The following is a 57,671-nucleotide window of genomic DNA, read 5'->3' on the forward strand; positions in this document are numbered from 1 at the left end:
TCATTGGCTCGTTCAAGGCCTGGACGGTGAGACGTTGCGCACTCTCGCAGGTCTTGACGGACGCGATCCAAACGAGGTGCGCGATGTGCTGGTCGAGGCCCTCGCGGATACGGGAACCGTGATGCCGTCCAGGTCCGATGCCCTGACGATTGTCTATACGGATATGGCGCGGTGCTGCCTCTCGGGGGAGGTCAGTGAGCGGTGTCCAACCCGAATCAAGACAGGGTGAGATCCTGTTATAGTGCGAATATGGCAATCGCTACCACGGGCGATGTGTCCGACGCCGCCCTGTGGGTCGCAGCCGCGGTAAGTTCCGGACTCTTCGTCCTGAGATTCGCGCTATTGATGCCGACGAAGCGATTCCGATGGCGAATTCCATTGGCGGCGCTGATGGGAATCGTGGTCGTCCTTGTGGTCGCGACGATCCGGGACTGGCCGACCCGTGAGGCTCTCGGCTACTTGTCCGTGGGGTTCTTCGCTCTCTTCCTTGCTTCGGTGGGGCAGGGGGCGAGCATCAGGCGATGGGCCTCGGTCGCGCACGAAAAAGGTGAGCCGGAGAGGCTTCAGCCCGGCCAGATGACGTTCGTCGTGAAAACTCTGATAATCCTCTGCCTCATGCTGTGGTTCAAATCCATGCTCGTCGCAGGCTGAATTCGCGGACCGATGTCCGACGTAGGCGTCCGCACGTTCCCTCTCGCCAGGCGACGAGAGGAAGGACACCGCCTCGCGCATACCATCGCGCGCTGCGGACTTGCCGGTGCTTTGGTCGGTGGGAGGTACGTCCACCGCACGTGGTGGGCTTCCATGGACAGCCAGGACCTCGCATCCTCAGCCTGGCACCACCTGCTTGAGCTCGTGGAACATGCGGGGGTTTCCCCCGGTGGCCTATCGACCCCGGTGACCAAAAGTGTGGGCGGCCTAAATCGGTTGCCGACCGCAATGTGAGTCGCCAATGATTGCGGCCATGGCCACGACGCGACGAGCGGACATGTTCACCGCGGACGGCAAGCCGTCTGACGATGACCCACGTGAGAACGGACCGACGCTGGGCGACGAGCGCACGACGCTGGTCGAGGCCCTGCGTTGTGCACGCCTCACGTTGGAGATGAAATGCGAAGGCCTTGATGCGGAGGCCATGGCGCGACGGTCCGTCGAGCCGTCGACGATGTCGCTCCTGGGGCTGGTGCGACATCTGGCCGAGGGCGAGCGAGCGACGTTCCGGGTGATGATGGCGGGACAGGACGTGCCCCGGCTTTTCACTTCGGACACCGACCGTGACGGTGATTTCGATGGTGCGGTTCCCGACCCGGAGGTGGTTGCGGAGGCGTGGGCCGCATGGCGCGCGGAGGTGGACTTCGCCGAGCGCTATGTGGCCGAGGCGCCCAGTCTCGACATCACCGGCGACGATCCCTTGAATCAGCATGGCAGCGGCGGAGGGTCGATGTCGCTGCGCGAGGTGCTGGTCGGAATGATCTGGGAGTACGGCCGCCACATGGGTCACGTCGACCTGTTGCGCGAACGGATCGACGGACGCATAGGCCAGTAACGCGTGCAGCAACCGGACACAGCCACGCCGTCACCTGTCGCCATCGTCATCGGTCGCAGCTTGGAGAACGGGTACGAATTTCGCCGAATTCGCCCCTGCCCTCAGGCGGACCATTCCGGGTTGTCGTCGTCCGCGGTGACCTGCACCAGGCCCGTCTGATAGGCGATGACGACGAGTTGTGCGCGGTCGCGTGCATGGAGCTTCGTCATGGCCCGCTGTACGTGGGCGCGAACGGTGAACGGGCTGAGGAACATCTGCTCGGCGATTTCCTGGTTGGACAGGCCGGTGGCGACCAGCGCCACCATCTCGCGCTCGCGCGGGGTGAGTTCGGCGAGTCGTTCGGACTGGCGGGGGCGACGTGGGGTGTTGGTGTTCTCCGGTGTCGCCAGGAAACGGGCGACCAGGGAGCGGGTCGCGGCCGGGGACAGCAGGGTGTCGCCGGCCGCGATGGTTCGTACCGCGTCCGCCAGGTCCTCGGCCCCGATCCCCTTGCCGATGAAACCGCCGGCCCCTGCGCGCAACGCCTGCGCGACGTACTCGTCGGTCTCGTACGTGGTGAGGATCAGGATGTGGCAGTCCCGTAGTTCCGGATCGGCACAGATCTGCGCGGTGGCGGTGATCCCGTCCACCCCGGGCATCCGGATGTCCATGACCACCACGTCAGGGCGCAGTTCCCGGCTGAGCCTGACCGCTTCCCGGCCGTCGGCCGCTTCACCGACGACCGTGATGTCGTCGGCGCTGTCGAGTAGCATCCGGAAGGCTCCGCGCAGCAGGGCCTGATCGTCGGCGAGCAGGACGCGCAGCGTCATGCGACGTCCCCGCGCCGCGCGGCGTCGTCCGGGGCCTCACCGCTCGGCAGAGGTTCAGCCACCGGCCGTCCGCCGTTTGCCGTCGATCGGCCGCTCGTCGTCGCACCCGTCTGCCTTTCCCGGTCGGCCGCAGCGGAACTGCGGATTGTCTCCCGTGCCGGGCGAGGCAGTTCGGCGACGACACGGAACCCGCCCTCGGGCCGCCTGCCTGCGACGAGCCGGCCGCCGACCGCAGCGGCACGTTCGCGCATCCCGATCAGTCCATAGCCGCCCGACCCCGCGGACGGGCCCGGGATCGTGTGGTCCCCCGGCCCGTCGTCGGTGATGGTGAGGGTCACGAGGTCGCGGGTCCAGACCAGACCCACCCGGGCCCGGCCGATACCGGCGTGTTTCGTCACGTTGGTCAACGCCTCCTGGATGATCCGGTAGGCGGTGAGGTCCAGGCCCGGCGGGAGTGTCCCCGCCGGACCCTCCTCGTGCACCGACACCGTGAGGCCCGTACGGCGGAACGACTCGATGAGCGTGGGCAGCTGAGCCAGCCCGGGCGCCGGTTCGGCGGGTTGGGCCCGGTCCCCCGACTGGCGCAGCAGTCCGACCGTGGCCCGCAGCTCGTCCAGCGCCTGGCGTGTCGTCTCCACCAGCTGCCGCAGGCTGGTGCGGGCCTGCTCGGGGCGGCTGTCGAAGAAGTGCGCGGCGACCGTGGCCTGTGCATTGGCAAGGGTGATCTCGTGGGCCACGAGGTCGTGCAGTTCCCGGGCGATGCGCACCCGTTCCTCGGCCACGCGCCGGCGCGCCTCGCTCTCCCGGCTCTCCTCGGCCCGCAACGCGCGCTCCTCCATGGCCGCGAGGTAGGCGCGCCGGTTCTGGGCCGAGTGCCCGAGCACGGCGGCCACCAGCGGGAAGATGACCGTCGAGCAGGTCCTGGTGACCGTGGACCAGGACAGCGGCTGCAACACCAGCCCCGCTGCCATGAGGAGTGCGGCGGAGATGAGCAGGACCGTGGTCGCGGTACGCCGCTCGGCCCGGACCGCGATCGTGTACGCCGTGATCATGGCGGGGACCACGACCAACGGAGTCAGCATCAGGTCCGCGACCATCGCCAGCACGCTGCACAGAGTGGTGACCACCATGACGGGCAGCGGTGCCCTGTGCCGCAGCGGCAGCGCGGCACAGGACACCACGGCGAGCAGATACGCGGCGATCGGCGGCGCCGTCAGCGACTCGTCGCCCCGCACGACGCTGCCCAGCAGGAAGAGCACGAACGCCGTCGTCGCGATCAGCGCCTCCCGCAACCGCTCTGCGCGCGGTTGCGGGAGAAAGCCGTTCAGGGTTGTCATGCCGGCTCAGCGTCCACCGACGGGGTTCGGTGTCGCCTCCTTGTCCGGCGCGGTCGTCTGCGGTGACAGGTAAGCGTCCAGCGACCGACCCTCGACATCGACGTTCGGAAGCACGCGATCCAGCATACGAGGCAGCTTCCAGGCCCGGTCCCCGAAGAGGGCCAGCACGGCCGGGACGATGGCCATGCGGACCACGAAGGCGTCGAAGGTGACTGCCGCGGCCATACCGAGACCCGTCGTCCGGATGTTGGTCTGGGCGATCCCGATGAACCCGGCGAAGACGCTGATCATGATGATGGCCGCCGCGGTGACGACGCGTCCGCTGTGCCGGAACCCGGTGACGATCGCGTCCTCGCCGGTCGCACCGTGCACGTACTCCTCGCGCATCCGGGAGACGAGGAAGACCTCGTAGTCCATGGCGAGTCCGAACACGACACCGATGACGAAGATCGGGATGATCGACATGACCGGTCCGGTCTGGTCGATCCCGAACAGGCTCGACGCCCAGCCCCATTGGATGACGGCGACAACGACACCGAACGCCGCACCCACCGACAGCAGGAAGCCGAGGGCCGCCTTGAGGGGCACCAGGATCGAGCGGAAGACCACCAGCAAGAGGATCACCGCGAAGCCGATGATCACGGCCAGGTAGATCACGAGTGCACCGTAGATGGACTCGGAGACGTCGACGATCACGGCGGTACGGCCGGTGACCGCGATGGACGTGTGCGTGTCGTCCTCCACGGCGTCGACGGCGCTGCGGATGTGGTGCACCAGGTCCCTGGTCTCGTCCGTGTTCGGAGCGGACGCGGGGATCGCCGTGAGGACGGCCGTGTCCTTCGCCGGGTTGAAGACGGGGGCACCGACCGAGACGACCCCGTCCACGTCCCGTACTGTCCTGGCGACCGTGTCCGCCGCCGCCTGCGCGTCGGCGGCCTGCGAGGCGTCGACGACCACGGTCAGCGGTCCGTTGAAGCCGGGGCCGAAGCCTTCGGACAGCAGGTCGTACGCCCGGCGCTGGGTGTTCGTCACCGGCTTGGACTCGTCGCCGGGGATACCGAGTTCGAGACTGAACGCCGGTACGGCGGCCACACCAAGGCCGATCACCCCCACCAGCAGCGCCGCAAGGCGTCGGCGCACCAGGAAGCGGGCCCAGCGGACAGCGATACCGGGCCGTTTTCCGTAAGCCGTGGAGGATCCGGCAGCCGCCGTGCCGGCGACGTTCGGGGCGAACGGTTCGTTCGCGACCGTGCCCCCGATGCCTGTGGACCGGCGGCCCCTGAGGTGACTGCGACCCGCGCCCAGGCTCCTGCGGACCGCGCGAGGCAGCAGCCGGTCGCCGAAGAAGCCGAACAGCGCAGGGACCAGGGTCAACGCGATGACGACGGAGATGAGCACGGTGCCGGCGCTGGCCAGGCCCATCTTGGTGAGTTCGGGGACGCCGACGACGCTCAGTCCGGCCAGGGCGACGAAGACCGTCGCGCCGGCGAAGACGACGGCGGAGCCCGCCGTACCGACCGCGCGGCCTGCGGCCTCGGCCGGCTCCCTGCCCCGGGCACGCTCGTCGCGGAAGCGGGAGGTGATGAACAGCGAGTAGTCGATGCCGACGGCGAGGCCCAGCATCAGCGACAGGATGGAGACGGTGGAGGTCAGGCCCAGGGGCCGAGCCAGGGCGAAGATCCCCATGAGTGAGATGAGCACGCCGACGAGCGCGGTCATCAGCGGCAGTCCTGCCGCGATCACCGAGCCGAGCGTGAGGAACAGCACCACCGCGGCCACGCCGAGGCCGATGAGCTCTGTCGAAGCGCCTGTCTGCGGTTGCGTCAGCAGGGCCGTGCCGCCGAACTCCACAGTCAGCCCCGCGTCCCTGGCCTGATCCGCGGCGGCCTGGAGGGTTTGCTTCGCCTCCTGTGTCAGGTCGTCGGCGCCCACTGTGTAGTTGATCCGGGAGTACGCCATGGTGCCGTCCTTGCTGACGGCACCCGAGGTGAACGGGTCGCTGACCGAATCGACCTGGGCACTTCCCTCCAGCGTGTCGAGCGCCTTCTCGATGGCCGCCTTGTCCGCTGTGGCCGTCACCTGCCGGCCGTCCGACGCCTGGAACACCAGGCGGGCCTCGGCGGCCTCGGGGTTGGTTCCGGGGAACCGCTCCGCCAACAGGTCGAACGCCTGCTGCGACTCGGTTCCGGGCATGCGGAGGGCCTCGTCCCCCGACGACGGTGCCCGCACACCGAGGAAGCCGACCACGAGGAGGACGCCGACCCACAGGACGCCCACGAGCCGGCGCCTTCGGAAGGCCCATCGCCCGACTCGGTAGAAGAAGACCGCCACCTGTCGTTTCACTCCAGACATCGCTCGCCAGGTTGGGAAAACGCGTGCGATGCACGCGGCTCCCACACTCGCTCGCGATGCCGGCCCGGACATCGTCTCCAGGACCCGTTCTCCTCTGGTGCAAGCGGACCAGTACCGCACGGCTTCTGGTGCGGATGCACTAAAAGCACTCCGACTTCCACGGAATCCGAGGCGCCGGCTCTTTGCGCAGGTGAAGGCGCCGATTTCGCCAACTGCTCCCGACGAGGCGACATTCATTTGCGGGGGTCAGCACGCGGTGGGCGTCGGCGATGGCGGACAAGGCCCGTTAAAGCCCCGAGCGGAGCCAGCGCTGAAGCCATCATGGCGGACGGCTGAGACGCAGCCTCTGTTCCGCCGGAGCGACCGCCGCAAGTCTCAGCAGGAGGGCGAGGCTCGTCTCCACCGTGTCCCATGAGCGGCCACCGCCGAATCCGACCATCGAATCGAGGTCGAATCGCTCTGCTGCGCCCGCGCTGCTCGGAGGCCGGTCGTCAGAGCCCGGGCCGGTCCGGCCGCTCGTCGCGTCGGTGCCGGGAGCGCCGGCCGTCGACGAGCACGCCGATATTGGTTCGCGTGGCGGACCCTCGCGCGCCTAGCGTGGATCCCTCTCGCCGGGGACATGCTCCGTCCGCGGCTTCGTACGAAATGGAGGTGTGGAGCGGGATGACCAGTCACCTTGTCTCGCTCTGCGTCGACGCGCACGACCCGCTCCCTCTGGCGCGCTTCTGGGCCGGCCTCCTGGGCTGGGAGATGACCGACGACCCTCGAGACGGCATCACGCTCCTGCCGAGCGATGACACCGGGTTCCGGATCCGATTTGTTGCCAGTCAGGAGCAGAAGACCGGCCAGAACCAGGCGCACTTCGATCTGACGAGCACGTCCCTTGAGGACCAGGAGCAGACGGTGGCGAGGGCGCTCGAACTGGGCGCCCGGCACATCGACATCGGCCAAGGCCCGGATGCGCGTCACGTCGTGCTCGCCGACCCCGAGGGCAACGAGTTCTGCGTCATCGGGCCGGACAACCAGTTCCTCGCCGACTGTGGATTCATCGGAGCGTTGGCGTGCGATGGTTCGCAGGAGACCGGGTATTTCTGGAGCAAGGCACTGGGCTGGCCGCTGGTGTGGGATCAGGACCAGGAGACCGCTATCCGCTCGCCGCACGGCGGCCCGAAGATCACCTGGGGTGGTCCGCCGCTCATGCCGAAGACCGGGAAGGAGCGGCTGCATTTCGACCTCGCTCCACCCGCGAGCGGTGACCAGCAGGCGGAGGTCGACCGTCTCATCTCCCTCGGGGCGACGCGCATCGACATCGGTCAGGGCGAGGTCGACTGGGCGGTCATGGCCGATCCCGACGGCCACGAGTTCTGTGTGCTGCCCCCGAGATAGCGCGCAATGCCTCCTGTGGTGCAGGAAAAATGGGTACGAACTTCGCCGGCTGCAAGGCTGAGCGCGTGAACGATGCGCACACCGTGGTCCTCGTCGAGGGCCTCAGCGACCAGTCGGCGATCAAGGCGCTGGCCGAGCGCCGGGGCCGGAACCTCGCGGCCGAAGGCATCGACGTCGTCGCGATGGGCGGCGCCACGAACATCGGGGCGTACGCCGGCAGGTTCGGCCCTTCAGGCCGCAACCTCCGGCTGGCCGGGCTGTGCGACGCCGGAGAAGAGGGCGCCTTCCGGAGGGGGCTCGAGCGCGCCGGCTTCGGGTCCGATCTCACGAGAAGCGCTCTGGAGGTGCTCGGATTCTTCGTGTGTGTGGCCGACCTGGAAGACGAGCTGATCCGCGCCCTCGGCACCGCCACGGTCGAACGGGTCGTGGACGCCGAAGGCGAGCTCCGCTCGTTTCGCACGCTTCAGAAGCAGCCCGGCTGGCGCGGACGCAGCACCCACGACCAGCTCCGCCGGTTCATGGGATCGGGCGGCGGCCGCAAGATCCGCTACGCGGGCCCGCTCGTCGCGGCGCTGGAGCCCGATCGCGTGCCGAGACCGCTGGACGCCCTGCTGGCCTACCTATGAGTCGCCTCACGAAGAGCGCGGCGGGTGAGCGCAGCTCGACAGGAGAAGCGAACGGGGGAGAGGGCCGCCTGTACAGGACGGCGGCGGAATTCCGGCCGTTTACGGATCGCCGGGGACAGGATCGCCCAGGACGGGGATGATCCCGTCTCCCCACACCGAATGCCACATCAGCGCCAGCGCCAAGAAAATGCATCCTCCGATCCCGGCGCCCAGCACGAGAGTCACCACGACCAGCTTCACCAGCGCGTACGGAAAGCGCCGAGCCGGGCCCTGGGAAAACGTCACATCGATAATCCTTCGTCATCAGTCCCGGCTGGTCAATTCTGTTCATCAAGAGACCCGGGACGCGCATGCTTCGCCGGACGCCGGGGAGCGACAGACGGGGACGGTATCGCAGGTCGATCCGGGTTTCGGGCGGGCCGATTCCCACTGTCCCGATCCGGATTTGCCGTTGAGGCTCGCGCCGGTCCCCGCCTCTGACTTCTTCAAGGACCATGGACGGGGATAGGGGAAAAGGAAAACTTCGAAAAGAGCGGCGTATGCAGTGATTTTAGATGTCCGTGGGGATCGTCGTGCACGGGTCAGGGAATGTCGGAGAGGTGACTTCGCTCCGCCACCTCCGTGATTGTCTCGGCGAACTCGACGAGCTGGAGCGCGACATCAAGCACGGTATCGACAGCATGTGCGGCAAGCTGTATCAGGCCATCGACTGGCAGCGGCGGTTCGAGGCCGATGTGTCGCACGAGCTGCGTACCCCGGTCGCGGGACTGCGGGCACAGTTGGAGGAGGCCCGGCTGCATCCCGGCGAGCTCGACGTGGACGACCTGATCGAACGGGCGCTCAGCGACGTGGAGCGGCTGCAGGCGCTGGTCGACGATCTCTACCTGCTGGCCCAGCTTCAGGCCGCCGCGCAGCCGGCCGAGCGGGCCCTGCTGGACCTCGGTGATCTCGTGCAGAGCGAACTGGCCCGGCGTACGGACAAGCACGACGTGAAGGTGCAGGTCGTGCGCGGGGTTCTGGTACGCGGCGTGGACACGCGGCTCCGGCGGATGCTGTCCGAACTGCTCGACAACGCGCAGCGGCACGCCAAGACGGTCGTGTTCGTCCAGGTCCGGCGTACGGCCCATGCGGCGGAGCTCGTCGTGGCCGATGACGGCGACGGGATCGGGGAGGAGGACCGGGAGCGCATCTTCGATCGCTTCACCCGCCTCGACGCCGCCCGCTCCCGGGACCGCGGCGGGACCGGCCTCGGCCTGGCGATCGTGCGGAACATCGTGCACGGCCAGGAGGGTGAGGTGCACGTGGAGCGGTCATCGGCCGGCGGTGCCGCCTTCGTCGTCCGGCTCCCCCTGGCTTGATGGGAGCTACCGGGTCGGTCTGATCAGGCAGACTCGGTCTTTTGACCGGTTGTCAGCACCACCCGCGCCTGGGCCGCACCGTCCCCTGCTCCTAGAGACGTACGTCGGCCCGCAGAGTGGCATCGGCCTTGTAAGCGAGCTGGACGAACGCCTTCCGGCACGTCATCGAGCGGTGCTTCGGCACCGGTAGGCCGATGACCTGGGACACCATTCGGGATCTTGCGGGCGGGGCCCGGCTCGGCTAGGTTCCCGCCGCATGCGCATCCCCCTGATCACCGCCCTGCCCGCGGTTCTGATGATCGGTCTCCTTCCCGGGACGGCGGCCGGGGAGACCACCGGTGGGCTCCAGGCACGTTCTCTCGTCCGCACATCCCCAGCGCCGGTGGAGCTCACCAGGAACCGTCTCTACGAATCCGGGCCGCTTCCCCGGAGGGCCTGCTCCGTGTCGGGACTGAAGAAGAACGACCCGAAGTCCGCCGTCAAGCACCTGCGTGCCTGGTTCGGCTGCCTCGACAGGTCGTGGCGGCCGCTGTTGAAGGACGCGAAGCTGCCCTCCGCCGCCCCCAAGGTTCGTTTCATCACCGATCCTGGCACCGCTGCGTGCGGCACCGACTGGCAGGAGGCCGGCGTGGCGCAGTACTGCGACAAAACGATTGTCATCTACCTGAAGGACAGCATCCTGAAGAAGCCGGACCTTCTTTTCCTGCTGTATCTGGCTGCCTATGAGTACGGCAACCACGTGCAGGCTCTGTCCGGCATCGCGAAGGCCGCCGACAGGCTCAAGGACAGCGCCGAGTCCGCACAGGAGTCGGAGCACCTGCGCCGTTACAACCTCCAGGCCCAGTGCTTCGCCGGGGCCTTCATCGGCAGCGTGTGGAAGTCTCTCCACCATCCCGGCAGCGACTGGCGGAAGTTCCTCGATGTCGTACGCCGCAGCGGAGACGACGTGCGGGGCGTGGAGGATCGCTGGCACGGTAAGGGTGCCACAATCGTGCGCTGGGTGAATCGCGGGTTCACCAAACCGTCCCCTGGACGCTGCAACACCTGGACTGCCGCCGGGAAATCCGTCGCCTGATGCGTGGGGTCCTGTGGCCGTCCCCCTGTAGCCGACGCGGGAGCCGTCGGGGATCGTCCCGGTTCGATGCGCTCCTTCCCATCAGGGGCGGGTGCCGGCGGCGGCGATCGCGGCCACGGCATCGGCGATCTGCTTCCGCAGCGTGGCGGGGTCGGCGGCCAGCCCGGGCTGAGTCTCGGGCCGAAGGGGCTCGCCGCCGACCAGGCGGTGGCGAGCGCCAGGATGGCCGTCAGCAGGAATTCGGGCGCGAAGCGCGCTCCCGGGCCGTCCGCGTCGCGCGCCGCCTCCATGGCCGAGACCTTCGCACTCTGCGCCGCGTTGCGCAGGGCGACCTCGCCGCTCTCCTGCATGGCTGATCACCGGAGTGAGCAGCGGCTTCGGGCGGGAGATGACCGACCAGCTCCTGCGGCGCGGTGACCGCGTCGCCGGGACGGCCCGGCGCATGGAGGCGATGGACGACCTGAGGGCCGAGTACGGCGACCGCCTGTGGCTCGCCCGCCTCGACCTGACCGACGGCCCCGCGATCGGAGAGGTCGTGGACCGGGCGTTCGCCGACCTCGGCAGGATTGACGTGGTCGTCAACAACGCCGGATATGGCCTGTTCGGCGCGGCCGAGGAGCTCACCGACGAGCAGATCGTCCACCAGATCGACACGAACCTGCTCGGCTCGATCCGGGTGGTTCCGCGCCGCGCTTCCTCACCTGCGCCGTCAGGGCGGGGGCCGCCTCATCCAGCTCTCCACGTACGGCGGTCAGGCCACCAACCCGGGCGCGTCGGTGTATCACGCGAGCAAGTGGGGCATCGAGGGGTTCATGGAGTCGACGGCCAAGGACGTCGCCCCGTTCGGCATCGGCGTGACCATCGTCGAGCCGGGCAGCGCCCGCACGCGATTCCGCGACGGGAGCTCACGGCTCGCCACGCCGATGAGCGCCTACGACGGCAGCCCCGCCGCGCTCACCCGGGGCATCCGCAACCCCGCGCTGCCGTCCGTCGGCAACGTCGCGAAGACGGCCGCGGCGATCCTCGGCTGCGCCGACCTGGACCCCGCGCCCTTACGGGTCGCCCTGCGAATCGCCCATTCCGAGAGCCGGGCCGGCCGCGCGCGTACTCTCCTGCGGCCGGAGCCGCCCGGGCTCAGGAGAACCGCTCGACGGTCACGGGCACCGGTCCCGCGTGGCGCGTCGCCGTCGTCAGCCGCCGCAGCAGCGGCCCGAGGGCCTGGACGGACGCGGTCCCCAGGTGGGCCGTGAGATCCAGGCAGCAGGCGACGCCGGGCCCGATGCGGCGCACCTCCCAGGTGAAGACGTCCGGGTCCGCTCGCAGTTCGCCTGCGCCGACGATCCGGGTCCCCGGGTCGCCGGCCTCCCCGGCGAGCGTCACCACGTCCGCGAGGAGGGACAGGCGTGGCTCCCCGGCGAACAAGACGCGGTAGACCCGCGTGTCGTGGAACCCCTCGGGGACCCGGGGCGGGGTGAGGCGCAGGGGAGGGGAGTCCGGCAGAGGCTGGTGGTCGCGGAAAAGAGCCCGCAACCGCGTCTCGCCGGGCAGCTCGCCCCCGCCGAGGCCGCGGTAGGCGGCCTCGGCCTCGCGACGGCTCACCGCGCGAGTCCGGGCGCGCAGACCGGGATCCTCGCGCATCGAGCGTCCGAAGGCCGCGGAACTCCACCAGTCACCGTCGGCCGCCGTCCACCCGGCGGTGTCCAGGCCGACGGTCCTGAAGTCGTCGGTGAGCGTGAACTCCTCGACGACGAGCGCCTCGGCCTGGGCTCCGCCCGCGTCCGCCGCCGGCATGATCAGGTAGTAGTCGAGAGCCGCCTGTGCTTCGGGCGTGGTGGTGACGGCCGCCCGCCCGCGCTCGCGTATGTCGCCGGTCATGGGCGCACCCTACTGACCTTCGCCCGTCCGTACGCCGGGCGGGCGACCCGGCGTACGAACGGCGACCCACGCGCCCGGTCCTCACCGGAACCGTGTCCGAGGGGGGAGCGGGGCGGGTCGGTACGGCACCAGCGCGGGGTCAGCGCGGCATCAGTGCGGCATCAGTGCGGGGCAGCACGACATCAGCGCGGGGGAGCGGGGCGGGGTCAGCGCGGGGTCAGCGCGGCATCGGTGCGGGAGATCAGTGCGGCATGGTGCTCATGTCCGAGCCGGTGCCCGACCCCATGCCGCCCATGCCGCCCATGCCGCCCATACCGCCCGTGCCGGTCATACCGCTCATGCCGCCCATGTCGTGTCCGGGGACGTTCCCGTTCTTGTCGGCCACCATGAAGACGCCCGCCATCCCCATGTCCGAGTGGCTCTGGACGTGGCAGTGGTACATCCAGGCGCCGGGCCCGACACGCTCCCCGGCGATCACCTGGAAGCCGAACGACTCGGCCGGTCCGGTGGTCTTCGTGTCGATGATCCGGGACGGGTCCTGCGGGCTCTCCAGCAGACCGGTGCGGTTGTCCGCCCAGCGGTGCCCGTGCAGGTGCCAGGTGTGGAAGAAGTCCCCGTGGGTGACCACGATGAACTCCACCCGCTCGCCGATCGTCGCCATGAAGTGCGGAGCCTCGCCGGGACTGGCGTTGTTGACGGTCATGTCGGTGAAGAAGACGACGAACTGCTTGTCCGGCAGGATGTCGCCCTTGCGGCGCACCACCAGCGCGCCGTACAGGCCTCTCTTGATGCCGCCGGTGCCGTGGTCGGTGCCGACGACGTGGTCGTGGTAGTGCCAGTAGCCGGCGCTGCCGGGCTCGATGGTGCCGCCCGGACGGCGGCCCGGCGCGTGGGTGCGCCAGACGTACGTGCGCCGGCCGCCCGGCTCCACCACGCTGTCGCTCATCCTCGTGCCGTCGCTGGTGAACTCGTAGTCCACGCCGTGCACGTGCAGGCTGGCGGTGACGTCGGTGTTGTTCACCAGCTCGATCTCGAGGGTCTCGCCTTCGACCATCTCGATCAGCGGGCCGGGAATCGTGGCCTTACCGGGCTCCAGGCCGTAGCCCAGCATATTGTTCGGCAACTTCTCCGCATAGAGGGTCATGCGGCGCACGTCGTCATTGCCGGGCTTGCCGGGCTTGCCGGCGACCTTGTCGGACGGCGCCGCGTCGGCCTGGCCCGCCCCGACCAGCGGTGCGAACGCGGCGGCCGTCGCGGCCGTGGTGAAGGCGCGCCGGGAGAACAGGCCTCGCGTCGTACCCCTGCCTACCTCGGTCATGGTTCCCCATTCGGTCGTGACGCCCCACTGCGGTGAGGCGAACGGCATCTCTTCGTGGCGCCGGCCTGGCGGGACCGGCCTGAACGGCGCGAGGTCTCGATGCGGTCCCCGCAGCGGGGTGGGTTCCGGCCGGTGGGCACCGGGCGGGGACCGGTCAACGAGCCTTTCGGCACCGTGTACGAAGGCTTTCGATGGAAGTACGCTCTACTTCTGCTGAAAAGTCAAGAAGTCAGTGTGTAAGTAAGAGAACTTTGTCATGGGGCTGGATGAAGTCCGGTACGGCTGCTACGTTGAGCCCGAACCGCTCACTTGACGCGACTCGACTGCCACAGTCTGCGGCGTCTGGTGGGCCGCACCTGGCCCTCGTCCCCCCGCCCGCCCACGCAACCATCCGCGACTCTCCGAAAGGCTCAGCGGTGCTTCGGCGACACCCCCCACGGCCGGCATCCGCCCCGCACGGTCCGCCCTCCCGCGTCCCGGCGGGCCTGCGGCTCAGACGGCCCCGGCCACGCCCGGGCGCCATAAGGCGTCGCCGGGCCCACGACACCCCGGCCTGAGGCCGGGAGGACCCCCCGATTCCGGTCGCCGTCCCGGCAGGACGGCCGGCGACCGTTGCACGCGATCGGTCCCCGGCGCCCGCCCACGACGGGCTCCACGACGACCACCCGCCGGCAGCGCGACGAACGGCGATGCCGCACGCCCGCGACCGGCCCCAACCGCCCTGACACGTCACCACACCGGTGACGGCCGGTCAGCGGCAGAACCGCCAGCGAGAGAAGAGGAGACCGGCAGAACCCTCGTGCCTTCCGGCATCCGCGTGCCCGGTCGCCGGCCACGGCCGGCCGGACGACCTGCGCACGGTGCTGATCCAACCCCCCGACCTGAAGGAGCGAACGATGGGTCGCAGAGACCTGCTCGTACACCCCCGGCCGCCCGCCTGGCGCCGCGCTCTCGTCACGGCGTCGAGCGCCGCCCTGACGCTGGGACTGGCGACGGTCCCCGCCACGCAGGCGCAGGCCGCACCGGCCTTCCCCGCCGCGCAACTGCAGGCGCAGGCCGTATCGGCCCACCTGCAGGCGCAGCCCAACCCACCCGAGCCGCATCCCGATAAGCCCGATAAGCCCGATAAGCCCGGCACACCCGATAAGTCGATCAGCGTGCTGGTGTTCCACGGACCCGCCAAGGAACAGAGCGACCCGGTCGAGAAGGCCGCGGACTCGATCAAGAGCCTGGGCAAGGACAACGGCTTCTCCGTCGAGGTGTCCGCGGACCCGGCGGTCTTCACCTCGAGCAACCTGGCCCGCTATCGCGGCGTCGTGTTCCTGTCCGCCAAGGGCGTGACGCTGAACGCCGCCCAGGAGGCGGCCTTCCAGGCGTACATCCGGGACGGGGGCGGCTTCGTCGGCGTCCACGACGCTGTACGCGCGCAGCCCGACTCGTCCTGGTTCACCGAACTGGTCGGCACCCGCCCCGCCGGCAGCCTGCCCCCGGCGGAGAAGGTCGTGGAGATCACGGCGAACGGCGACAACCCGCCGAACGAGACCAAAGAGAAGCTGGTCGACGGCAACAACAACAGCAAGTGGCTGACGTTCAACCCGACCGGCTGGGTCTCGCTGAAGCTGGAGCAGCCGAAGGCGATCGCCCACTACGCGCTGACCTCGGCCAACGACTTCCCCGGCCGCGACCCGAAGGACTGGACGCTGCAGGGCTCCCAGGACGGGAAGAGCTGGACCGACCTGGACAAGCGGACCGGGGAGACCTTCCCTTCACGGTTCCAGACGAAGGAATACACGTTCGACAACGGCACGGCGTACGCGTACTACCGGCTGAACATCACGGCGAACAGCGGTGAGCCCCTCATCCAGCTGGCCGAGATGCGGCTGTTCGGCCCCGACGCCGGGCCTCCGCCGGACAGCCAGGTGCAGAAGGCCACGGTGGACTTCACCGACCGCCAGCACCCGGCGAACAAGGGCCTGCCGTTCAACACCACGCGGTCCGACAAGTGGATGAACTGGAGCCCGAGCCCGCTGGGCAAGGTCCAGACGGTCGCGCAGGTCGAGGAGTGGACCTACAAGGCGGGCCTGAACGGCCACGGCGCGTTCCACCCGATCTCGTGGTGCCGCGACTACGACGGCGGCAGGTCGTTCTACACCGGCATGGGCGGCACCGAGGAGAGCTACACCAAGGACGAGCAGTTCAAGCGCCACCTCGGCGGTGCGATCAAGTGGGCGGCCGGCCTGGTCCGCGGTGACTGCCAGGCGACCATCGCGTCCAACTACAAGACCGAGCGGCTGACCGCGCAGAACCAGCCGGGTCAGCTCGACCAGATCGGCGAGCCGCACGGCCTGACCGTCGCCCCCGACGGCAAGATCTTCTATGTCGGCAAGGCGGCCTGCCCCACCGGCCCGATCGCCGACTGGAACAACCCGGACGTCGGCCTCGGCTGCGGGACGATCCACCAGTGGGACCCGAAGACCAAGCAGGTCAAGCTCCTCACCACCCTCGCCGTCATGGGCAACCGTGGCAGCGGCGACGAGCTGGTGAAGAACGAAGAGGGTCTCCTCGGCATCGTGCCCGACCCCAAGTTCCAGGAGAACGGCTGGCTGTACGTCTACTGGATGCCGCACGAGTCGATCGACAGGGACAAGCGGATCGGCAAGCGGACGATCTCCCGGTTCACCTACGACTCCGCCACCCAGACGATCGACCAGAAGACCCGCAAGGACCTGCTGCAGTGGGACACCCAGATCCACAGCTGCTGCCACGCGGGCGGTGGCATGGCCTTCGACAAGCAGGGGAACCTCTACGTCGGTTCCGGCGACAGCAACTCCTCCGGCGGATCCAGCGGTTACTCCGGGAACAACTGGACGCAGGACTACAAGGGCACCTCGTTCCAGGACGCCCGCCGCACCGCCGGCAACACCAACGACCTGAACGGCAAGATCATCCGTATCCACCCGGAGGCCGACGGGACGTACACGATCCCGAAGGGCAACCTGTTCACGGGTAAGGAAGAGGGCGGCGGCAAGACCCGCCCGGAGATCTACGTGATGGGCGTACGCAACATCGCGCGGCTCCAGTGGGACAACGCGAACGACTGGCTGACCGCCGGATGGGTCGGCCCGGACGCGGGCGGCCCGAGCGAGATCTGGGGCCCGGCGAAGTACGAGACCGCGACGATCCTCACCTCAGCCGGCAACCAGGGCTGGCCCTACTGCATGGGCGACAAGCAGCCCTACCGCGACCGCAGCAACACCGACGCCACGCAGCCCGCCGACTGGTACGACTGCGACAACCTGAAGAACACCTCGCCGCGCAACACCGGCCTGGTCGACCTCCCGCCGGCCCGCGACAACATGATCTGGTTCTCGCCCCAGGGCGGCGGCCCGGTCTATCCGAAGCGGACCGACGGCAGCGGCCTGCCGACCTACAAGCTGGGCGACGAGACCTTCACCGAGCCCTACCTGTCCGGCGGCGGCCAGGCGGTCATGTCCGGGCCGACCTATCACCGCTCCGAGGTCGACACCGACAGCGGCGTCGCGTGGCCGGCGTACTGGGACAACAAGTGGTTCATCGGCGACGAGTCCAACGCGAACAACCGGGTCGCGGTCACCGTCGACCCGAAGGGCGTCAAGGACGCGAAGCCGCCGGCCTTCGCCGAGGACCTGCGGTCCATCATCCAGCCCGGCGGCGGCGCCACCCAGCTGCAGGCGTGGATGGACGCGAAGTTCGGCAAGGACGGCGCGCTGTACATGCTCGACTACGCCGGTGGCTTCTTCAGCCTGCACCCCAACCAGAAGCTGATCCGCATCACCTATCAGGGTGGTCCGGCGACGCCGAACCCGAGCCTGGCCACGGTGCGGCCGGAGCGGCAGAGCACGCCGAAGACGGTGGTGTTCTCCCACACCAGGGCCGGCGGCGTGAAGTGGGAGTGGGACTTCGGCGACGGCAGCAAGCCCTCGACCGAGGCCGACCCGACGCACACCTACAAGGACTTCGGCACCTACAAGGCCAAGCTGAAGGTCACGTACGCCGACGGCGAGGTGGCGACCGGCGAGGTCACCGTCGAGATCGGCTGCCCGGCGCCGGACGGCAGGCCGACCGTGCGGCTGCTGGACACCGACACCGGCGTGGCCAACCGCGCCGTCGGCGGCGGCTGCACGATCAACGACCTGATCGACGACGAGCGCATGTGGTCGAACCACGGCGAGTTCGTCAGGCACCTCAACGACATGGTCAACGAGTTCCGCAAGGCCGGCGTCATCGACAACAAGGAGGCCTCCGCGCTCAGCAAGGCGGGCGCGCAGTCGGAGATCGGCAAGACGAACGGCTACGAGACCATCTTCGACGGGACCGCGCAGTCCCTGCAGGGGTGGTCGCAGGCGCCGTCCGGCCAGTTCACGCTGCAGAGCGACGGCAGCATCCGCACCTCCGGCGGGCTGGGCATGCTGTGGTACTCCGACAAGGCGTACGCCGACTTCTCGCTGCGGCTGCAGTTCCGTGACATCGCGCCCGGCACGGCCCGGGCCAACACCGGCGTGTTCGTCCGGTTCCCCGACCTGCGGACCCCGCTGGACCAGCGTCCGGCCGGGAGCTGCGGCACGACCGGATCGGCCCGTACGTCCCAGGCGTGGGTCGCGATCTACTGCGGCCACGAGATCCAGATCTATGACGGCGACTCGGGCGAGCCGCAGAAGACGGGCTCGATCTACAACTTCCAGCCGGTCACGCTCGACAAGGCGGGGGCGACCCCGAAGGGCCAGTGGAACGACTACGAGGTCCGGGTGGTCGGGCAGCACTACACGATCATCCGCAACGGCGTCGTGATCAACGAGTTCGACAACGCCCCGGGCAAGAGGTCGTCCCGCGACGGCGACCCCGCCACGGACCTGCGCCAGTTCGTCAGCGGGTTCGTCGGGCTGCAGAACCACAGCAACACCGACCTGGCGGAGTTCCGCAACGTCCGCGTTCGCGAGCTCTGACCCGGTGGCCGGGCGGGGGAGTCCCCCGCCCGGCCCCACCCCATGACCTCGGGCGGACGGACGCCGTTCGCCCGCCCACATGCACGTTTCTGTGAGGTGCGACCTCAGATGCAGTCGATGACAGGAAGGCTACGCGGGGCGCTACGCGCCACCGTGGCCGTGCTGCTGGTGTGCGTGGCGCTTCCGGCGCTGTGGCTGTCGCCGGCCGAGGCGGCCGCCGCGCCGCGGCCCGGGGCACAGACCACGCCACAGAGCACGCCACAGACCGAGGCGCGGCAAGAGGCGCGGCAAGAGGCTCGGCAACTGGTGAACCAGGCGGCGGCGCAGGTGCTCACCTGGACCGCCGACAACAGCATCACCGCGTACAAGGACACCCCGGCCACGGCGGTCGCGGGACCCGCGACGATCGTCTTCGAGAACAGCATGGCGACCGGCAGCACGTTCGGGATGACGCACACGCTGACCTTCGACACGACGACGCCCGGATACAACCACGACGTCAACGTCAACGTCATCGCCAGCCCATACGACGCGGACGGCGGCCGGCACGAGATCCAGGTGAACCTCACCCCCGGCGTCTACCGCTTCTTCTGCGCGATCCCCGGGCACCAGATGGTGGGCGAGCTCGTGGTCACCGCCGGCGGCCCCACCGACACGACCGCGCCGCAGGTGTCCGCCAACGTGTCGGGCGAGAAGGACGCCGACGGCAACTACGTCGGCTCGGCCACGGTGACGGTCTCGGCGAGCGACACCGAGTCGGGCGTGGACCGGGTGGAGTACGCGCTGGACAACGGGGCGTTCACCACCTACTCCGCTCCCGTGTCGGTGAACCAGGTGGGCTCCCACACGGTGCAGTATCGGGCGACGGACAAGGCGGGCAACGTCTCGCCGGCCGGGTCGGTGTCGTTCCGGGTGGTCGCGCCGCCGGCGGAGGACACGACCGCGCCACAGGTGTCGGCGCAGGTCACGGGCGACAAGGACGCCGACGGCAACTACGTCGGCTCGGCCACCGTCACGATCGCGGCGAGCGACAGCGAGTCGGGATTGGACACCGTCGAGTACTCCCTCGACTCGCAGCCGTTCGCGCTCTATTCCAAGGCGTTGACGGTCGACCAGCCGGGGGCGCATCGGGTGAGCTACCGGGCCACCGACAAGGCGGGCAACACCTCGGCGGTGGCGTCGGTGACGTTCACGATCGTGGTTCCCCCGGCCGAGGACACCACGGCCCCGCAGGTGTCGGCGCAGGTGTCCGGCGACAAGGACGCCGACGGCAATTATGTGGGATCGGCGACGGTGACGGTCTCGGCGAGCGACACCGAGTCGGGCGTCGACACGGTGGAGTACGCGCTGGACGACGGGGCGTTCACCGCCTACACGGGACCGATATCGGTCAACACCGCCGGATCGCACGCGGTGAAATACCGGGCGAAGGACAAGGCGGGCAACACCTCCGACGCCGCGTCGGTGTCGTTCACGGTCGTCGCGCCGGAGCAGGAGGACACGACGGCGCCCGAGGTGTCGGCGCAGGTCTCGGGCAACAAGGACAGTGACGGCAACTACGTCGGCTCGGCCACGGTCACGGTCTCGGCGACCGACGGTGAGTCGGGGGTGGCCACGGTGGAGTACTCCCTGGACGGCCGGCCGTTCGGCCTGTACTCCGCGCCGGTGGCGGTGGGCCAGCCGGGGGCGCACACCGTGAGCTACCGGGCGACCGACAAGGCGGGCAACACCTCCGACGCCGCGTCGGTGTCGTTCACGGTCGTCGCGCCGGAGCAGAAGGACACCACGCCGCCGCTGGTGTCGGCGCAGGTGTCCGGTGACAAGGACGGCGACGGCAACTATGTGGGTTCGGCGACGGTGACGGTCTCGGCGAGCGACACCGAGTCGGGTGTGGACCGGGTGGAGTACGCGCTGGACGGCGCGGCCTTCGCGACGTACGCGGCTCCGGTCTCCGTGAACGCGGCCGGGGCGCACACGGTGCAGTATCGGGCGACGGACAAGGCGGGCAACGTCTCGCCGGCCGGGTCGGTGTCGTTCACGGTCGTCGCGCCGGAGCAGGAGGACACCACGGCGCCCGAGGTGTCGGCGCAGGTCTCGGGCGACAAGGACAGTGACGGCAACTATGTGGGTTCGGCGACGGTGACGGTCTCGGCGAGTGACAGCGAGTCGGGTGTGGACACGGTCGAGTACTCCCTGGACGGCCAGCCGTTCGCGGTCTACTCGAAGGCGTTGACGGTCGACCAGCCGGGGGCGCATCGGGTGAGCTACCGGGCCACCGACAAGGCGGGCAACACCTCGGCGGTGGCGTCGGCGACGTTCACCGTGGTGGTGCCGCCGGACAAGGACACGACGGCCCCGCAGGCGTCGGCCGGCGTCTCGGGCACGAAGGACGCCGACGGCAATTACGTCGGCTCGGCCACCGTGACGGTCTCGGCGAGCGACACCGAGTCGGGCGTCGACCGGGTGGAGTACGCGCTGGACGGCGCGGCCTTCGCGGTCTACACCGCTCCGATCTCGGTGAACAAGGCCGGGGCGCACACGGTGCAGTATCGGGCGACCGACAAGGCGGGCAACGTCTCGCCGGCCGGGTCGGTGTCGTTCACGGTCGTCGCGCCGGAGCAGGAGGACACCACGCCTCCGCAGGTGTCGGCCCAGCTCGGCGGCAGCATGGACTGGGCGTGGAACTACGTCGGCTCCGCCACGCTCACCATCGCGGCGACCGACGGCGAGTCGGGGGTGGCCACGGTGGAGTACTCGCTGGACGGCCGGCCGTTCGCGCTGTACGCGAAGCCGGTGGCGGTGGGCCAGCCGGGGGCGCACACCGTGAGCTACCGGGCCACCGACAAGGCCGGCAACACCTCGGCGGTGGGCACGGCGACGTTCAAGGTCGTCGGCACCGGGCCGGGCTCGGACTGCCCGAAGCCGGGCAAGGGCAAGGGCTGCAAGGACGGCTGAGCTCGCATCGCCACGGGCGGCCTCGGTCCGGCGACGGGCCGGGGCCGCCTCTTGTCGCCGAGCCGGCCCGCACTCAATCGGCCCGGAAGGGGTCGTGCTCGGCGAGGAGCTTGTCGAGCCGGGCCTGATCCACGCGGCTGAGGACGCTCGACTCCTCCTGCCGGTCCCGTACGCACTTGGCAAGCGTGAACGTCGAGGTCACCACGTACATCAGACCGAGGGCGAGGAAGGAGCGCACCCAGGTCGTGACCGGAAGGTAGAGGATGCCGGCGGCCAGGCCCGCGACGGAGATCGCGAACGAGAGGACCGCCTGGATGTAGAAGGCCGTCGTCGTCGAGGTTTTCACCGGTTGCGTCATGGTGTCATCGTCCGCGGCCCGCGCCTGCGGGACATGAGCGCCGATACTCAGTTACCGGTGAGTACGAGCACCCCGCTCAGTGGTCCGGGTGCAGGGCGTTGCCGATGTACATGGCCGCCAGCATGGTGAACAGGAACGCCTGCAGGAACTGGATGAATATCTCCAGGGCGGTCAGCACGACGGCCATGGCGACGCTGAGCAGACCCACCGGGACTCCGAGTATCGTGGGCTGCTCGACGAGGAACCAGAAGCCCACCGCGCTGAAGAACGCCAGCAGCAGGTGCCCCGCGAACATGTTCGCGAACAGCCGTACGGCGTGCGTGAACGGCGCGGTGACGAACGTGTAGAGCAGTTCGAGCGGCGCGTACAGGACCAGCGCGAGCGGCTTCGGCAGGCCGGGCGGGAACATCAGGCTTTTGAGATATCCGCCCACCCCGTGGTGCCGGAAGCCGAGATAGAGCTTGATGACGTACGCGACCAGGGCGAACACCACCGGGAACGCGATGTGGGCGTTCACCGGGAACTGCACTCCGGGCACCACGCCCAGCAGGTTCCACAGCAGGATCACCGAGAAGAGGCTGAGCAGGAACGGCATCCAGCGCTCGGCGTCCGCGCCGATGAACGGCCGGGCCACCTGGTCGCGGACGAACAGGTAGCCGTACTCGCCGAGATGCTGCAGGCCGCGCGGGACGAGGGCCGGCCGCGCGAACGCCCCCCACGCGAGCGCGCACAGCAGGACCACGCCGACCACGGCCAGCACGACGGGCTTGGTCAGCCAGTAGGGCGCGCCCGCCCAGAGCGGCGGAAAGTCGAACAGCTCGACACCGGGAGCCGTGAATTCGTCCCTGGCGAGGATTGCGGGCATGGGGAATCCCCTCGACGGGCGGCACAAAACTGCGTATGCCGTACTCACTTTATCGATGCGAGCCTACATACCGGGTACCGTGTACGCAATAGCGCGACGACCTGCGACGACCTGTGACAACCTGCGACGACATGGGACGACTGACGATGACGGGCCACGAGAACCTGTGGATGCGACCCGAGCGGCCTGCTCGTGGGCCGCGGCCGAGCTTCAGCCGCGCCGCCCTCGCCGATGCGGCGATCCGCGTCGCCGACGCCGAGGGACTGGAGGCGATCTCCATGCGACGGCTCGCCGCCGATCTCGGCGCGGGCACGATGTCCCTGTATCGCTACGTGACGAGCAAGGACGAGGTGCTCGACCTCATGGTCGACACCGCGGTGCGGGAGTATCTGCCGGAGGACCAGCAGCCGCCGGGCGACTGGGTCGAAGGGCTCCGCCTGCTCGCCTGGCAGGCCCGGCGCACCATGCTCCGCCACCCGTGGCTCGCGCCGCTCGCGGCCGCGCGACCGCAGGTCGGCCCGAACAGCGCACGCCTGACGGAGACCGCCCTCGGCATGCTCGACGGTCTCGGCCTGAGCATCGACGAGATGCTGACCTTCGTCGGCGCGGTCTTCGCGTACGTCAACGGCTACACCCAGGGCGAACTGGTCGAGGCCGAGGCGACGCGGCGGTCGGGGATGACGCTGCAGCAGCGGCTGGCGCAGCACATTTCCTACATCCAGTCGCTCATCGCGACCGGTGAATTTCCCATGCTGGATCGGATGACGAAGGAGGCCGGGCGGCACTTCATGAGCTCCGACGAACGCTTCGCGTACGGCCTCGACCGGCTGCTCGACGGCCTGGCCGCCAGTCTGCGGGCGCGCGGCGCCGCGGATGGGCCCGCAGGGTCACGGTGACACGGACGGCCGATCCCGGAGGCGGCCACAGTGCTCGGGCGTCGTTTCGGGCGGGGTCCTGAGGCGGCGTGGGGGGTCCGGGGTGCGGTTTCGGGTGCGGGTGCGGTCGTGGGACGAGGCCCTGCGGGGGTGCGGCTCAGTTCGGAGTGATCTCGTGGAGGCGGCAGACCTGCCGCCAGACGCGCGCGTCGAGCGTGCCCGCCCTGTCCTGAAAGTCCGAGACGGGCACGCGGACCGGTCCGGTGAGGTCGAGGAAGCTGTTGTGGTCGGCGTCCGGGTCCCAGGTGCGGGTGGGGATCTCCACGTGGTCCGAGCGGTCGCTGCGATCCTGGCTTGTGATCTTCAGGACTTCGGCGCCGCCCCGGTGTGTCCTGAGCACCACGCAGGGGCGCACCTTGTGGCCGGGCCCGTCCTCGTAGGGCACGTCGGCCCACCAGATCTCACCCGGACGCGGATCGGCCTGGGTGGCCGCGCCGCCTGCGCTGCGCCCTCCACCTGGACCTCCACTTGGACCTCTGCCCGCGACTCCACCTGCGACTCCACCTGCGACTCCACCCCGGCCTCGACCCCGGCCACCATCGCGGGCCCCGGAGCCGGTGCCGCGCGTCGTGTGGGGGGCCGTGCCGCGACCGGGCCTGGTGCCCGGCCGCGCGGTCCCGGCCGGGGCACGTCCACCGGCCCCTGTGCTCCGGCCGGAGCGGCCCGGCGAGGGGCGCGACGAGGGGCGCGACGAGGGGCGCGGCGCGGACCGCCGCCGCGAGGTCCCCGGCAGGCGCCCGGCCATCCCGAGCACTCCCAACACGACCAGCACGGCCACCGCCACACCCACCCAGATCATGGCCGACAGCCTACGGCTCCCCGCGCCCCGCTTCGCCAGGAAGTCCACCGCCCTGCCCGGCGCGCAGGGCGGCCGAGGTCAGGAGCGCGCGTCCCAGGCGGCGAGGATGCGGGCCTCCTTGTCCGGGTCGATGCCGTGATGCATACGGCCGCCGAAGCTGCGCCGCTCCTCGGGGATGTCCTTCAACCACTCCCAGGTGTCGCGGACGGTCTCCCGCACCGGCCGGCAGGTGAGACCCGCGGCGATGGCCTTGGCGGAGGAGTGCGTCCACACGCCCTGGTTGTCCGCCTCCGGCGCCCACAGCGGAAGCTCGGTCCACATCTCCACGCCCTGGTCCACCAGGAAGGCGTCGTCGACCCACACCAGCTCCGCGTCCGAGCCGGTGACCTCCGCACAGTCGTTCAGCCAGTCGCCGTACGTCGTGTTGGCCTGCACCCCGCCCGTCATGTAGCGGCCGGTGGTGCCCTTGGCCGCATGGTCGAGGGTGAACGCCGCGATGTCCCGGGCGTCGATGAGCTGCATCGGGAACGCCGGGTTGCCGGGGGCGAGCACCCGCCCGCCTCGGGAGATGCGGGTGAGCCACCAGGGCAGCCGGCCCACGTTCTCGTGCGGGCCGAGGATCAGGCCGGGCTGGATGACCAGGGCGCCGCCGTCGAAGTGCTGCTCGACCGCCCGCTCGCAGCCGGCTTTCAGCACGCCGTAGTCGCCGAACTCGGCGTCGGCGTCGGGCGGGCACTTGTGCCGCGGGAAGGTCTCGTCGACGCCCGGCTTGTCGGGCCAGTCCGGATAGGCGGAGATGCTGGAGATGAACGTGTAGTGCGGAGCGTGCCCCGACAGCGCCCGCACCGACTCCAGGACGACGCGGGGGACGAACCCGCACACGTCGATCACCGCGTCCCACTGCCTGCCGTCGGCGAGCCGCCGCAGGTCGTCGCTGCTTTCGCGGTCGCCGCGCACCGCCTCCACGCCGGGCAGGTCCGTCCCGCTCCTGCCCCGGTTGAACGTCGTGACCTCATGACCGCGCCGCAGCGCCTCGTCCACGATGGCGCGCCCGAGGAACACCGAACCGCCGATGACCAGAATTTTCATACGGTCAATCCTTGGCCCGCCCGCGCCGCACGTCTGCCCGGTTTCACGGTCGGCGGACGTGATCCGCTGACAGCGAAGCCGGGCCGCTCGACCGGCGGCCCGGCCGCGCCGTGGCTCAGCGGGTGCTCAGCCGGCGCGGAGCTCGGGGACCGGCGTGAAGCGCTCCTGCTCCAGCGCGTGCACCCTGGCCGCGCCAATGTCGAAGTAGAGGCCGGTGAGCTCCAGCTTCCCGGCCCGTACGAGCGTGTCCACGAACGGATGGGTCCGCAGGTTGTCGAGCTGCTGGATCACGTTGATCCGGCAGAGCCGGTCGAGCGGCCCGGCGTCGTCGTCATGCGGCTCGGTGGCCACGAACCTGGCCAGGCTCTGCCGCCCGTGCCGCAGCCAGCTGCGCAGCGCGGGCAGGTCGGGCACCTCGCCCAGCAGGGCGGCCATCGCGCCGCATCCCGAGTGTCCGCAGACCGTGATCGTGCGCACGTCGAGCACCTTCACGGCGTACTCGACGGTGGCCGCCACCGAGTCGTCGGCCGGGACGGCGCCGGCGCGCGGCACGAGATTGCCGATGTTGCGCAGCGTGAACAGGTCGCCCGGGCCGCTCGCGGTGATGATGTTGGGCACGATGCGCGAGTCGGCGCAGGTGATGAACAGGTGCGACGGCGACTGCTTGCGGGCCATGCGGTGCAGCACCGGGCGGACCATCGGGGCGGTCCTGCGCTGGAACTCCCGCGTCCCCTCCAGCAGATCGGGCACGCCCTGCGGCTCGCAGAGCACGGAGACGTCGTCGTGCTTCCCGCCGTCGGCCCCGATCACCGCGTAGGACCCGGTGTCCACGCCGCCGGCCGCCAGGGAACGGGAGCGGCGCCGGTAGGCCCAGGGCAGCCACCAGCGGTCGTGCCGGGGCGGAATCCTGGCCGGGAACAGGCGGACACCGTTGATCGCGGCGGAGTACCACTCGGCGTGCGGCTCGTCCACGTCGATCACGCCACCGGTGCGTTCGTGCTCAAGCCGCCAGGCGTGCAGTGCCTCGAAGGCGGCGTTGTCCATGAAGTCGAGGTGCAGGTCGAGCTCGACCGCGGCCCCTGCGGGGATGCCGCGCAGCGCCTCGGTCAGCCGGGGTACGCCGAGGAACGTCAGCGATCCGGTGACGACGACCCGCCAGCGCCGCTCGCCCGTGGGCCGTACGTCGACCGAGACCCAGGCCAGGCGGCGCAGGGCGAGCAGGGCGGCCAGCCCGAGGCCGATCGCCACGCCCTCGGCCAGGCCGATCAGCACGACGCCGGCCATCGTCACGACGTAGACCGGCATCTCGCGGTGGTTGCGCAGGTTGCGGACGTGCCCGAGGTTGACCATCTGCACGCCGATGAACAGCAGCAGCGCCGCGAGCGCCTCCAGGGGGATCAGCGCGATCATCCAGGCGAAGACCGCGGTGAACAGCAGCACCCACACCCCGTGGAGCACCGAGGACCAGCGGCTGCGGGCGCCCGCCCGCGCGTTGGTGGTGGTGCGTACGACGACGCCCGACACCGGAAGGCCGCCGAGGGCGCCGGACACCATGTTCGCCACGCCCTGCGCCGTGAGGTCGCGGTCGAGGTCGGCGCGGGGACCGTCGTGCAGGCGGTTGGACGCCACGCAGGTCAGCAGCGACTCCACCCCCGCGAGGAGGGCGACGAGGAGGACGGCTCCGGCGATCGCGTGCCAGTCGCCCTCCGGCATCAGAGGTCCCTGGACGGAGGAGAACCCGCCCCTGAGGTCCACCTTCGTCAGATTCCAGCCCGACACCGCCGCCGTCAGCGTGGCGATCATCAGCGCGGCGAGCGGCGCGGGCACGGCGCGCAGCCGGGGGATCCGGCCCCACACGAGCAGGACCCCGATCGTCAGCACGCCGATCACGACGGCGTGCGTGTGGTTGTCGAGGATCTGGGCAGGCAGTTCGAGCACGTTCTCCAGCGCGGAGCGCTGCGGCGAACCGCCGAGCACGATGTGCAGCTGGGACAGCGCGATCACCACGCCGACCCCGGCGAGCATGCCGTGGACGACCGCGGGGGAGACCCCGAGCGCCGCCCGCGCCACCTTCAGCCCGCCGAGCGCCAGCTGGAGCAGGCCGGCCATCACGGTGATGGCGCACGTGGCACGCCAGCCGTAGGTGTGGACCAGCTCGGCGACCACCAGGGACAGACCCGCGGCCGGCCCGCTGACCTGGACGGCGGAGCCGCCGAGGGCGCCGGCCACCACGCCGCCGACCACGGCGGCGACGAGCCCGGCCGCCACAGGCGCACCGGACGCTACCGCGATGCCGAGCGACAGCGGCACCGCCACCAGGAAGACCACCAGCGATGCGGGCACGTCATGCCGGAGTACGGACCTCCAGTTACCCGGCGCAATCGTCTCGTCACTGATTGTCATGGGCTGACAATATGTCAGCCGCGGAGACCGTCACCAGGCAGACAACGGGAAAATCACCGGTAGTAGTCGGGATAATCACTCTCCGGGTCGCGGTGGCGGCTGCCCCGCCGCCGCCCGGTCGCCGAGGTGGGTGCGTCGCCGTAGACCTCGTCGTAGGCGGGCCAGCTTCCGCCGGCGTCCTGCTGCTGCTCGGGCCACGACGGATGGGTGCCGCCGTACCCCTGCTGCTGCTGGTCGTAGCCGTACTGGCTCTGCCCCGACGGCGCGTCGTAGCCCGCCGACTCGTACGGCGAAGCGGTCGCGGGGGCCGAGCCGGTCACCGTGTCGGAGGCGTCGATCGTCGCCCAGCCCGTGCTCACCTCGTAGGACGGGGTGGAGGGCGCGGCGGGCGACGGCGGCTGCGCGGCGGCCGGGTAGCCGCCCTCCGCCGGGTAGGTGGACGCGTAGCCGTCGTAGGAGGGGGTCTGGTAGGTCTCCGCGTTCGGCCAGGGGGACGCGCCGCGCGGCGGCTCCGGGTCGTCGAGCACGTCATGGGCGTTCGGCCAGGAGGAGGAGCCCGTCGTGGGGGTGGCGGCGACCGGCGGGTAGCTGCCCGCGACCGGCCAGCCGGGGTCGGTGGCGCCGCCGGCCTCGGGGCCGGTCACCGCCGGGTTGGGCGGGTACGACGCCGAGGCGTCGGCCGCGCGGAACGGGCCCGTCGCGGTGCGGGACGAGTCGTAGGCGTCGGACCGGGGCGTCTCGTAGCTCGTCGCCGCCCAGGCGTCGAAGGAGCCGCCGGTCGCGCGGGGCGCGGGGTCGGCGAGGGCGTCGGCAGGCGAGGCGGCGGGCGCCGCGGCCTCGAACGCGCCGCTGGTGCGGGCCGGGTCGTACGAGCCGGTGGCGAACGACCCGGTGGCCGGGATGGAGGAGGACGGTGTGTCGTAGCCGCCGGTCGCGCGGACGTCGGAGGAGCCCGCGCCGCCCTGCGCGGCGAACGGCCCGGTGGCCGCGGGCGAGTCGTAGGAGGGCGCGCCGAACGGGCCGGTGCTCGCCGCGATCCCCAGCGGGTCGGCGGCCGGCTGCGTGCCGTACGAGCCGGTGCCGGGGGACGACGGGAACGAGCCCGTGGAACGCCGGCTGTCGTAGGAGCCGCCCGGCTGACCCGCCTCGCCGGCGGTGGACGCGGCGGCGGCGCGGCGGGCCGCGGCCCGCGACGACCGGCCGGACCTGCTCGGCCTGCGGGTGGACGCGCCCGGCGAACCCGGAGTGCCCGCGGCGCCCGGCGTGCCCGGCTGGGGCCCGGCGGCCGCGAAGGGGTCGCTCGCGGCGGACGCGGGGGCGCCGCTCACCGCGGGGGAGTCGAACGGGCCGGTCGTGCGGCTCGCGTCGAAGGGACCGGTCGTGGGGGAGCCGGCCGGAGCGGCGGCCGCGTCGAGCAGGTCGGGCGTCGGCGCGGAGAAGGTGACGGTCTTCTGGTCGGCGATGGCCGAGGCGGAGACGGGGGCGGCGGGACGCGCGGGCTCGTCGGCGCCGGAGCGGCGGGGGCGGTTCGGACGGGAGGGCAGGGGAGCCTGCACGGTCGCGGCGTCGGGGCCGGCCCCCTTGGCCGCGGCGCCGGGCGCGCCCGCGGGCTCGTCCACCGGCCGGGGGGTGGCCATCTTCGCGGCGATCGTCCCCCCGAAGCCGCCGTCGTCGGCGCGTACGCGCGACCAGTAGTCGTCGTCGTAGTCGTCGGCCTCGCCCCACTCGTCCACGCCGCGCTTTCCGCGGGCAGCGGCGGGCTGTTTGCCGCCGCGCTGGGCGGGACGCGCCGCCTGACGCCCGCCGGGGCGGGGGGCGGGGCGCGGTGCGGGCTTCTGCTTCTCCGGCTCCTCGAAGGCGTCGAACCCCTTGGGGAAGCTCTCGAAGAACGTCTCCTCGGCGGGCCGCCGGGGCTTGGGGCCCTTGTTCTCGGCCATCGCCTTGATGCGCTCGGCGGAGAGAGCACTCTCCCTGCGGTTCATCGACCGCATGCCCAGCGCCACGACCAGCAGCACGAGAAGCACGACGGCGACAAGACCCGAAATGACCGCAGTCATAGCACCACCCTCAAGGCCATGGCCTTTCTGCGGCGCCGGTGAGATCGCGCGGCCATCGACGCGACCTGCCCCCTCTGGTCACCTGCGCTCAGCAATTGGATCCGATTCTGCTCGACCACAATGACCGTTGTCACACCCTAGGTGAAGATTGGTGTAGCACGACTACCTCCGGTGCTCAGCATGTCACTCGATCGTGTTCGCCGTGAGGCGCCCACGGGCGATGGTGTGACTCGCGATGCCCTCCAGGGTCTCCGCGAGGTCGGCGCCCTGCTTCAGGTCGAGCTTCGCGTTCAGTGCGTAGACAGTGAAACGGTAGCTGCCGTCGGCCCGGCATGGGGGCGCATAGCCCACCTTCCCGCTCGAGGTTCTGCCCTGCCGGGCGCCTCGGGGGACGTCGTTCATGCCCAGCTCGGTCGTCGCGGGGTCGATGTCGAACACCACCCAGTGCACCTCCGGGCCACTGCGGGGACTGTTGTCGTCGACCACGAGGGCCACCGACTCGGCGCCCGACGTGCCCGACCAGCGAAGAGGCGGGTTGCCCTGCCCCCCCTTACAGGAGTAGTCGTCCGGCAGGGGGGCGCCGTCGCGGAACTGCGGGCTCGACACGTTGATGACGTCGAGGTTCCTCGGCGATCCCCCGCCCAGGATTCCGCAGCCCGACGCGGCCAGCGTGAGAGCCGTCACCGTGACGGCGGCTCGCGCGACCGCTGATTTTCTCGGCGACCCCATGCCCGATGATGCTACGCGGATTGGACAGGTGCCCCGACCGGATCGCGGTGATCCGTACCGATGACCGGGCCGCTGCGAGCCGCTGACCTCCGTGTTTGTCCGAATCCACTCGTATGCGTCGAGGACCGTCAAGTGGGGATGTGCGGCCCTGGGCGCCCTTATCCGCCACAATTTAGGCATGCAGGGGGACACGCCGGGATCGGGCATGAGCTTCGCCGTTCTGGGCCCCCTCGACGTACGGCGCGACGGGCGGCCGATCGAGGTCGGCGGGCAACGGCTGCGGGCCCTGCTGACGCTCCTGCTGCTGGACGCCGGCCGCACCGTCTCCACCGAGGCGCTCGTGGCGGGGGTGTGGGACGACCGCCCGCCGAGCGGCGTGGGGAACGCCCTGCAGGCGCTGGTGTCCCGGCTGCGGGCCACGGTCGGCCGCGACCTGGTGGCCGGTGGGCCGTCCGGCTACCGCCTGGCCGTCTCTCCCGACCAGGTGGACCTCCATCTGTTCGCCCGCCTGGCGCGGGAGGGCGCCGCCGCGCTGGCCGCCGGCGATCCGGGCCGCGCCGCCGGCCTGCTGCGTGAGGCGCTCGGGCTGTGGCGCGGAGCTCCGCTGACCGACCTGCCGTACGCCGAGGTCGAGGTGGCCCGGCTGGAGGAGCTCAGGCAGGCGGCGACGGAGGACAGGATCGAGGCGGAGCTGGCCCTGGGACGGCACGCCGGCCTCGTCTCGGAGCTGCGGCTGCTCGTCACCGCCCACCCGCTCAGGGAACGGCCGTACGGCCAGCTCATGCGTGCTCTCTACGGAGCGGGCCGCCGGGTCGAGGCGCTCGCCGCCTACGAGGAGGCCCGGTCGGTGTTCGCCGACCGGCTCGGGGCCGACCCCTCGCCCGCGCTGGCCGAGCTCCACCTCGCGATGCTGAGGGGCGAGCCCGCCGGGGAAGAAACCCGGCCGCCCCCGGGCCTCACCCCGGCGTCGCAGGAACTCCTCGGAGTGGCGCAGGCGCCGCCGCGCGCCGCGCGGCGAGGCAACCTGAGAGCCCGGCTGACCAGCTTCGTCGGCCGGGACGGCGACGTCGGCAGGATCGGCGCGCTCCTCGCCGCCGACCGCCTGGTCACACTGCTCGGCCCGGGCGGGGCGGGCAAGACGAGGCTGGCGGTGGAATCCGCCGAGGCGATCGCCGCGCGGGTGCCCGGCGGCGTGTGGCTGGTCGAGCTCGCGCCGGTCAGCGGCGCGACAGAGGTGGCGCAGGCCGCCCTCACCGCGCTCGGCCTGCGCGACACCGGCCTGGTGCCGGTGCGCGCGGTGCCCGCCATGCCGGGCGGTCCGGGCGGCGGGGAGGCCGACCCGGTGGCCCGGCTCGTCGCCGCTCTGTCGGCGCGCGACACGCTGATCGTGCTGGACAACTGCGAGCACGTGGTCGAGCAGGCCGCCGTGCTCGCCGACCGGCTCCTCGCCGAGTGCCCCGGCCTGCGCATCCTGGCCACCAGCAGGGAGCCGCTCGGCATCACCGGTGAGAGGCTGTGGCCGGTCGGGCCGCTCGACGCCGATCACGCCGTGCGGCTGTTCGCCGAGCGGGCGGCCGCCGTACGGCCCGGCTACCTCGTGGACGGTGAGCGCGACGCCGTCGAGCGCATCTGCCGCGAGCTCGACGGCATGCCGCTCGCCATCGAACTGGCCGCCGCCCGGCTCCGCACGCTGTCGGCCGGGCAGGTCGCCGACCGGCTCGGCGACCGGTTCCGCCTGCTCACCGCCGGGAGCCGTACGGCGATGCCTCGCCACCAGACGCTCCGCGCGGTCGTGGAGTGGAGCTGGGACCTGCTCGACGCCGGCGAACGCGTGCTCGCGGCGCGGCTGGCGGTGTTCGCGGGCGGGGCCACACTGGAGGCCGCCGAGCAGGTCTGCGAGGGCGACGTCGACGTGCTCGGCAGGCTGGTGGACAAGTCGCTGGTCGTGTTCGACGGCGGCCGCTACCGCATGCTGGCGACGATCAAGGCGTACGCCGCGGAGCGCCTGGCGGAGTCGGGCGACGAGCGGACGGTGCGGCTCGCCCACGCCGAGTTCTTCGCCCGCCTCGCCGAGACCGCCGAGCCGCACCTGCGCGGGGCGGAGCAGATCGAGTGGCTGGCCCGGCTGTCGGCCGAACACGACAACCTGTCGGCGGCCCTCAGATGGGCGTGCGAGGAGGCCGAGGCGGACCTCGCGCTGCGCCTGGTCGGCGGGCTCGGGTGGTATTGGTGGCTGTCCGGCCACCGGCTGGAGGGCGCCCAGCGCTCGGCGGAGGTGCTGGCCATCGCGGGCGACGACGCGGACCCCGCGCGGCTGGCGCTGGCCCACGCGGTGCACGGCATCACGAGCGCGGGCGGCGAGGGGAACCTGGCGCAGGCCGGGCGGAGCCTGGCGGCCACGGTCCGCTACGCGCGCGAGGCCCGGGCTGCGCACCCGCTCGTGACGATCGCGGTGCCGGTCATGTCGATGTTCACCGGTCTTCACGAGGAAGCGGAGTCCCGGCTGGAGCCGCTGCTGCGGCATCCCGACCCCTGGGTGGCCGCATCCGGGCGCATCTTCCGTGCCAATCTGCACTTCAACTCGGGGCGTACGGGGGAGGGCGAGGCCGACCTGGTGCTCGCGCTCGACCAGTTCAGAACCATCGGAGACCGGTGGGGGGTCGGCAACTGCCTGAGCGTCCTCGCGGAGACGAACGCGATGCGCGGCGATCTCCAGGCGGCGGTGCCCGTCATGGAGGAGGCGATCGCGCTCCTTGAGGAGGTCGGGTCCGTCGAGGAGACGCCGTACCTGCGAACCCGCCTGGCCGTGACGCTGAACGCGACGGGCGACCGGCGGGCCGCCGAAGAGGTGCTGCGGGAGACCGAGCGGCTGTGCGACGCCACCGGCGACCCCATCGGGATGGCCGGGGTGCGGCACGTGCGAGGCGACCTCGCCCGGGCCGGCGGCGACCTCGACGCGGCGCGGCGTCACTACGACGAGGCCGTCCGGTTGCTGAGCTCCACGTGGACGATCCCGCAGTTCCAGGCGACGCTGACGACCTCGCTCGGCCTGCTGGCCGAGCAGGAGGGTGACGTCGCGGCGGCACGCGCCCTGCACGACAAGGCGCTGACCATCGCGGTGGAGAGCAACGACGCCCCGGTCATCGGGCATGTGCTCGTCGGGCACGCGGCGCTCGCCGCCCGCGACGGCGACCACGCGCGGGCCGCCGTCATCCTCGGTGGAGCGGACGCCGTCCGCGGGTTCGTCCACGGCCTGAGCGTCGACCACCGGAGGGTGGCCGACGCCGTGCGGGCCGCGCTCGGGCCCGAGGAGTTCGCCCGGTGCCGCGAGCGCGGGCGCGCCATGAGCCGGGACGAGGTCCTGGCCTTCGCATCCGCCGGGCCGTGAGCCCCCCGGGTGCGGTGCTCTCAGGTGCGGTTGCGGAAGGCGCGGACGGCGAGCGGGGCGAAGACGACGACGATGCCCGCGGCCCACAGCAGCGAGACCGTGGCGTCCGGCGCGACCGGCCCGCCGCCCAGCAGGCCGCGTACGGCGTCCGCCAGGTGGCTGACCGGGTTGACCTCCACCCACTTCTGCAGCCAGGACGGCATCGTGTCGGTGGCGACGAAGGCGTTGCTGGTGAAGGTGATCGGCATCATCAGCGAGAACATCAGGATCTGCACCTTCTCCATGCTCGCCGCCGTGACCCCGGCCAGCACCGCCGTCCACGACATCGCGAGTGCGAACGTCAGCAGCAGCGCGAGCGCGCCGAGCACCCCGGCGATCCCCGTGTGCACGCGGAACCCGAGCACCAGGCCCAGCCCGAGGAAGAGGGCGAACGCCCACACCTGCTTCAGCGTGTCGGCGACGATGCGCCCGGCCAGAGGGGCGGAGCGGGAGATCGGCAGGCTGCGCAGCCGGTCGAACACGCCCTTCGTGATGTCGACGTTCAGCCCGACGGCCGTGGTCATGCTCGCGAACAGCATGTTCTGCGCGACCAGGCCGGGCAGCGCGAACTGCAGGTAGTCGCCCGTGGACCCCGCGATGGCGCCGCCGAAAACGTAGGTGAACAGCAGCAGGAACATGATCGGCTGCACGCTGAGGTCGATCAGCTCCATCGGGTTGTGCTTGATCTGCACCAGGCTCCGCCAGGCGAGCGTCGCCGTGTGACGCAGGGCCGCCCCGGCGCCCGGCCGGGAGGACGTCGCGACCGCGCGCGTGGTGTGGGTGATCGTGGTCATCTGCTCTCCTCGTCGCATCGTGCGTCCTGTGGCTCCCGTCGCGGCCTCACGCCGCGGCCCCGGCGTTCTGCTCCTCGCCCGCCTCGTCCGGGACATCGGCGCGGTGGCCGGTCAGCGCGAGGAACACCTCGTCGAGGCTCGCCCGGCGCAACGACAGTTCCGCCGCGAGCACGTCGAGGTCGTCGAGGCGCCGTACGATCGCGGGGACGGCCGCGGGGTCGCGCACCGGGGCCGTGACCTGGCCCTGGGAGACCTCCGGCGTGACGTCGAGCACGTCGGCCACCACGCGCCGGACGAGATCGAGGTGGGCGGCCTCGATGGGCCGCACCTCCAGAACCTGGCCCCCGGCCGCCGCCTTCAGGCCGTCCGGGGTGCCGCTCGCGATCACCTTGCCGTGGTCGAACACCACGATGTCGTTCGCGAGCTGGTCGGCCTCCTCCAGGTATTGCGTGGTGAGCAGGACGGTCACGCCCTCGTCCTGGAGGCCGCGGACGACGCCCCACAGCTCGGTGCGGCTGCGCGGGTCGAGGCCGGTCGTCGGCTCGTCCAGGAACAGCACCTGGGGGCGGCCCACGAGGCTCGCGGCGAGGTCGAGCCGGCGCCGCATACCGCCCGAGTAGGTCTTGGCCGCCCGGCCGCCCGCCTCACCGAGCGCGAAGCGGCCGAGCAGGCGGCCGGCCCGGCGCCGGGCCTCCGCCCTCGTGAGGCCCAGCAGGCGGCCGATCATCACGAGGTTCTCGGCCCCGGTCAGGGTCTCGTCGACGGCCGCATACTGCCCGGTCAGCCCGATGAGCGTACGCACCTGGTGCGCCTGCCGGACCACGTCGAACCCCGCCACGTGCGCCCTGCCCCCGTCCGGTCGCACGAGCGTCGCCAGGATTCGCACCACCGTGGTCTTCCCCGCCCCGTTCGGGCCCAGGACGCCCAGGAGACGGCCCTGCGGCACCTCCAGGTCCACCCCGTCGAGCGCCCTCGTCTCGCCGTACCGTTTCGCCAGTCCTTCGGCCTGGATGGCATATCCCATGGCGTCTCCTCCGCTCGTATGCGCCTCGACTGCGTCTCCACTGTGCGGAGCGGCGCTGACACCTCGCTGAGGGCGGCCGTCAGCCGCTGACATATCGCTGACAGCGGCCGGCGGGGCCTACACGATCGACGCGGGGGAGGGGCGGGTGAGGGGCGCGCGTCACGCGGGTACGGGCTGCGCCGTTCCTCGCTTCGTGGCTCCGGCAGGGAAGAGGGCGGCCGGGCGAGACGCGTGGTCCGCGGTGGTGCGGTGAGCACGCGTCCACGGGGGGACGGGCACGGGACGGAAAAGGAACACCTGGTCGCGCCGCCCGGTGCACGACTCCTGGGCGAGCTCGGCGCCGGGGACCACGTCGGGCTCGCCGTACAGCGCTCCGAGGCACAGCTTGCTGTGCAGGGGGCGCAGGGCGAACCCCGCCCCGGCGGGCTGCAGCAGGAAGCGCTGGTGCGGGGCCCCGGTGCAGTTCTCGGGGGCGAGCAGCACGCCCGGGTCGCGCAGCGCCTCGTCGACCGTGAGGCAGCCGACGCCCTCCTTGGGATGGTGCCACTGGATCTCGTAGGCGCCGCCGCCGACCGCCCGCAGGTAGGTGTCGGGGACGAGATCCCGGCAGGGACGCTGCACGGCCAGCGGCCGGTCGGTCCGCCCGTTGCGCTCGCGTCCCTCCCCGACACACAGGTCATGGTCGGCGACGTGCGACGGAACGACGTGATACCACCCGTCGCGCGGGGGGCGCTTGCTTCCGGCCGTCGGGACGGGCAGGGAAGCGGCGGGCGGGGTGCGGTCGTCTCCGGGCGTGGCGGCGGGAGCGGCCGAGGGGCGCTCGCCGCCGGCCCAGGAGATGCGCAGTTGCGCGAGGACCGCGCCCGTGGCGAGGAGCAGGACCGCGGCGACGGCCCCCGCCACGGTGAGCCGCCGCAGCGCCCGGCTCCCCAGCCGTGCGGCGGCTGCGCCCGGTCCGGCCGGATCCGCCGGGCCGGCCTGGCCTGCGGGGTCGGCCTGGGCCCTGGGACTGGCCTCGCCTGCGGGGCCGGGCTGCGCCAGAGGGTCGGCCTGGGCTGTGGAATCGGCCTGGCGCGTGGGCTCGGCCTGCGCTGGGGGGCTGGTCTGGCCGGTGGAATCGGCTGGGGCCGTCGAATCGGCCTGGCGCGTGGAGCCGGCCTGTGCCGCGTGGCCCGTCCCTATGGGATCGGCCTGGGTCGTGGAATCGGCCTGGCCTGCGTTGGCCTTGGTGGTGGGACTGGCCTTGGTGGTGGGATCGGTCTGGTCGCGCCCGCCGAGACCGCCGGGCCCGGAGCGGTCGGTCTCGTTGGGCCGGACATCAGGGCGGAGCTGCTCCGGCGGTCCGGGCGGGCGATCCAGGTCCGCGGCCGAGTCGTGCGGATCCGCCGGAGGCACCATGCCTGCGGCCAGCCGTTTCCTGTGCGCCACCCAGCGCGCCGTCTCGGCCTCACCGAGCCCGCAGGCCCGTACGAAGGCCGCCACGAACTCCTCCCTCGGGAGGGTCGTGCGCCCAAGGGCCCCCGCGATCGTGCTGCTGGGGAGCACGTCTCCCGACGCCTTCGCGGCGGCCGTGAGCTGACGATAGGTCAGGCCGGACCACTGGCGGAGACGGCCCAGGGCGGCGACGAATTCGGCGGCGGTGGCGAGACCGTCCGGCTGGGGAGGCGCGCTGAACGGCCCTGACACGACGATCCTCCCAAGCCACGCTTCGGCGTCGATCCGGGCGAAACACTAACAAAGATCGATGACGCGAGGCATCCCCCCGGGTAAGCGGATCGCGTCGCCCGGAGGGACTGGAAGTGGTGCTCTGTCGTTGTCCCTGGTCACAAATGGTCACACATGCTCACGTACGGCCGGCATAGTGGCGCTCTCCGGCCGCCACAGGTCGATCGGCGAGTCGAACCTCGCTCCTCGGACGACGATCGACGCGTCGGCCGGCGTCATGGACGCGCGGTCGAACAGCTCAGCCGTCTCGTTCTGTCGCAGTCCCTCCTGACTGGCGACCGTCTAAATCATGGTGAAAGGCTGCTCCATCGGCCGGTAGGTGCGCGGGCGCCTGCGGCGGTGGCCCCGTGACCGCCGCGTGCGCCGTCTGGGGAAGCGCGACCAGCGGGCCGGCGGTCACGGCGGCGGTCGCCGGATCACGCGTACGCGTGTCCACCGTGATCGTCGACGCAAGGAGAACCTCCGTGGGGGAAGGCCCCGAGCCCCGGCCGTACGCCGGGAAAGGGGTGCATTACGGAAGATCCTCGATGGACGGGACGCAGGACAAGATCCATGATCGTGCGGAACTGTTCCGGACGCCCCATGCGGCCCGTCTCGCGTGGGATCCCGGGCAGGGCGTGTGCGGTCACGCCGCAGATCGAGCCTCCCCGGTACGCGTCCTTGGGCGACGAGGACGCAGTGGGAGGAACATCCGGACGGAACGTGCGTCTGCCCAGGACCGCGAGCGGGCCGGGCAGACGGCGGAAGGCCGGCCGGCGAGTTCGCGGACCCGCCGGCCGGCCTTCATACCTGGAGTCGTGCCAACGCCGGTTCGGCTATGCCCGCACCGATGCCGTGGGCGGCTCAGCCCCGGCGTCAGGAAGCCGCCGTGCCCCGCGCGGTCAGTCCTGCTTGCGCGCGCCGAACATGATCTCGTCCCACGTCGGCACCGACGCCCGGCGTCCACGCGACTTGCGGGGCCGCGGGGGAGCCGGCTTCGGGACGGGCGGCGCGGGCGTCTCGGGCTTGGCGTCCTTCTGAGCCTCCTTCTGCGCCTCCTTCTGCGCCTCCTTCGCCCCGTCCTTGGACCCGTCGCCCGTGCGCTGCGCCTTCCGTGCGTCCCCCGACCGGGGCGTCGGCGCGGCAGCGGGAGCCTGCGCAGCGGGCTGTGCTGCGGGTCCCTGCGGCGCGGGCTGTGGTGCGGGCGCCTGAGCTGCGGGTGCGGCCTCGGCCGCGGGCCGCGCAGGCGGCGCGGCCTGCGCAGCCGGAGCCTCTGGCACGGCCTTTGCTGCCGCCGGGGCCGCGGGCGCGGTGGCGTCCGCCGCAGGAGCGGCAGGAGTCGCCGGAGCGGCAGGCGCCGGGGTGGGCTTCGGCGTGGGCACAGTTGTGGGCACAGTAGTGGGCGCCGCGGTGCTCTCCGCAGCGCCCTCCGCGGGCACGCTCACCGCTGTTGCTTCGGCCGCGCCCTCCGCGGGCGTGCTCGGCGCGGGCACGCTCACCGTTGTTGCTTCGGGCGCGGGGCTCGCAGCGGCGTCCTTCGCGGGCTCCGCCGGCGGAGCAGGTGCGGGCACGGTGACGGGAGCGGCGGCCGCCGGAGACGATTCGTCCGTGGCACCGCCCTCGGCCGGGTGGGCAGTCGTGTCCGCAGTCGTGTTCGTGTGGGCAGTCGTGTTCGTGTCCGTAGCCGCGGCCGTGACCGGCGCCGCGTCGGCGACCGGCTGCGACGCGGGCGCGCCGGCCGGTTGCTCGGTCTCGGCAGGCACAGCAGCCTCCACGGCGGCTTCCAGGGGAGTACCCGCAGGGGCCTCCACGGGGGCCTCCGCGCTCTCGCGGGCGTCGGCGTGGGCCTCGGCGTTCTGGGCGGACGCCACAGCGGCCACGTCGTCCGTGGCCGCGGCGTCTGTCGTCCCCGAACCCACAGTCGTCCCGGAACCCACAGTCGTCCCCGAACCCACAGTGGATCCGGCAGCGGTGCTCGTGGTCGTCGTCACGTCCTGGGGAGCTGTCCGCTCCACGGGCGTCACCGGAGGCGCGGCTTCCTGCATGTCCGCCGTTCCAGCGGGAGGCGTCGCGGTGGCCGGGACGGCGGCCCCGGCGGCGGCACCGGCCCCGCCGGCCACAGCGTCCTGCGCCGCAGGCGCATGCGTGGCATCCGCGGCAGCCTGCGCCGCGGCCTGCCGTCCCGCCATGTCCTGAGCGTCCGTGCGGCTCGCGCCGTCTCCGGTGGCCGGGGCGGCGTCGGCGGGCGTACGCGGAGGAGCGGCCTCGGCCGCAGACGCGGTCGGGGCCGGGCTCTCCGCCCTGATCTCGGCGGCGGGCGGCGGAACCGCGACATCGGGGCCGGCGAGGAGCGACTGCGGCAGCCGGAAGGGCACCGGGGTCAGCTCGGGCCGGTACGCCGCCGGCTCGTCCGCGTACGGCTCGGGCCGCTCGGGCCGGCCGGTCTCCGCGCGCAGCGGCGGGCTCAGGCGCGGTGGCGGCACGGGCTCGGGGAGCGCGGCGGGCTCGGAGCGTACGGCGGGCACGCTGAGACCCGGCTCGTCGCGGCGGGAAGGGGACTCCATGGGCAGCGGCGGCACCGGGGCGAGCTTGGACGCCAGGCGGGGCATGAAGGGACGCACCGTGGCGTCGTCCCGCTCGGGCTCGACGTATTCGGCGGCCGACAGGCGCATGGCCTCGTCGTCGTTGGGGGTGATGTGACGGCGGCGCGGGTCGAAGAGCCACTCGGCGTGGCGTGTGTGGCCGTTCCAGACGAAGCCGAGCCGCACGCGCCACAGGTTGTCGTCGCGCTTCGCGGAGTCCCAGTCGATCTCGTCGGCGGGCACGCCGCGCCGGGTGAGCCGCTCGGCGACCAGGTCGCCGAGAGTGGGCCCGGGGGTCGTCTCGCCCGGCATGCGGACCGAGACCCGCTGGGCCTGCTGGGCCATGTATTCGCGTTCCTGGAGAACCGGTCCCTCGAACCAGCGGACTCTCTCCACCGGAATACCGGCGGTGGCCGCGATCTCCTCCGCCGTCTCGCCGGCACGAATGCGCGCCTGGATCTCCTTGGGACGCAACGGGCTCTCCACTTCGATCTCGTACTGGCCGAGACGGGAGAAGTTGCCGCGGACCGCAGCGCGGAGCCGGTCGTCGACGGGCAGCGTGAAGCGCGTGCCTCGCCCGGCCGTCGCCAGGACGAGGTACGTTCCGTCCTCACTTACCGCGACGAGACGGAGCTCCTGCATGCGAGTCCCTTCGTCGTCGTGCTCTGTCTTCCCCCGGACCCTTGAGTCTCTCGCGTGAGCCGGTTGCCTTCCAGCACCGTACCCGGCATGTCCGAACATCGCCTCGCCAGGGGGCGAGGCAGGTGTTGTGACGCCGGTCACATTTTTCGCGTTCACCTTTCCGCAACCTGTCGGTCGTGTGGGAGCGGCAGTCCGTGGACGGCGGCCGCGCCGCCGATCCGGCCCACAAGGCGAGAGCGAGGGTCGTGTCTCCTCAGGTGGTGCGCGCCCACCGCCCGTCCGTACGGCACGGGCGCGGCGCACGGCGGCGTGACCGTGCCGTACGCCGTGCGGCCGGACCTGCGGGAGGGTCTCATTCCTGCTTGCTCCCTCGGGTTCGAGTGGCGCGCCGGGCTCTGGTGTGCCCGTGCTCCGCAATGTGCCTGCCCGAGGGCCGGCGCGGGCAACGCGACACGCGGAAGACGCCGGACCGTGGAGAGGGACTTTACGCGGGGATGGGGTCAGCCTTCCCGCGACGCGCCGAGCACCCGGTCGAGGTAATCGTTGGAGAACAGCCCGTCCGGGTCCATTTCGCGGCGCAGGGCGAGGAAATCGCCGAACCTCGGATAGACGCCACGCAGGTAGTCCGCGTCGCGGGTGTGCAGCTTGCCCCAGTGGGGCCGGCCCCCCAGCCTGACCATGATCTCCTCCACGCCCTCGAAGTACGCCGGGTCAGGCGCCTGGCGGTAGACATGGCAGGCGACGTACGCCGAGGGCCTGCCGTACGCGGTGGACAGCCAGGCGTCCGAGGGCGGCGTGACCCGCACCTCTACCGGGAAGGTGATCGGCCAGCCCGCCCTCTCCACGAGGTCCCGGGTCTCCCGCAGGGCCTGGGCGAGGTGGTGGCGCGGGATGGCGTACTCCATCTCCAGGAAGCGCACCTCGCGCACCGACGTGAAGATCTTGTAAGAGGTGTCGACGCACTCCGACGTGCCGAGCACGCGCGCGGAGATCCCGTTGATCGAGGGCACCGCGCCGGGGAAGCGGGCCCCGAGGGCGCAGGCCGCGCCGAACAGCGTGTTCTCCAGGAAGACGTTGTCGAGCCAGCGCTTGAAGGCGGCGGGCGGCCGGGCCGGGCCGGCGTCGCGGTTGTTGCGCTTGACCAGGCAGGTGTCGGTGTGGGGGAGCCAGAAGAAGTCGAGATGGTCGTCGGCCTCCGTCAGGTCGTCCAAGGTGTCGAGGATCCGGCTGAACGCCATCGGCTCGCGGCGGTTGCGCAGCAGGAACGCGGGCTCCACCCGGAACGTGACGGCGGTCAGCACGCCCAGCGCGCCGAGGCCGACCCGGGCCGCGTCGAACAGGTCGCCCTCGCGCACGGTCGTCACGGAGCCGTCGGCGAGCACCATCTCCAGCTCGACGACCTGGTCGGCGAGCCCGCCGACGTGCCTGCCGGTGCCGTGGGTCCCGGTCTGGATCGCCCCCGCGACGGTCTGGGCGGTGATGTCGCCCATGTTGGCCAGCGCCAGGCCGCGTCGGTAGAGCTCCTCGTTGAGCGCGTGGAGCGGGGTGCCCGCGGCGACCTTGACCCATCCGTCGCCCGCGTCGAGGACACCGGTCAGAGCGCCGGGCCGCAGGAGGATGCCGTCGGTGAGCGCGACCCCGGTGAACGAGTGCCCCGTGCCGGTCATGCGTACCCGCCGGCCCGTCTTCGCGGCGTCCCGCACGGCGTCGGCGACCTCGGCCACCGAGGCCGGGACGCGGACCTCCGCGGGGGTGACCGACTGGTTGCGCGCCCAGTTGACGAAGGCGTCCATGCTCCTCCTCGCCCCGGCACCGTGCCCCGGGGTGGACATGAACACTACTCATGAGACGTTCCGCTGCCTACGGGCCGCCGGTCTCAGTTCGTGTGCTGGTGACGCACCCGGACCAGCGCGGAGCCGGCCAGGCCCACGACGGCCGCGAGTAACGCGCAGGCGTAGGAGAAGCCGTACGCGTTGGACGCCCCGAACGCGTCGGTCAGCCGTCCGCCCGCCCAGGAGCCCACGGCCACGCCGAGGTTGATCGAGGTGGTGACCCACGCCATGCCCTCGTTGAGCTGGGCCGCCGGGACCATGCGCTCCACCAGCGAGAACCCGGTGATGATGGTGGGCGAGATGGACAGGCCGGCGACGAACAGCGCCAGCGCCATGACCCGCACGTCGCGCATCAGCAGCACCGGCGTGAGCCCGGCGGCGAACAGCGAGAGCCCGCGGACGAACCGGGAGCGCAGGCTGATCTTCCAGTGCCGCGAGCCGTACCACAGGCCGGAGACCGCGCTGCCGCACGCGATCGACGCGAGCAGCAGACCGGCCGCGCCCTTGCTGCCGTGCTCCTCCGCGAAGGCCACGGTGATGATGTCGACGGAGCCGAACACGGCGCCCATCGCCAGGAACACCGCCGACAGCAGGGCCACGCCCGGGATCGCGATCGGGGACCCGGCCGCCCCCCGGTGCCGTACGGCGGGCGGTTCGGTGCCGCGCATCGCGGCGAAGGCCAGCGTGCCCGACACGGTCAGCACGATCGCGGCGATCAGGCCCGCGTACGGGTTGATCGCGATCGTGAGCGCGGTCACGAAGGCAGGGCCGCCGACGAAGATCAACTCGTCGGCCACGGACTCGAACGAGAACGCGGTGTGCAGCTTGGCGGGATCGGCGAGCACGTGCGACCAGCGGGCCCGGACCAGTGAGCCGAGCGAGATCCCGGTGGCCCCCGACACCGCACCGGCGGCGTACAGCGTCCACTCGGGCGTCCCGGAGTGGGCGCACAGCATCAGGGCGGTGAGCGAGCAGGCGTGCAGCAGCACCAGCGGGACCAGCACCCGCGCCTGGCCGAACCGGTCCACCAGCCGCCCGGTGAGGGGCCCGGCCACGGCGACCGCGATCGAGAAGGTCGCCGCCACCGCGCCCGCCTTCGCGTACGAGCCGGTGATCGCGGTGATCAGCAGGATGACGCCGATGCCGAGCATCGACATGGGCGCCCGCCCGATGAACCCCGCGATGACGAAGCCCTTGACTCCGGGCGTGCCGAACAGCCCCCGATACGGCCCGACCATATTGTGTTTCCCCTTCGGCACTGTGTTCTGCACTGAGGTGCGTGGTTCTGCACTGAGGTGCGTGTGCGTCCGGGCCGGCCGTGCGACAGCGGCGGCGGCCCCGGGTGGTCCCGGGACACGCGGACGGCGTTTGTCTCCGGTTTGACCATCGCGTACCCGCTTATCATGTGGCAAGTGATTTTTCCGCACCGGGGGTGGAGGGGCTGAGGTGAGGTCGTCCACTCATTCCGCCTCTACGCGGCTCCGTCCGATCGTGACCGGCCTCGCGGTCGTGATCTTCAGCGTCATGGCCGCGGGCACCGCCTTTTTGGCCACCTGGCCGGGCGACGGCGCGCTCGCGGCCGGCGGCGGCCCGGCGGAGAAGGACCGCACGCGGGGCGACAACCCCCTTCCGGCCGCGCGGGCGACGGCGCAGAGCCTCGTGCCCGACCGCACGCTGCCGTCGAGCGCGCCCGTCGTCGGCGGGCCCGGCGTGCAGGTCACGCTGCCGCACCTGATGGCGATCTCCCCGAAGCAGGTGCCGCAGAGCACCCTGTTGAAGATCGCCAAGCTGCGGCACGTGCAGAAGGTGGCGGTCGCCGACGGCGGCCAGGTGCACGTGTCCGGCACGGCCCTGCGGCTGCTCGCCGTCGACCCGGCGACGTTCCGGTCGTGGACGCCGAAGAACGTGGCCGACCACCCGGAGGTGTGGAGCGCGCTCGCCCGGGGCGAGCTGGTCGTGGACCCGGCGACGATCAAACGTCTCGGCATGGTGCTGGGTGCGGAATACCAGATCGACCGGGGTCCCAGGCTGCGCCTGGCGGCCTCGGCCTCGCTCGGGCTGCCCGGCGTGGACGGCCTGGTCAGCCAGGACCTGGGCCGCAGGCTCGGCTTCCCCTCCGGCGTCGTGGTGCTGGTGCACGGCGACCCGGCCAAGGTGAGCGACAAGGCCGTCACGCGCCTGCTCGGCAGGGGCGCGCAGGTCGCGCGGGTCGGCGCGGCCGCCGTACGGCCGCGGGCCACGGCGACCCCCGGACGTGCCCTGGTGGGGCGGCCCACGAGCTACCTGGACCTCTACCAGCGGTCCGCCACCGTCTGCCCCGGACTCTCGTGGACCGTCCTCGCCGCGATCGGCCAGGTCGAGAGCAGCCACGGCCGCAACAACGGCCCCTCGTCGGCCGGGGCGCTCGGGCCGATGCAGTTCATGCCCGCCACCTGGAAGGCGTACGGCGTGGACGGCGACGGCGATGGTGAGGCGGACATCTGGAGCCCTTACGACGCGGTGCCGTCGGCCGCCAAATACCTGTGCGCCAACGGGGCCGGCGCGGGCGGCGAGAAGCTCAGGAAGGCCGTGTGGTTCTACAACCACTCCTGGGACTACGTGAACAAGGTCCTGTCGCTCGCCGACGCGTACGCCCGCGCGTACGCCTCCTGACGCGGGGGACACGCGGGCGGAGGGACCTGACGGACCCCGCTACTGGACGGGCCGTGCGGCGGGAGGCTGCCGGCCGTCCCGCCGTGGCGCCGCTACCGGCCGGGCCGTGCGGCGGGGCGGACGGGGGCGGGGCAGCAGGTCGCCGCGCATGGCACGGGCTCGGGCTCGGCCAGCAGCTCGGCCACCATCGAGACGAACCGCGGATGGGTGCCCGCGGTCGAGGCCCTGGTGAGGGCCATGCCGAGCTTCTCGGCCGTGGCCGCCGCCTCCACGTCGAGGTCGTAGACGACCTCCATGTGGTCGGAGACGAACCCGATGGGCACCAGGACCGCCGACGGCACGCCCTCGGCGTGCAGCGTCTCCAGGTGGTCGCAGACGTCGGGCTCCAGCCAGGGCACCTGCGGCGGACCGCTGCGGCTCTGCCACACCAGGTCCCACGCCCGCCCCTCGTCGAGCCGTGCCTCATCGACTTGGGCGGTCACCAGCTCGGCGGCCCGCCTGAGCTGGGCCTCGTACGCGCCTCCGGTGGGCCCGGCCGTGCGGGCCATGGAGACGGGGATGCTGTGCGCGGTGAACACGAGACGGGCCTGCTCACGGACGTCGGCGGGCAGCCGGTCGAGGGCCTCGCGGGTGTGGTCGGCCATCGCCGCGATGAAGCCGGGATGGTCGTAGTAATGGCGGAGCTTGACGATCTCCGGAGCGCCGGGGACGGCGGCGCGGGCACGGGCGATGTCGTCGAGATACTGCCGGCAGGACGAGTAGGAGCTGTAGGCCGCGGTGACGAAGGCCGCCGCCTTGCGGACGCCGTCGTCCTTCATCTGCCGGACCGTGTCCTCCAGGAACGGGTGCCAGTTGCGGTTGCCCCAGTAGACCGGCAGGTCCACGTCGAGCGCGGCGATGAGGTCGCGGCACTGCTGGTTGATCGGGCTGACCCCGCCGAACCCCTGGTAGTGCGCCTCGACCTCCAGCAGCCGCTCACGCGGCACGCCCCGGCCGCGCACGACGTTCTCCAGGAACGGCATGACGTCCTCGGGCTTCTCCGGCCCGCCGAAGGAGACGACGAGAAGGGCGTCGTATCCGTTGGTGCTCACCATGCGCCACACCTTACGCGGCGGGTACGACGGTTCCGTGCGCGCCTGACGGCTTGGGTGGTGCGTGCGTCAGAGAGTAGGTTCGAGCGGTGACCCAATTTCCGGACATCCGCGAATACACGGCTCTGCCGCGCGTGAACGCCCTGCGGCTGTCGCCCGACGGGACCCGGCTCGTGTCCGTGGTCCAGTCCCTCAACCCCGACGGCAAGTCGTACGGCACGGCACTGTGGGAGATCCCCCAGGACCCCGGGGGCGAGCCCCACCGGCTGACCCGGTCGGCGAAGGGAGAGGCGGGGGCCGAGTTCGCCCCAGACGGGACCCTGTTCTTCGTCTCCCGCAGGCCCGACGAGACGGTGAAGGAGAGCAGCGGCGACACGGCCGCCCTGTGGCTGCTGCCCGAGCGCGGCGAGCCGGTGCGCTTCGCCACCCGCCCCGGCGGGGTCTCCGCTGTGCGGGCGGCCGGCGGCACCGTCGTCTACGCCTCCGGGGTGCTGCCCGGCGACGCCGCCACCGAGGAGGAGCGCCGCAAGGCCCGCGACGAGGCCGGGGTCAGCGCGATCCTGCACGAGGGCTATCCGGTGCGCTACTGGGACCACGACCTCGGCCCGGCGCAGACCCGGCTCTTCGCGGGCCGTGCGGCGCGCGAGGGCCTGGAGGACGTGCGCGACCTCACGCCGGAGCCCGGCGGCGCGCTGGACGAGAACCTGTCGTTCGACGTCACTCCCGACGGGCGCACCGTGCTCACGAGCTGGCGGGTTTCGCTGGGGAACGGCGACGTGCGCTGGGACCTGGTCGCCGTCGACGCCGCGGACGGATCCCGGCGCACGCTGGCGACGTCCGCGGGGCACGACTTCATCGGGCCGGTCAGGGTCTCGCCCGACGGGCGGCATGTCGCCTGCCTGAGGGAGCACCACGGCACCGAGGAGACGCCGATCGCGATCGACCTGTGGGTGGTCGACCTGTCCACCGGCGAAGGGCACGCGGTCGCCGAGGAGATCTTCCCCGCGTCCGTCGCATGGGCGCCCTCCTCCCGGGAGCTGTTCTTCGCCGCCGACCACCAGGGCCGCCGGCCGGTCTTCCGCGCCACCCTGGACGGCGAGGTCACCAGGCTGACCTCGGACGACGGCGCGTACACCGAGCTGTGCCCGGCCCCCGACGGTTCGGTCTACGCCCTGCGCGGAGCGATCGACTCGCCGCCGCGTCCGGTGCGCGTGGCCGCCGACGGGTCGGTCACCACGCTGCCCGCGCCCACGCCGCCGCTCGACCTGCCCGGCACGCTGACCGAGGTGACCGCGACGGCCGAGGACGGCACCGAGATCCGGGGCTGGCTGGTCGTCCCCGCGGAGGCGACCGCCGAGAACCCGGCGCCGTTCCTGCTGTGGATCCACGGCGGCCCGGTGTCGAGCTGGAACGACTGGAGCTGGCGCTGGAACCCCTGGATCATGGCCCGGCACGGCTACGCCGTGCTGCTGCCCGACCCGTGCATGTCCACGGGCTACGGCCAGGACATGATCCAGCGGGGCTGGGGCGACTGGGGGCCGGTGACCCACGCCGACCTCATGGCGATCACCGACGAATGCCTCAAACTGCCGGAGATCGACGAGCAGCGGACGGCGGCGATGGGCGGCTCGTTCGGCGGCTACATGGCCAACTGGGTCGCCGGGCACACCGACAGGTTCCGGGCCGTCGTGACGCACGCGTCGCTGTGGAACCTCGACCAGTTCGCCGGCACCACCGACGGCGCCAACTTCTGGCAGCGCGAGTTCGGCGCCCTCGGGTCCGCCCGCTACGCCCGGCTGTCGCCCCACCGGTCGCTGGGCGACATCAGGACGCCGATGCTGGTGATCCACGGCGACAAGGACTACCGCGTGCCGATCGGCGAGGGCCTGCGGCTGTGGTGGGACCTCCAGCGTTCGGGGGTCGAGTCGAAGTTCCTCTACTTCCCCGACGAGAACCACTGGGTGCTCAAGCCCGGCAACGCGGTCGCCTGGTATGAGACCGTCCTGGCCTTCCTGGCGCAGCACGTCCTGGGAGAGGAGTGGACCCTGCCGCCGTCCCTGAGCTGACCGTTGAATGGCGGTACATCCTGGTTTGGGAGGATGTCACTCGTGCGGCCGGCGCTCCGCGCCGGCCGTTTCGGTGTGAGCACCTACGAGGAGGGGGCAGGTCAGGATGGACGAGCGGGAGGACCGGCATGACCGCGCGCGGGTGGAGGAGCTGCTGGAGCTGGCGACCGGCATAGCCGAGGAGGCCGGTCAGATGCTCCTCGCCAAGCGGCCCGCGCGGCCCGAGGTGCTGGCCACCAAGTCGAGCCCCACCGACGTCGTCACCGCGCTCGACCGGGCCGCCGAGGAGCTGATCCGCGCCAGGATCGCCGCGGCCAGGCCGCACGACGCCGTCCTCGGCGAGGAGGGCGGCGACACCCCCGGCGAGGGCGTCGTCCGGTGGGTCGTCGACCCCATCGACGGCACCGTCAACTTCCTGTACGGCCTGCCCGACTGGGCGGTGAGCATCGGCGTGGAGGTGGACGGCGAGATCGTCGCCGGAGTGGTGCACAACGTGCCGCGCGGCGAGGTGTTCACGGCGTCGAAGGGCGGCGGCGCCTGGCTGAGGGGCGAGCGGCTGCGCTGCAACACCGGGGTCCCGCTGGCCAAGGCCCTCGTCGCCACCGGGTTCGGCTACGCGGCCGGACGGCGCCGGGTGCAGGCCGAGGTGCTGGCGCAGGTGCTGCCCCAGATCAGGGACATCCGGCGCGGCGGCTCGTGCGCGATCGATCTCTGCTCGGTCGCCGCGGGACGGGTCGACGCCTACTACGAGCGCGGCACCAACTACTGGGACCACGCGGCGGCGGGCCTGATCGCCGCGGAGGCCGGGGCCCGCGTCGCCGGCCTGAAGGGCAAACCGGTCGGCCCGGACATGGCGCTGAGCGCGGCCCCGGGGCTGTTCGAGGAGCTGCACGACCTGCTCGTCCCCCTCGACCCCGAGCGCGACTGACGCGGCCCGCGCGTGCCGCTGCTCGGTCGCATCGCTTGATCGCTGCTGCCTGCCGCCGAGGCCGGGCTCCCGCGCGACGTCCTCGACGCCCGTGAATTCGCGTCGGGTTCGAGGAGGCTTCGCCGCGCGTTCGTCCTGGCTTCGCCCTGGGTACAGGCGAGGGGGCCCGCCTTGCGGCGGGCCCCCTCGTCAGTTTCGGTTCCGGTCAGCGCTGGATGTCGATGCCGTGATCTTCGGCGAGGCGGTGCAGGTCCTCGATCTCGGCGGTGAGGGTGTCGGCGAGGAAGTCGTCCCCGCTCGTGGTGGCCTCTTCAAGACCCTTGTAGGCCTGGTCGAGCCTGGTTTCGATCGTGGTCGTGAACTCGCCCATCTCACCTTCTTTCTCAGGGGGCGAAACGTGTCACGGGGGGCTCCGGCACGGATCCTGCGGAGAGGCGCACCCTTCCCCGGCACACGACAATGGAGGGTGTCACGGGCCTTACCCATGTCCGGAGCGACCGTAAACCTATGAATTTCTGTGCTCTACGTCACGTAGAGCGCAGGAACCGCTTACCGGCGGCTTACGCCGGCTAAGTCCACAATGAGGGGCCTCATGCCAGCTAGGAGGACTTGATGCGCGTGCTTGTGGTGGAGGACGAGCGGGTGCTCGCGGACGCGATCGCCACAGGCCTCCGCCGGGAGGCGATGGCCGTGGACGTCGCCTACGACGGCGCGGCCGCCTTGGAGAAGACCGCCTACATCGACTACGACGTGATCGTGCTCGACCGTGACCTGCCCAAGGTGCACGGCGACGAGGTGGCCCGCCGCCTGGTCGCCGAGCGGTCGGCCTCGCGGATCATCATGCTGACGGCCGCGGGCGACGTGGACGACAAGGTCGAGGGTCTGGAGCTGGGCGCCGACGACTATCTGGCCAAGCCGTTCGTGTTCATGGAGCTCGTGGCCCGGGTGCGCGCGCTCGGCCGCAGGTCCGCGCCGCCTCTGCCGCCCGTGCTCGAACGCGCCGGCATCCGGCTCGACCCCGGCAGGCGCCAGGTGACGCGGGACGGAACCGAGATCCACCTCACCAAGAAGGAGTTCGCGGTGCTGGAGGAGCTGATGCGGGCAGAGGGCGCCGTCGTCAGCCAGGAGGACCTGCTCGACAAGGCGTGGGACGAGAACATCGACCCGTTCACCAACGTGGTGAGGGTGACCATGATGACGCTGCGCAAGAAGCTGGGCGATCCACCGGTCATCGAGACCGTGCCCGGCGTCGGATACCGGCTGTGACGACCCGCGCCACCGCCACGTCCCGGGGGAGGGGGCCCTGTGAGCGAATCGCGTGACGCCTCCGAGAGGAGGACGCCCCGGATCCTTCCGTCGCCAGGGGAACCGGACGCCGCCGCGACCTCGCCGGACGCGGCCTCGCCGGACGTGACCCCTCCGGGCGCGGCGGCTCCGGCCGGCGGCCGCGGCCCGGCGGGTCCCACCCGCCGGATGTCGAGCCCGATGGGCACCGGTCCCTACCGCAGCCAGGTGCCGCCGCCGCCCAGCGGCCCGCCCGCCTGGGACGGTCCGCCGCCGCTGGTCGCCCATCCCGTGCAGCGGGGCAACCTGCTCAACGAGATCAGGTCGCTGCAGAACCGCGTCAGCATCCGCTGGCGTCTGACCCTCACGTACGCCGCGCTGGTCTTCGTCGCCGGCGCGCTGCTGGTGATGGTCATGTACGTGCTGATCGGCCAGGCGATCGACATCGGCTGGCAGAGCGTGCCGCAGATCTTCCTCCCGCGCGGGAGCGTGCCGCAGGAGTGGATCGACGAGGCCAACCACCAGTTCGCCCAGTCGCAGGCGGAGGTCACCGCCGTGGCACGGGCCGAGCTGCTGAAGCGGGCGCTGCTGGCCCTGCTGGGCGTGGGGATCCTGGCGCTGATGCTGGGATATCTCGTGGCCGATCGGGCGTTGCGGCCGGTGATGAAGATGACGGCGACCGCGCGGAAGCTGTCGGAGACCTCGCTCGCCCACGAGCGCATCGCCCTCCAGGGCCCGGACGACGAGCTGAAGGAGCTGGCCGACACCTTCGACGCGATGCTCACCCGGCTCAACACCGCCTTCGACGCGCAGCGCAGGTTCGTGGACAACGCCTCGCACGAGCTGCGGACGCCGCTCGCGATCAACCGTACGGTGCTGGAGGTGGCGCTGTCCGACCCCGAGGCGTCGGACGACCTCAAGGTGCTCGGGCGCACGCTGCTCGGCACCACCGCGCGCAACGAGCGGCTGATCGAGGGCCTGCTGCTGCTCGCCCGCAGCGAGCGTGAGCTGTCGGTGCGAAAGCCCGTGGACGTCCGGGAGGTAGCCAGGACGGCGGTGGAGCAGCTGGCACCCTTCGCCGAGGAAGAGGGCGTCACGGTCGAGCACGACCTCCACCCGGCGGCCACGACGGGCGACCCCGTCCTCATAGAACGCTGCGTGTCCAACCTCGTCGAGAACGGCATCAAGCACAATCTTGGCGAGTCCGGAAAAGTATGGGTCCGGACGGGAATTGTGGACGGGGGTGCGGTTGTTCAGGTCGCGAACACGGGACCGCACGTTCCCGCGTACGAGGTGGAGAGCCTGTTCGAGCCGTTCCGGCGGCTGAATGCCGACCGGGTTCAATCCGCCAAGGGCGCGGGTCTCGGCCTGTCCATCGTGCGCGCGATCGTTCGCGCGCACGGCGGAACGGTCGCCGCCGTCCCCCGCGACGGGGGTGGTCTCGTGGTGACGGTGCGTCTCTCCGGAGCCGGGGCGTCTCCGGGGACGCCGCAGTCGGCGCGCTGATGGAGCGTGCACGCCGTACATGTGGTTGGATGTGCCGTCGAACGCGGTGGGGATACCGCCGATACTGTGGTTTTCGCCATATTTGGCTAACCGCAGTCCCAGGTGGGATGCCCCTCGCGTGTCGGAAGGTTCAGTGTTCGTTCAAGCGGGTACCGAATGCACAATTTAGCGGCCCCCGCGGGCACAACACCGGCCTTCCGAGCGTTATCCACGCGCGACACAGGCGCAGGCAGATAGATGAGGGGGATGGAGTAGCAGATGGCTACCGACTACGACAGCCCGCGTAAGACCGACGACGATCTGAACGAGGACAGCCTCCAGGAACTCCAGGCGCGTAGGAGCGACAAGTCGTCGGGCAGCATTGACATCGACGAGACCGATCTGGCCGAGTCGTTGGAGCTGCCGGGGGCGGATCTGTCGAACGAGGAGCTTTCGCTGCGGGTGATTCCTCGGCAGGCCGACGAATTCACCTGCTCGCGGTGCTTCCTGGTGCATCACCGCAGCCAGCTGGCCTCAGAGAAGAACGGCCAGCAGGTCTGCCGCGAGTGCGCCGCCTAGGAGACCCTTGGGAGGGTCCGTGACTTCAGCAGCGGATGAATCAAACAACGAGGTGGCCGACCTTGTCGGCAAACTCGTGGCCCCTGAGGAGACGGACGGGGCCGAGCGGCGTCGGCTGCTCGGCCGCCTCAGCGGGGCCTTGGCAAGGTCCGCCGCGAAGACACGGGAACGCGGCGTCGGCCGGGGGCGATGGCTGGCCGACGTCTTCATGAACATCGCCCCGCGGTTACCGGTCAGGGACTACGAGACACTGCGGGACCACCACTACGGGCTCACCGGCGAGCAGCTCGCCGACGATCTCGTCAGGACCGCGGCGAAGGCGACGACGGCGGTCGGCGCGGTCGGCGGAGCGCTCGCCGCGGCGGAGTTCGCCGCCCCGCCGCTGCTGCTGTCCGCACCCGCCCAGATCGTGGCCGAGACGCTGGTCGTCGCGGCCATCGAGGTGAAGCTCCTCGCCGAGCTGCACGAGGTGTACGGCGTGAAGGTCCCCGGCAACGGAACCCAGAGGGCGGCCGCGTTCGCGCTCGCCTGGTCGAAGCAGCGGGGCGTCAACCCCCTCGCCCCCGGCTCGGCCACGATCGCTCTCGGGACCGCCGCGAAGACCGCCCTGCGCAACCGCCTGATGCGCACGCTCGGCCGCCATCTCACCACCCTCGGGCCTTTCCTCACCGGAGCCGTGGCCGGCGGGGCGCTGAACCGGGCCGCCACCAGGAGACTCGCCGCCGCGGTGCGCGCGGACCTGCGCCGCCAGAACGCCCTGCCGCCAAGCTGACCACCCCCCGAAGCCCCCCAAGTCCACCCTTCGAGGCCCCCAAGCCGGCCCCCGAGGCACCCAGGCCGGCACCCCCGAGGCTCCCCGCCGCCAGGCGGACACCCGGCGCCCGTCCCAATCGGCACTCTCCGGTCGCCCTGATCTTCCAGATAGAGAAGTGTCACCGATTGGTCTAAACCTGTTGGCGACCCCGGATGAGCTGCGTGAGATCATTCTCACAGTGATAGGCGTGGATTGTGCATGTTCTTACGGGTATGGGGGCACTGGTGACTTTCCGTATGGTGGTCACAGGCGACCACCTGGAGGGGATTCATGCGTGGCACCAGCTCGTTTCTGATCGTCGCGAACCGGCTGCCGGTCGATCGCGTGGGCGAGAACGAATGGCGGCGCAGCCCGGGCGGGCTCGTCACCGCCATCGCGCCCGTCATGCAACGGCGTGACGGGGCCTGGCTCGGCTGGACCGGAGCGGCGGGGGAGGAGCTGAAGCCCTTCGACCACGACGGGATGCACCTGATCCCCATCCCGCTGTCCCAGCTCGAGGTCGAGCTCTACTACGAGGGCTTCTCCAACGCCACGCTGTGGCCGCTCTATCACGATGTCGTCGCCACGCCCGTCTACTCGCGCGTGCTCTGGGACGCCTACCGGGCCGTCAACGAGCGGTTCGCCCGCGCGGCCGCGGACGCCGCCTCGCCGGGCGCGGTCGTGTGGGTGCAGGACTACCAGCTCCAGCTCGTGCCCGCGATGCTGCGCAGGCTGCGGCCCGACCTGAAGATCGGCTTCTTCCTGCACATCCCGTTCCCGCCGGGCGAGCTGTTCTACCAGCTGCCCTGGCGCAACGAGATCCTCGAAGGGCTGCTCGGGGCCGATCTCGTGGGCTTCCAGCGGCCGGGAGGCGCCCACAACTTCCTGCGGCTGTGCCGCCGCCTGCTCGGCCTGCCGCACCTCCGCAACGCGATCCAGCTTGAGGACCGGACGGTCCGTGCCGAGTCGTTCCCGATCTCGGTCGACTTCGGCGAGATGGACCAGCTCGTCCGCGAGCCGCGCATCCAGCAGCGGGCCAAGGAGATCCGTGCCGAGCTGGGCGACCCCGAGCACGTGCTGCTCGGCGTCGACCGGCTCGACTACACCAAGGGCATCGGCCAGCGGCTCAAGGCGTTCGGCGAGCTGCTCGACGACGGCGCGGTCAAGCCCGACGAGGCGGTCTTCGTGCAGGTGGCCACGCCCACCCGTGAGCGGGTCGCCGAATACATCCGGCTGCGCAACGACATCGAGCTGAGGGTGGGGCGCATCAACGGCGAGCACGGCGTGCTCGGCCGCATGCCGATCTCCTACCTCCACCAGTCGTACCAGAAGGAGGAGCTGGCGGCGCTCTACTGCGCGGCCGACGTCATGGTCGTCACGCCGCTGCGCGACGGCATGAACCTCGTCGCCAAGGAGTACGTCGCCTGCCGCCACGACCTGCGCGGGGCGCTCGTGCTGAGCGAGTTCGCCGGCGCGGCCGACGAGCTGCGCCAGGCGTACATGGTCAATCCGTACGACATCGCCGGCATGAAGCGGGCGATGCTGACGGCGATGCGGGCGACCCCGCACGAGCTGGCGCGCCGGATGCGCTCGCTCAGGCGCAGGGTCGCGACCTACGACGTGGACAGGTGGGCCAGCGACTTCCTCACGGCCCTGGAATCGGGGGAGCCGGCCGCTTCTAGGGAGTGAGGTCCCGGGCGGCGTCCTTCCAGGAGCGCCACTTCTTCGCCGCCGAGCGAGTGACGACGATTCGCGTGATCTCCATGCCCAGGCCCATCACCACGGCGTACGCGATGGCCTCGCCGAGCCCGATCTCGGGGGAGTCGGCGCTCGCCGGCGGCTTCTTGCCGGTCGCCCTCTCCCACGCGAACGCCAGAAGCTTGCGCGAGCAGAAGCCGACCGCCAGGCCGAGCAGGCCGCCGACGATCCGCCACTGCATGTCGGGCTTGTCCGTCGCGCTGAGTTCGCGCTTGGCCTCCCGTGCCATGTCCGCCATGATTCCTCCTCGATAACGACCTTAGTGTCTCCCCGCGGGGTGACGGTCCACGCCATACCATGTGGTGGCATGACCGAACAGCGACTCCACGCAGCCATGCCCGAGAAACCGACGCTCGACGGCTTGGAAGCGGTATGGGTAGCGCGCTGGGAGGCCGAGGGCACCTACCGGTTCGACCGGTCCCGGAGCAGGCACGAGGTGTACTCCATCGACACCCCGCCGCCCACGGTCTCCGGGTCCCTTCACGTGGGGCACGTCTTCTCCTACACGCACACGGACACGATCGCCCGCTACCAGCGGATGCGGGGGCGCGAGGTCTTCTACCCGATGGGGTGGGACGATAACGGGCTGCCCACCGAGCGCCGCGTGCAGAACCACTTCGGGGTGCGCTGCGACCCCTCCATGCCGTACGACCCGGACTTCACGCCGCCCGAGAAGCCGGACGCCAAGCGGCAGGTGCCGATCTCGCGCCGCAACTTCATCGAGCTGTGCGAGCGGCTGACCGCCGAGGACGAGAAGGCGTTCGAGGAGCTGTGGCGCCGTCTCGGCCTGTCGGTGGACTGGTCGATGACCTACGCGACCATCGACGGGAACGCCCGGGCGGCGTCCCAGCGGGCGTTCCTGCGCAACCTCGCCCGCGGCGAGGCGTACGTCGCCGAGGCCCCGACCCTGTGGGATGTGACGTTCCGCACGGCCGTCGCCCAGGCCGAGCTGGAGGACCGGGAGTGGCCCGGCGCCTTCCACCGCATAGGGTTCGAGCGGCCCGGCGGGGAGACGGTGTGGATCGAGACCACCCGCCCCGAGCTGATCCCGGCCTGCGTGGCGCTGGTCGCCCATCCCGACGACGAGCGCTACCGGCCGTTGTTCGGCGCCACCGTCCGCACCCCGATCTTCGGGGTCGAGGTGCCGGTCGTGGCCCATCACCTCGCCGAGCCCGGCAAGGGCTCCGGCATCGCGATGATCTGCACGTTCGGCGACGTCACCGACGTCACCTGGTGGCGCGAGCTCGACCTGCCCACCCGGCCGGTGATCGGCTGGGACGGCCGAATGCTCCCCGAGCCCCCGCAGGGCGTGCCGGCCGAGCCGTACGCCGAGCTGGCCGGCAAGACCGTGCACAGCGCGCGCGAGCGCATCGTGGAGATGCTGCGCGAGTCCGGCCACCTGGACGGCGAGCCGCGCAAGATCCAGCGGCCGGTGAAGTTCTACGAGAAGGGCGACCGGCCCCTCGAGATCGTCACCACCCGCCAGTGGTACATCCGCAACGGCGGCAGGGACCCGAAGCTGCGCGCCGAGCTGCTGGAGCGCGGCAGGGAGCTGGAGTGGCACCCGCCGCACATGCGGGTCAGGTACGAGAACTGGGTGGAGGGCCTGGCGGGCGACTGGCTGATCTCCCGCCAGCGGTTCTTCGGCGTGCCGATCCCGGTCTGGTATCCGCTCGACGCCGACGGCGAGCCGGTCTACGAGGCGCCGATCGTCCCGCCCGAGTCGGCGCTGCCGATGGACCCGTCCAGCGACGTGCCGCCCGGCTTCTCGGAGGACCAGCGGGGCAAGCCGCTCGGCTTCACCGCCGACCCCGACGTCATGGACACCTGGGCGACGTCGTCGCTGAGCCCGCAGATCGCCGGCGGGTGGGAGCGCGACGACGACCTGTTCCGCCGCGTGTTCCCGATGGACCTGCGGCCCCAGGCCCACGAGATCATCCGCACCTGGCTGTTCTCCACGATCGTGCGGTCGCACCTGGAGCACGGCGGGCTGCCCTGGCGGCACGCGGCGATCTCCGGGTGGATCCTCGACCCCGACCGCAAGAAGATGTCGAAGTCCAAGGGCAACGTGGTCACGCCCATGGGCCTGCTGGAGGAGTACGGCTCCGACGCGGTCCGCTACTGGGCCGCGAACGGGCGTCCCGGCACCGACACCGCCTTCGACACCGGGCAGATC

Annotated in this window: 43 protein-coding genes and 2 pseudogenes (1 of these 45 running past the window's edge); 23 read left to right on the forward strand and 22 right to left on the reverse strand. The window is 71.4% G+C overall.

The features are described from left to right. The 3 genes from FLX08_RS41585 to FLX08_RS28645 all read left to right on the forward strand — a co-directional run. The coding region (locus FLX08_RS41585; protein ID WP_208761721.1) for a hypothetical protein at positions 1-229 on the forward strand (229 nt) is incomplete at its 5' end. Between the two features lie 20 nt (positions 230-249). Then, entirely contained in the window at positions 250-651 is a 402-nt protein-coding gene (locus FLX08_RS28640; protein ID WP_142623285.1) for a hypothetical protein, read from the forward strand. 337 nt (positions 652-988) lie between these two features. Beyond that, positions 989-1,546, forward strand: coding sequence for a DinB family protein (locus tag FLX08_RS28645; RefSeq protein WP_208761722.1), 558 nt, complete (start codon positions 989-991; stop codon positions 1,544-1,546). Between the two features lie 101 nt (positions 1,547-1,647). Here FLX08_RS28645 and FLX08_RS28650 read toward each other — a convergent pair whose 3' ends face one another. The 3 genes from FLX08_RS28650 to FLX08_RS28660 are packed head-to-tail and all read right to left on the reverse strand — an operon-like array spanning position 1,648 to position 5,969. After that, positions 1,648-2,355, reverse strand: coding sequence for a response regulator transcription factor (locus FLX08_RS28650; protein ID WP_142623289.1), 708 nt, complete (start codon positions 2,353-2,355; stop codon positions 1,648-1,650). After that, positions 2,352-3,692, reverse strand: coding sequence for a sensor histidine kinase (locus FLX08_RS28655; protein WP_142623291.1), 1,341 nt, complete (start codon positions 3,690-3,692; stop codon positions 2,352-2,354). Before FLX08_RS28655 ends, FLX08_RS28650 begins: the two co-directional genes overlap by 4 nt. A 6-nt stretch (positions 3,693-3,698) precedes the next feature. Then, a complete protein-coding gene (locus FLX08_RS28660) occupies positions 3,699-5,969 on the reverse strand; it encodes an MMPL family transporter (RefSeq protein ID WP_244312961.1) in 2,271 nt (756 codons plus the stop codon). Between the two features lie 738 nt (positions 5,970-6,707). On the opposite strand from FLX08_RS28660, the gene FLX08_RS28665 reads away from it, so the two are divergent. Then, on the forward strand, positions 6,708-7,430 hold the full coding sequence (locus FLX08_RS28665; protein ID WP_142623293.1) for a VOC family protein: 723 nt from the start codon (positions 6,708-6,710) through the stop codon (positions 7,428-7,430). 65 nt (positions 7,431-7,495) lie between these two features. Beyond that, on the forward strand, positions 7,496-8,056 hold the full coding sequence (locus FLX08_RS28670) for a TOPRIM nucleotidyl transferase/hydrolase domain-containing protein (protein WP_142623295.1): 561 nt from the start codon (positions 7,496-7,498) through the stop codon (positions 8,054-8,056). 99 nt (positions 8,057-8,155) lie between these two features. Here FLX08_RS28670 and FLX08_RS28675 read toward each other — a convergent pair whose 3' ends face one another. Then, complete coding sequence (locus tag FLX08_RS28675) at positions 8,156-8,341, reverse strand: hypothetical protein (protein ID WP_142623297.1); 186 nt, start codon at positions 8,339-8,341, stop codon at positions 8,156-8,158. Between the two features lie 314 nt (positions 8,342-8,655). Here FLX08_RS28675 and FLX08_RS28680 point away from each other — a divergent pair, with 314 nt between their 5' ends. From FLX08_RS28680 to FLX08_RS43490, 4 genes and pseudogenes are all read left to right on the forward strand, one after another. After that, complete coding sequence (locus tag FLX08_RS28680; RefSeq protein ID WP_167530611.1) at positions 8,656-9,414, forward strand: sensor histidine kinase; 759 nt, start codon at positions 8,656-8,658, stop codon at positions 9,412-9,414. A 256-nt stretch (positions 9,415-9,670) separates the two neighbouring features. Continuing rightward, positions 9,671-10,489: a neutral zinc metallopeptidase gene (locus tag FLX08_RS28685; RefSeq protein WP_142623301.1), complete on the forward strand. Its 819-nt coding sequence runs from the start codon at positions 9,671-9,673 to the stop codon at positions 10,487-10,489. Positions 10,490-10,844: 355 nt separating this feature from the next. Beyond that, positions 10,845-11,159: pseudogene (locus FLX08_RS43485) on the forward strand (SDR family NAD(P)-dependent oxidoreductase); the annotation flags it as partial. Then, complete coding sequence (locus tag FLX08_RS43490; protein WP_425280648.1) at positions 11,083-11,739, forward strand: SDR family NAD(P)-dependent oxidoreductase; 657 nt, start codon at positions 11,083-11,085, stop codon at positions 11,737-11,739. The pseudogene FLX08_RS43485 and the gene FLX08_RS43490, both read left to right, overlap by 77 nt. Here FLX08_RS43490 and FLX08_RS28695 read toward each other — a convergent pair. Both FLX08_RS28695 and FLX08_RS28700 read right to left on the reverse strand, forming a co-directional pair. Further along, entirely contained in the window at positions 11,624-12,364 is a 741-nt protein-coding gene (locus FLX08_RS28695; protein ID WP_142623303.1) for a hypothetical protein, read from the reverse strand. The two genes, FLX08_RS43490 and FLX08_RS28695, sit on opposite strands and share 116 nt — an antisense overlap. 241 nt (positions 12,365-12,605) lie before the next feature. After that, on the reverse strand, positions 12,606-13,682 hold the full coding sequence (locus tag FLX08_RS28700) for a multicopper oxidase domain-containing protein (protein ID WP_142623305.1): 1,077 nt from the start codon (positions 13,680-13,682) through the stop codon (positions 12,606-12,608). Positions 13,683-14,578: 896 nt separating this feature from the next. Between FLX08_RS28700 and FLX08_RS28705 the strand changes: the two genes are divergently transcribed. Both FLX08_RS28705 and FLX08_RS28710 read left to right on the forward strand, forming a co-directional pair. Beyond that, a complete protein-coding gene (locus FLX08_RS28705) occupies positions 14,579-18,664 on the forward strand; it encodes a ThuA domain-containing protein (RefSeq protein WP_142623307.1) in 4,086 nt (1,361 codons plus the stop codon). Positions 18,665-18,781: 117 nt separating this feature from the next. After that, complete coding sequence (locus FLX08_RS28710; RefSeq protein ID WP_142623309.1) at positions 18,782-21,619, forward strand: OmpL47-type beta-barrel domain-containing protein; 2,838 nt, start codon at positions 18,782-18,784, stop codon at positions 21,617-21,619. A 73-nt stretch (positions 21,620-21,692) separates the two neighbouring features. On the opposite strand, the gene FLX08_RS28715 is transcribed toward FLX08_RS28710, so the two are convergent. After that, on the reverse strand, positions 21,693-21,977 hold the full coding sequence (locus FLX08_RS28715) for a YiaA/YiaB family inner membrane protein (protein ID WP_142623311.1): 285 nt from the start codon (positions 21,975-21,977) through the stop codon (positions 21,693-21,695). Positions 21,978-22,053: 76 nt separating this feature from the next. Further along, positions 22,054-22,842 (reverse strand): F0F1 ATP synthase subunit A, encoded by a 789-nt coding sequence (gene atpB / locus FLX08_RS28720; protein WP_142623313.1) that lies wholly within the window; start codon positions 22,840-22,842, stop codon positions 22,054-22,056. Between the two features lie 131 nt (positions 22,843-22,973). On the opposite strand from atpB, the gene FLX08_RS28725 reads away from it, so the two are divergent. Further along, entirely contained in the window at positions 22,974-23,738 is a 765-nt protein-coding gene (locus FLX08_RS28725) for a TetR/AcrR family transcriptional regulator (RefSeq protein ID WP_208761723.1), read from the forward strand. Positions 23,739-23,874: 136 nt separating this feature from the next. Here the strand turns inward: FLX08_RS28725 and FLX08_RS28730 are convergent, their stop codons facing one another. Further along, complete coding sequence (locus FLX08_RS28730) at positions 23,875-24,177, reverse strand: type II toxin-antitoxin system PemK/MazF family toxin (RefSeq protein ID WP_142623383.1); 303 nt, start codon at positions 24,175-24,177, stop codon at positions 23,875-23,877. A gap of 157 nt (positions 24,178-24,334) precedes the next feature. On the opposite strand from FLX08_RS28730, the gene FLX08_RS40880 reads away from it, so the two are divergent. Beyond that, positions 24,335-24,715, forward strand: coding sequence for a hypothetical protein (locus tag FLX08_RS40880; protein ID WP_208761724.1), 381 nt, complete (start codon positions 24,335-24,337; stop codon positions 24,713-24,715). On the opposite strand, the gene FLX08_RS28735 is transcribed toward FLX08_RS40880, so the two are convergent. The 4 genes from FLX08_RS28735 to FLX08_RS28750 all read right to left on the reverse strand — a co-directional run bounded on the left by FLX08_RS28735 (position 24,655) and on the right by FLX08_RS28750 (position 30,854). Continuing rightward, a complete protein-coding gene (locus FLX08_RS28735) occupies positions 24,655-25,665 on the reverse strand; it encodes an NAD-dependent epimerase/dehydratase family protein (RefSeq protein WP_142623315.1) in 1,011 nt (336 codons plus the stop codon). The genes FLX08_RS40880 and FLX08_RS28735 overlap by 61 nt on opposite strands. 126 nt (positions 25,666-25,791) lie before the next feature. Continuing rightward, entirely contained in the window at positions 25,792-28,068 is a 2,277-nt protein-coding gene (locus FLX08_RS28740) for a SulP family inorganic anion transporter (protein WP_142623317.1), read from the reverse strand. A 53-nt stretch (positions 28,069-28,121) separates the two neighbouring features. After that, positions 28,122-30,125: a hypothetical protein gene (locus FLX08_RS28745; protein ID WP_142623319.1), complete on the reverse strand. Its 2,004-nt coding sequence runs from the start codon at positions 30,123-30,125 to the stop codon at positions 28,122-28,124. Between the two features lie 183 nt (positions 30,126-30,308). After that, the gene (locus FLX08_RS28750) at positions 30,309-30,854 is read right to left on the reverse strand and encodes a YbhB/YbcL family Raf kinase inhibitor-like protein (RefSeq protein WP_142623321.1); all 546 of its coding nucleotides are present in this window, start codon (positions 30,852-30,854) and stop codon (positions 30,309-30,311) included. Between the two features lie 178 nt (positions 30,855-31,032). Between FLX08_RS28750 and FLX08_RS28755 the strand changes: the two genes are divergently transcribed. Beyond that, positions 31,033-34,242: an ATP-binding protein gene (locus FLX08_RS28755; RefSeq protein WP_142623323.1), complete on the forward strand. Its 3,210-nt coding sequence runs from the start codon at positions 31,033-31,035 to the stop codon at positions 34,240-34,242. A gap of 20 nt (positions 34,243-34,262) precedes the next feature. Here the strand turns inward: FLX08_RS28755 and FLX08_RS28760 are convergent, their stop codons facing one another. The 6 genes and pseudogenes from FLX08_RS28760 to FLX08_RS28785 form a co-directional block, all read right to left on the reverse strand. Then, complete coding sequence (locus FLX08_RS28760) at positions 34,263-35,075, reverse strand: ABC transporter permease (protein WP_142623325.1); 813 nt, start codon at positions 35,073-35,075, stop codon at positions 34,263-34,265. A gap of 46 nt (positions 35,076-35,121) precedes the next feature. Next, positions 35,122-36,099 carry an ATP-binding cassette domain-containing protein gene (locus FLX08_RS28765; protein ID WP_142623327.1) on the reverse strand — a complete coding sequence of 326 codons (978 nt, stop codon included), beginning with the start codon at positions 36,097-36,099 and terminating at the stop codon, positions 35,122-35,124. Between the two features lie 159 nt (positions 36,100-36,258). Further along, a complete protein-coding gene (locus FLX08_RS28770) occupies positions 36,259-37,785 on the reverse strand; it encodes a helix-turn-helix domain-containing protein (RefSeq protein WP_142623329.1) in 1,527 nt (508 codons plus the stop codon). Positions 37,786-40,319: 2,534 nt separating this feature from the next. Continuing rightward, positions 40,320-41,027, reverse strand: a pseudogene (gene sepH / locus FLX08_RS43495) (septation protein SepH); the annotation flags it as partial. A gap of 500 nt (positions 41,028-41,527) precedes the next feature. Beyond that, a complete protein-coding gene (locus tag FLX08_RS28780; protein ID WP_142623331.1) occupies positions 41,528-42,820 on the reverse strand; it encodes a D-arabinono-1,4-lactone oxidase in 1,293 nt (430 codons plus the stop codon). A gap of 83 nt (positions 42,821-42,903) precedes the next feature. Beyond that, positions 42,904-44,097: an MFS transporter gene (locus FLX08_RS28785; RefSeq protein WP_142623333.1), complete on the reverse strand. Its 1,194-nt coding sequence runs from the start codon at positions 44,095-44,097 to the stop codon at positions 42,904-42,906. A 253-nt stretch (positions 44,098-44,350) separates the two neighbouring features. On the opposite strand from FLX08_RS28785, the gene FLX08_RS28790 reads away from it, so the two are divergent. After that, on the forward strand, positions 44,351-45,511 hold the full coding sequence (locus tag FLX08_RS28790) for a lytic transglycosylase domain-containing protein (RefSeq protein ID WP_244312964.1): 1,161 nt from the start codon (positions 44,351-44,353) through the stop codon (positions 45,509-45,511). Between the two features lie 92 nt (positions 45,512-45,603). On the opposite strand, the gene FLX08_RS28795 is transcribed toward FLX08_RS28790, so the two are convergent. Next, positions 45,604-46,605 carry a ferrochelatase gene (locus tag FLX08_RS28795; RefSeq protein WP_142623336.1) on the reverse strand — a complete coding sequence of 334 codons (1,002 nt, stop codon included), beginning with the start codon at positions 46,603-46,605 and terminating at the stop codon, positions 45,604-45,606. A gap of 86 nt (positions 46,606-46,691) precedes the next feature. Here FLX08_RS28795 and FLX08_RS28800 point away from each other — a divergent pair, with 86 nt between their 5' ends. Beyond that, entirely contained in the window at positions 46,692-48,668 is a 1,977-nt protein-coding gene (locus tag FLX08_RS28800; protein WP_142623338.1) for a S9 family peptidase, read from the forward strand. Between the two features lie 106 nt (positions 48,669-48,774). Next, the gene (locus tag FLX08_RS28805; RefSeq protein ID WP_142623340.1) at positions 48,775-49,596 is read left to right on the forward strand and encodes an inositol monophosphatase family protein; all 822 of its coding nucleotides are present in this window, start codon (positions 48,775-48,777) and stop codon (positions 49,594-49,596) included. A 205-nt stretch (positions 49,597-49,801) separates the two neighbouring features. Here the strand turns inward: FLX08_RS28805 and FLX08_RS40885 are convergent, their stop codons facing one another. Continuing rightward, the gene (locus tag FLX08_RS40885) at positions 49,802-49,966 is read right to left on the reverse strand and encodes a hypothetical protein (RefSeq protein WP_167530612.1); all 165 of its coding nucleotides are present in this window, start codon (positions 49,964-49,966) and stop codon (positions 49,802-49,804) included. A gap of 242 nt (positions 49,967-50,208) precedes the next feature. Here FLX08_RS40885 and FLX08_RS28810 point away from each other — a divergent pair, with 242 nt between their 5' ends. The 5 genes from FLX08_RS28810 (at position 50,209) to FLX08_RS28830 (ending at position 55,426) form a co-directional block, all read left to right on the forward strand. Then, positions 50,209-50,862, forward strand: coding sequence for a response regulator transcription factor (locus FLX08_RS28810; protein WP_142623342.1), 654 nt, complete (start codon positions 50,209-50,211; stop codon positions 50,860-50,862). A gap of 39 nt (positions 50,863-50,901) precedes the next feature. Further along, the gene (locus tag FLX08_RS28815) at positions 50,902-52,386 is read left to right on the forward strand and encodes a sensor histidine kinase (RefSeq protein ID WP_244312966.1); all 1,485 of its coding nucleotides are present in this window, start codon (positions 50,902-50,904) and stop codon (positions 52,384-52,386) included. 258 nt (positions 52,387-52,644) lie between these two features. Continuing rightward, positions 52,645-52,944: a DUF4193 domain-containing protein gene (locus FLX08_RS28820; protein WP_030505490.1), complete on the forward strand. Its 300-nt coding sequence runs from the start codon at positions 52,645-52,647 to the stop codon at positions 52,942-52,944. Positions 52,945-52,963: 19 nt separating this feature from the next. Then, a complete protein-coding gene (locus FLX08_RS28825) occupies positions 52,964-53,716 on the forward strand; it encodes a hypothetical protein (protein ID WP_244312967.1) in 753 nt (250 codons plus the stop codon). Between the two features lie 312 nt (positions 53,717-54,028). Next, positions 54,029-55,426: an alpha,alpha-trehalose-phosphate synthase (UDP-forming) gene (locus FLX08_RS28830; protein ID WP_142623344.1), complete on the forward strand. Its 1,398-nt coding sequence runs from the start codon at positions 54,029-54,031 to the stop codon at positions 55,424-55,426. Here the strand turns inward: FLX08_RS28830 and FLX08_RS28835 are convergent. Continuing rightward, the gene (locus FLX08_RS28835) at positions 55,416-55,733 is read right to left on the reverse strand and encodes a DUF4235 domain-containing protein (RefSeq protein ID WP_142623346.1); all 318 of its coding nucleotides are present in this window, start codon (positions 55,731-55,733) and stop codon (positions 55,416-55,418) included. The two genes, FLX08_RS28830 and FLX08_RS28835, sit on opposite strands and share 11 nt — an antisense overlap. 69 nt (positions 55,734-55,802) lie before the next feature. Here FLX08_RS28835 and valS point away from each other — a divergent pair, with 69 nt between their 5' ends. Then, on the forward strand, positions 55,803-57,671 hold the 5' portion of the coding sequence (valS, locus tag FLX08_RS28840) for a valine--tRNA ligase (protein ID WP_142623348.1). 654 nt of this gene lie beyond the right edge of the window; 1,869 of the gene's 2,523 nt are visible here — the first part of the coding sequence; it begins with the start codon at positions 55,803-55,805; its stop codon lies off the right edge, out of view.

It is taken from the genome of Microbispora hainanensis, assembly GCF_006874475.1.
Taxonomy (GTDB): domain Bacteria; phylum Actinomycetota; class Actinomycetes; order Streptosporangiales; family Streptosporangiaceae; genus Microbispora; species Microbispora hainanensis.

Coding starts and splice junctions, on each gene's coding strand:
- FLX08_RS28640 (WP_142623285.1), top strand. CDS start 250: ATGGCAATCGCTACCACGGGCGATGTGTCCGACGCCGCCCTGTGGGTC.
- FLX08_RS28645 (WP_208761722.1), top strand. CDS start 989: ATGTTCACCGCGGACGGCAAGCCGTCTGACGATGACCCACGTGAGAAC.
- FLX08_RS28650 (WP_142623289.1), bottom strand. CDS start 2,355: ATGACGCTGCGCGTCCTGCTCGCCGACGATCAGGCCCTGCTGCGCGGA.
- FLX08_RS28655 (WP_142623291.1), bottom strand. CDS start 3,692: ATGACAACCCTGAACGGCTTTCTCCCGCAACCGCGCGCAGAGCGGTTG.
- FLX08_RS28665 (WP_142623293.1), top strand. CDS start 6,708: ATGACCAGTCACCTTGTCTCGCTCTGCGTCGACGCGCACGACCCGCTC.
- FLX08_RS28685 (WP_142623301.1), top strand. CDS start 9,671: ATGCGCATCCCCCTGATCACCGCCCTGCCCGCGGTTCTGATGATCGGT.
- FLX08_RS43490 (WP_425280648.1), top strand. CDS start 11,083: ATGGCCTGTTCGGCGCGGCCGAGGAGCTCACCGACGAGCAGATCGTCC.
- FLX08_RS28695 (WP_142623303.1), bottom strand. CDS start 12,364: ATGACCGGCGACATACGCGAGCGCGGGCGGGCGGCCGTCACCACCACG.
- FLX08_RS28700 (WP_142623305.1), bottom strand. CDS start 13,682: ATGACCGAGGTAGGCAGGGGTACGACGCGAGGCCTGTTCTCCCGGCGC.
- FLX08_RS28705 (WP_142623307.1), top strand. CDS start 14,579: ATGGGTCGCAGAGACCTGCTCGTACACCCCCGGCCGCCCGCCTGGCGC.
- FLX08_RS28710 (WP_142623309.1), top strand. CDS start 18,782: ATGACAGGAAGGCTACGCGGGGCGCTACGCGCCACCGTGGCCGTGCTG.
- FLX08_RS28715 (WP_142623311.1), bottom strand. CDS start 21,977: ATGACGCAACCGGTGAAAACCTCGACGACGACGGCCTTCTACATCCAG.
- atpB (WP_142623313.1), bottom strand. CDS start 22,842: ATGCCCGCAATCCTCGCCAGGGACGAATTCACGGCTCCCGGTGTCGAG.
- FLX08_RS28725 (WP_208761723.1), top strand. CDS start 22,974: ATGGGACGACTGACGATGACGGGCCACGAGAACCTGTGGATGCGACCC.
- FLX08_RS28735 (WP_142623315.1), bottom strand. CDS start 25,665: ATGAAAATTCTGGTCATCGGCGGTTCGGTGTTCCTCGGGCGCGCCATC.
- FLX08_RS28740 (WP_142623317.1), bottom strand. CDS start 28,068: ATGACAATCAGTGACGAGACGATTGCGCCGGGTAACTGGAGGTCCGTA.
- FLX08_RS28745 (WP_142623319.1), bottom strand. CDS start 30,125: ATGACTGCGGTCATTTCGGGTCTTGTCGCCGTCGTGCTTCTCGTGCTG.
- FLX08_RS28750 (WP_142623321.1), bottom strand. CDS start 30,854: ATGGGGTCGCCGAGAAAATCAGCGGTCGCGCGAGCCGCCGTCACGGTG.
- FLX08_RS28755 (WP_142623323.1), top strand. CDS start 31,033: ATGCAGGGGGACACGCCGGGATCGGGCATGAGCTTCGCCGTTCTGGGC.
- FLX08_RS28760 (WP_142623325.1), bottom strand. CDS start 35,075: ATGACCACGATCACCCACACCACGCGCGCGGTCGCGACGTCCTCCCGG.
- FLX08_RS28765 (WP_142623327.1), bottom strand. CDS start 36,099: ATGGGATATGCCATCCAGGCCGAAGGACTGGCGAAACGGTACGGCGAG.
- FLX08_RS28780 (WP_142623331.1), bottom strand. CDS start 42,820: ATGGACGCCTTCGTCAACTGGGCGCGCAACCAGTCGGTCACCCCCGCG.
- FLX08_RS28785 (WP_142623333.1), bottom strand. CDS start 44,097: ATGGTCGGGCCGTATCGGGGGCTGTTCGGCACGCCCGGAGTCAAGGGC.
- FLX08_RS28795 (WP_142623336.1), bottom strand. CDS start 46,605: ATGGTGAGCACCAACGGATACGACGCCCTTCTCGTCGTCTCCTTCGGC.
- FLX08_RS28805 (WP_142623340.1), top strand. CDS start 48,775: ATGGACGAGCGGGAGGACCGGCATGACCGCGCGCGGGTGGAGGAGCTG.
- FLX08_RS40885 (WP_167530612.1), bottom strand. CDS start 49,966: ATGGGCGAGTTCACGACCACGATCGAAACCAGGCTCGACCAGGCCTAC.
- FLX08_RS28810 (WP_142623342.1), top strand. CDS start 50,209: ATGCGCGTGCTTGTGGTGGAGGACGAGCGGGTGCTCGCGGACGCGATC.
- FLX08_RS28820 (WP_030505490.1), top strand. CDS start 52,645: ATGGCTACCGACTACGACAGCCCGCGTAAGACCGACGACGATCTGAAC.
- FLX08_RS28830 (WP_142623344.1), top strand. CDS start 54,029: ATGCGTGGCACCAGCTCGTTTCTGATCGTCGCGAACCGGCTGCCGGTC.
- FLX08_RS28835 (WP_142623346.1), bottom strand. CDS start 55,733: ATGGCGGACATGGCACGGGAGGCCAAGCGCGAACTCAGCGCGACGGAC.